The sequence below is a fragment of the Pseudomonas sp. GD03875 genome (assembly GCF_029840585.1).
Classification (GTDB): Bacteria; Pseudomonadota; Gammaproteobacteria; order Pseudomonadales; family Pseudomonadaceae; genus Aquipseudomonas; species Aquipseudomonas paralcaligenes.
Map to the genome: position 1 here is coordinate 1 of NZ_JAOCCV010000006.1, position 56,236 is coordinate 56,236.

At 66.9% G+C, this 56,236-nt stretch carries 52 protein-coding genes; 36 read left to right on the forward strand and 16 right to left on the reverse strand.

What is annotated here, in order from left to right; translation table 11 throughout:
• The first annotated feature begins 34 nt into the window (after window positions 1–34).
• Genes N5D30_RS06675 through N5D30_RS06685 form a run of 3 tightly spaced genes read left to right on the forward strand, consistent with a single transcriptional unit; the run spans window position 35 to window position 2,389 of the window.
• Window positions 35–685, forward strand: a complete 651-nt coding sequence (locus N5D30_RS06675; protein ID WP_220813148.1) for a DUF502 domain-containing protein — start codon at window positions 35–37, stop codon at window positions 683–685.
• Between the two features lie 16 nt (window positions 686–701).
• Window positions 702–1,568: a serine hydrolase gene (locus N5D30_RS06680; protein WP_279908274.1), complete on the forward strand. Its 867-nt coding sequence runs from the start codon at window positions 702–704 to the stop codon at window positions 1,566–1,568.
• Between the two features lie 38 nt (window positions 1,569–1,606).
• On the forward strand, window positions 1,607–2,389 hold the full coding sequence (locus tag N5D30_RS06685) for a dienelactone hydrolase family protein (RefSeq protein WP_279908275.1): 783 nt from the start codon (window positions 1,607–1,609) through the stop codon (window positions 2,387–2,389).
• Window positions 2,390–2,449: 60 nt separating this feature from the next.
• Here the strand turns inward: N5D30_RS06685 and N5D30_RS06690 are convergent, their stop codons facing one another.
• The 4 genes from N5D30_RS06690 to N5D30_RS06705 form a co-directional block, all read right to left on the reverse strand.
• On the reverse strand, window positions 2,450–4,105 hold the full coding sequence (locus N5D30_RS06690; protein WP_279908276.1) for an AMP-binding protein: 1,656 nt from the start codon (window positions 4,103–4,105) through the stop codon (window positions 2,450–2,452).
• Between the two features lie 152 nt (window positions 4,106–4,257).
• A complete protein-coding gene (sixA, locus tag N5D30_RS06695; protein ID WP_279908278.1) occupies window positions 4,258–4,707 on the reverse strand; it encodes a phosphohistidine phosphatase SixA in 450 nt (149 codons plus the stop codon).
• Window positions 4,704–5,051: a DUF4389 domain-containing protein gene (locus tag N5D30_RS06700; RefSeq protein WP_220813153.1), complete on the reverse strand. Its 348-nt coding sequence runs from the start codon at window positions 5,049–5,051 to the stop codon at window positions 4,704–4,706. Before N5D30_RS06700 ends, sixA begins: the two co-directional genes overlap by 4 nt.
• Before the next feature lie 30 nt (window positions 5,052–5,081).
• Complete coding sequence (locus N5D30_RS06705) at window positions 5,082–6,104, reverse strand: NAD(P)H-dependent glycerol-3-phosphate dehydrogenase (RefSeq protein WP_279908280.1); 1,023 nt, start codon at window positions 6,102–6,104, stop codon at window positions 5,082–5,084.
• Between the two features lie 243 nt (window positions 6,105–6,347).
• Between N5D30_RS06705 and N5D30_RS06710 the strand changes: the two genes are divergently transcribed.
• The 3 genes from N5D30_RS06710 (at window position 6,348) to fabB (ending at window position 10,133) form a co-directional block, all read left to right on the forward strand.
• Window positions 6,348–8,219, forward strand: a complete 1,872-nt coding sequence (locus tag N5D30_RS06710) for an ATP-binding protein (protein WP_279908281.1) — start codon at window positions 6,348–6,350, stop codon at window positions 8,217–8,219.
• A 170-nt stretch (window positions 8,220–8,389) separates the two neighbouring features.
• Window positions 8,390–8,905 carry a 3-hydroxyacyl-[acyl-carrier-protein] dehydratase FabA gene (gene fabA / locus N5D30_RS06715; RefSeq protein WP_220813156.1) on the forward strand — a complete coding sequence of 172 codons (516 nt, stop codon included), beginning with the start codon at window positions 8,390–8,392 and terminating at the stop codon, window positions 8,903–8,905.
• A 13-nt stretch (window positions 8,906–8,918) separates the two neighbouring features.
• A complete protein-coding gene (gene fabB, locus N5D30_RS06720; protein ID WP_279908282.1) occupies window positions 8,919–10,133 on the forward strand; it encodes a beta-ketoacyl-ACP synthase I in 1,215 nt (404 codons plus the stop codon).
• A gap of 298 nt (window positions 10,134–10,431) precedes the next feature.
• Here the strand turns inward: fabB and icd are convergent, their stop codons facing one another.
• Window positions 10,432–11,688 carry an NADP-dependent isocitrate dehydrogenase gene (gene icd / locus N5D30_RS06725; protein ID WP_220813158.1) on the reverse strand — a complete coding sequence of 419 codons (1,257 nt, stop codon included), beginning with the start codon at window positions 11,686–11,688 and terminating at the stop codon, window positions 10,432–10,434.
• 317 nt (window positions 11,689–12,005) lie between these two features.
• Here icd and N5D30_RS06730 point away from each other — a divergent pair, with 317 nt between their 5' ends.
• The 24 genes from N5D30_RS06730 (at window position 12,006) to nuoN (ending at window position 37,715) form a co-directional block, all read left to right on the forward strand.
• Window positions 12,006–12,491: an NUDIX hydrolase gene (locus N5D30_RS06730; protein WP_220813159.1), complete on the forward strand. Its 486-nt coding sequence runs from the start codon at window positions 12,006–12,008 to the stop codon at window positions 12,489–12,491.
• Between the two features lie 41 nt (window positions 12,492–12,532).
• Window positions 12,533–13,651 (forward strand): tRNA 2-thiouridine(34) synthase MnmA, encoded by a 1,119-nt coding sequence (gene mnmA / locus N5D30_RS06735; RefSeq protein WP_279908283.1) that lies wholly within the window; start codon window positions 12,533–12,535, stop codon window positions 13,649–13,651.
• Window positions 13,648–14,268 carry a high frequency lysogenization protein HflD gene (gene hflD, locus N5D30_RS06740; protein ID WP_279908284.1) on the forward strand — a complete coding sequence of 207 codons (621 nt, stop codon included), beginning with the start codon at window positions 13,648–13,650 and terminating at the stop codon, window positions 14,266–14,268. The genes mnmA and hflD overlap by 4 nt, the downstream gene beginning before the upstream one ends.
• A 1-nt stretch (window position 14,269) precedes the next feature.
• On the forward strand, window positions 14,270–15,139 hold the full coding sequence (locus N5D30_RS06745; protein WP_279908285.1) for a DMT family transporter: 870 nt from the start codon (window positions 14,270–14,272) through the stop codon (window positions 15,137–15,139).
• 74 nt (window positions 15,140–15,213) lie between these two features.
• Window positions 15,214–16,584 (forward strand): adenylosuccinate lyase, encoded by a 1,371-nt coding sequence (gene purB, locus N5D30_RS06750; RefSeq protein WP_279908467.1) that lies wholly within the window; start codon window positions 15,214–15,216, stop codon window positions 16,582–16,584.
• Window positions 16,585–16,662: 78 nt separating this feature from the next.
• Complete coding sequence (locus tag N5D30_RS06755; protein ID WP_279908286.1) at window positions 16,663–17,829, forward strand: cupin domain-containing protein; 1,167 nt, start codon at window positions 16,663–16,665, stop codon at window positions 17,827–17,829.
• Complete coding sequence (locus N5D30_RS06760; RefSeq protein ID WP_220813165.1) at window positions 17,822–18,247, forward strand: GNAT family N-acetyltransferase; 426 nt, start codon at window positions 17,822–17,824, stop codon at window positions 18,245–18,247. The genes N5D30_RS06755 and N5D30_RS06760 overlap by 8 nt, the downstream gene beginning before the upstream one ends.
• A 9-nt stretch (window positions 18,248–18,256) precedes the next feature.
• Window positions 18,257–18,889 carry a histone acetyltransferase HPA2 gene (locus tag N5D30_RS06765; protein ID WP_220813166.1) on the forward strand — a complete coding sequence of 211 codons (633 nt, stop codon included), beginning with the start codon at window positions 18,257–18,259 and terminating at the stop codon, window positions 18,887–18,889.
• Window positions 18,886–19,695, forward strand: coding sequence for a secretin N-terminal domain-containing protein (locus N5D30_RS06770; protein ID WP_279908287.1), 810 nt, complete (start codon window positions 18,886–18,888; stop codon window positions 19,693–19,695). The genes N5D30_RS06765 and N5D30_RS06770 overlap by 4 nt, the downstream gene beginning before the upstream one ends.
• A gap of 479 nt (window positions 19,696–20,174) precedes the next feature.
• Window positions 20,175–21,770 carry an isocitrate lyase gene (locus N5D30_RS06775; protein WP_220813168.1) on the forward strand — a complete coding sequence of 532 codons (1,596 nt, stop codon included), beginning with the start codon at window positions 20,175–20,177 and terminating at the stop codon, window positions 21,768–21,770.
• Between the two features lie 138 nt (window positions 21,771–21,908).
• Complete coding sequence (locus N5D30_RS06780) at window positions 21,909–22,520, forward strand: murein L,D-transpeptidase catalytic domain-containing protein (protein ID WP_279908288.1); 612 nt, start codon at window positions 21,909–21,911, stop codon at window positions 22,518–22,520.
• A 339-nt stretch (window positions 22,521–22,859) separates the two neighbouring features.
• Complete coding sequence (locus tag N5D30_RS06785; protein ID WP_021700254.1) at window positions 22,860–23,273, forward strand: NADH-quinone oxidoreductase subunit A; 414 nt, start codon at window positions 22,860–22,862, stop codon at window positions 23,271–23,273.
• Window positions 23,274–23,283: 10 nt separating this feature from the next.
• A complete protein-coding gene (locus tag N5D30_RS06790) occupies window positions 23,284–23,961 on the forward strand; it encodes an NADH-quinone oxidoreductase subunit B (RefSeq protein WP_220813170.1) in 678 nt (225 codons plus the stop codon).
• Between the two features lie 55 nt (window positions 23,962–24,016).
• The gene (nuoC, locus tag N5D30_RS06795) at window positions 24,017–25,798 is read left to right on the forward strand and encodes an NADH-quinone oxidoreductase subunit C/D (RefSeq protein WP_220813171.1); all 1,782 of its coding nucleotides are present in this window, start codon (window positions 24,017–24,019) and stop codon (window positions 25,796–25,798) included.
• Window positions 25,799–25,800: 2 nt separating this feature from the next.
• Window positions 25,801–26,313 (forward strand): NADH-quinone oxidoreductase subunit NuoE, encoded by a 513-nt coding sequence (nuoE, locus tag N5D30_RS06800; protein WP_279902045.1) that lies wholly within the window; start codon window positions 25,801–25,803, stop codon window positions 26,311–26,313.
• Window positions 26,310–27,665: an NADH-quinone oxidoreductase subunit NuoF gene (gene nuoF / locus N5D30_RS06805; protein ID WP_279908289.1), complete on the forward strand. Its 1,356-nt coding sequence runs from the start codon at window positions 26,310–26,312 to the stop codon at window positions 27,663–27,665. The genes nuoE and nuoF overlap by 4 nt, the downstream gene beginning before the upstream one ends.
• Window positions 27,666–27,750: 85 nt before the next feature.
• On the forward strand, window positions 27,751–30,459 hold the full coding sequence (nuoG, locus tag N5D30_RS06810; RefSeq protein ID WP_279908291.1) for an NADH-quinone oxidoreductase subunit NuoG: 2,709 nt from the start codon (window positions 27,751–27,753) through the stop codon (window positions 30,457–30,459).
• Window positions 30,456–31,448 (forward strand): NADH-quinone oxidoreductase subunit NuoH, encoded by a 993-nt coding sequence (nuoH, locus tag N5D30_RS06815; protein WP_279908292.1) that lies wholly within the window; start codon window positions 30,456–30,458, stop codon window positions 31,446–31,448. The genes nuoG and nuoH overlap by 4 nt, the downstream gene beginning before the upstream one ends.
• Before the next feature lie 13 nt (window positions 31,449–31,461).
• Window positions 31,462–32,010, forward strand: coding sequence for an NADH-quinone oxidoreductase subunit NuoI (gene nuoI / locus N5D30_RS06820; RefSeq protein ID WP_279908293.1), 549 nt, complete (start codon window positions 31,462–31,464; stop codon window positions 32,008–32,010).
• A 10-nt stretch (window positions 32,011–32,020) separates the two neighbouring features.
• Window positions 32,021–32,530: an NADH-quinone oxidoreductase subunit J gene (nuoJ, locus tag N5D30_RS06825; protein WP_279908294.1), complete on the forward strand. Its 510-nt coding sequence runs from the start codon at window positions 32,021–32,023 to the stop codon at window positions 32,528–32,530.
• Entirely contained in the window at window positions 32,527–32,835 is a 309-nt protein-coding gene (gene nuoK, locus N5D30_RS06830; protein ID WP_076429156.1) for an NADH-quinone oxidoreductase subunit NuoK, read from the forward strand. Before nuoJ ends, nuoK begins: the two co-directional genes overlap by 4 nt.
• Window positions 32,832–34,682, forward strand: coding sequence for an NADH-quinone oxidoreductase subunit L (gene nuoL / locus N5D30_RS06835; RefSeq protein WP_279908295.1), 1,851 nt, complete (start codon window positions 32,832–32,834; stop codon window positions 34,680–34,682). Before nuoK ends, nuoL begins: the two co-directional genes overlap by 4 nt.
• A gap of 15 nt (window positions 34,683–34,697) precedes the next feature.
• A complete protein-coding gene (gene nuoM, locus N5D30_RS06840) occupies window positions 34,698–36,227 on the forward strand; it encodes an NADH-quinone oxidoreductase subunit M (protein WP_220813179.1) in 1,530 nt (509 codons plus the stop codon).
• A gap of 9 nt (window positions 36,228–36,236) precedes the next feature.
• The gene (nuoN, locus tag N5D30_RS06845; protein ID WP_279908296.1) at window positions 36,237–37,715 is read left to right on the forward strand and encodes an NADH-quinone oxidoreductase subunit NuoN; all 1,479 of its coding nucleotides are present in this window, start codon (window positions 36,237–36,239) and stop codon (window positions 37,713–37,715) included.
• Between the two features lie 372 nt (window positions 37,716–38,087).
• Here nuoN and N5D30_RS06850 read toward each other — a convergent pair whose 3' ends face one another.
• The 3 genes from N5D30_RS06850 to N5D30_RS06860 all read right to left on the reverse strand — a co-directional run bounded on the left by N5D30_RS06850 (window position 38,088) and on the right by N5D30_RS06860 (window position 42,476).
• The gene (locus tag N5D30_RS06850; protein WP_279908297.1) at window positions 38,088–39,149 is read right to left on the reverse strand and encodes an AI-2E family transporter; all 1,062 of its coding nucleotides are present in this window, start codon (window positions 39,147–39,149) and stop codon (window positions 38,088–38,090) included.
• 241 nt (window positions 39,150–39,390) lie between these two features.
• Window positions 39,391–41,073 (reverse strand): methyl-accepting chemotaxis protein, encoded by a 1,683-nt coding sequence (locus N5D30_RS06855; RefSeq protein WP_279908298.1) that lies wholly within the window; start codon window positions 41,071–41,073, stop codon window positions 39,391–39,393.
• A gap of 83 nt (window positions 41,074–41,156) precedes the next feature.
• The gene (locus N5D30_RS06860) at window positions 41,157–42,476 is read right to left on the reverse strand and encodes a Na+/H+ antiporter family protein (protein ID WP_279908299.1); all 1,320 of its coding nucleotides are present in this window, start codon (window positions 42,474–42,476) and stop codon (window positions 41,157–41,159) included.
• Between the two features lie 241 nt (window positions 42,477–42,717).
• Here N5D30_RS06860 and N5D30_RS06865 point away from each other — a divergent pair, with 241 nt between their 5' ends.
• On the forward strand, window positions 42,718–44,859 hold the full coding sequence (locus N5D30_RS06865) for a methyl-accepting chemotaxis protein (RefSeq protein WP_279908300.1): 2,142 nt from the start codon (window positions 42,718–42,720) through the stop codon (window positions 44,857–44,859).
• 123 nt (window positions 44,860–44,982) lie between these two features.
• Window positions 44,983–45,579 (forward strand): NAD(P)H-dependent oxidoreductase, encoded by a 597-nt coding sequence (locus tag N5D30_RS06870; RefSeq protein ID WP_279908302.1) that lies wholly within the window; start codon window positions 44,983–44,985, stop codon window positions 45,577–45,579.
• Between the two features lie 64 nt (window positions 45,580–45,643).
• Here the strand turns inward: N5D30_RS06870 and N5D30_RS06875 are convergent, their stop codons facing one another.
• From N5D30_RS06875 to N5D30_RS06890, 4 genes are read right to left on the reverse strand one after another with little or no spacing between them, the layout of a single operon-like run.
• The gene (locus N5D30_RS06875; protein ID WP_279908303.1) at window positions 45,644–46,978 is read right to left on the reverse strand and encodes a sensor histidine kinase; all 1,335 of its coding nucleotides are present in this window, start codon (window positions 46,976–46,978) and stop codon (window positions 45,644–45,646) included.
• Complete coding sequence (locus N5D30_RS06880; RefSeq protein WP_220813187.1) at window positions 46,975–47,643, reverse strand: response regulator transcription factor; 669 nt, start codon at window positions 47,641–47,643, stop codon at window positions 46,975–46,977. Before N5D30_RS06880 ends, N5D30_RS06875 begins: the two co-directional genes overlap by 4 nt.
• Entirely contained in the window at window positions 47,643–47,957 is a 315-nt protein-coding gene (locus N5D30_RS06885) for a PepSY domain-containing protein (RefSeq protein WP_220813188.1), read from the reverse strand. The genes N5D30_RS06880 and N5D30_RS06885 overlap by 1 nt, the downstream gene beginning before the upstream one ends.
• Complete coding sequence (locus N5D30_RS06890; protein ID WP_279908304.1) at window positions 47,957–48,265, reverse strand: PepSY domain-containing protein; 309 nt, start codon at window positions 48,263–48,265, stop codon at window positions 47,957–47,959. The genes N5D30_RS06885 and N5D30_RS06890 overlap by 1 nt, the downstream gene beginning before the upstream one ends.
• 182 nt (window positions 48,266–48,447) lie before the next feature.
• Between N5D30_RS06890 and N5D30_RS06895 the strand changes: the two genes are divergently transcribed.
• Window positions 48,448–49,527 (forward strand): patatin-like phospholipase family protein, encoded by a 1,080-nt coding sequence (locus N5D30_RS06895; RefSeq protein ID WP_279908305.1) that lies wholly within the window; start codon window positions 48,448–48,450, stop codon window positions 49,525–49,527.
• 254 nt (window positions 49,528–49,781) lie between these two features.
• Window positions 49,782–50,138, forward strand: coding sequence for a 6-carboxytetrahydropterin synthase QueD (gene queD / locus N5D30_RS06900; RefSeq protein WP_279908306.1), 357 nt, complete (start codon window positions 49,782–49,784; stop codon window positions 50,136–50,138).
• A 6-nt stretch (window positions 50,139–50,144) separates the two neighbouring features.
• Here the strand turns inward: queD and queF are convergent, their stop codons facing one another.
• The 4 genes from queF to N5D30_RS06920 all read right to left on the reverse strand — a co-directional run bounded on the left by queF (window position 50,145) and on the right by N5D30_RS06920 (window position 53,961).
• Window positions 50,145–50,975, reverse strand: coding sequence for an NADPH-dependent 7-cyano-7-deazaguanine reductase QueF (gene queF, locus N5D30_RS06905; protein ID WP_279908307.1), 831 nt, complete (start codon window positions 50,973–50,975; stop codon window positions 50,145–50,147).
• A gap of 106 nt (window positions 50,976–51,081) precedes the next feature.
• Window positions 51,082–51,786 carry a copper resistance protein B gene (locus N5D30_RS06910; RefSeq protein WP_279908308.1) on the reverse strand — a complete coding sequence of 235 codons (705 nt, stop codon included), beginning with the start codon at window positions 51,784–51,786 and terminating at the stop codon, window positions 51,082–51,084.
• Window positions 51,773–53,440: a copper resistance system multicopper oxidase gene (locus N5D30_RS06915; RefSeq protein ID WP_279908309.1), complete on the reverse strand. Its 1,668-nt coding sequence runs from the start codon at window positions 53,438–53,440 to the stop codon at window positions 51,773–51,775. Before N5D30_RS06915 ends, N5D30_RS06910 begins: the two co-directional genes overlap by 14 nt.
• Complete coding sequence (locus N5D30_RS06920; protein ID WP_279908310.1) at window positions 53,437–53,961, reverse strand: plastocyanin/azurin family copper-binding protein; 525 nt, start codon at window positions 53,959–53,961, stop codon at window positions 53,437–53,439. Before N5D30_RS06920 ends, N5D30_RS06915 begins: the two co-directional genes overlap by 4 nt.
• A 148-nt stretch (window positions 53,962–54,109) precedes the next feature.
• On the opposite strand from N5D30_RS06920, the gene N5D30_RS06925 reads away from it, so the two are divergent.
• The gene (locus tag N5D30_RS06925) at window positions 54,110–54,787 is read left to right on the forward strand and encodes a heavy metal response regulator transcription factor (RefSeq protein ID WP_279908311.1); all 678 of its coding nucleotides are present in this window, start codon (window positions 54,110–54,112) and stop codon (window positions 54,785–54,787) included.
• A complete protein-coding gene (locus tag N5D30_RS06930; RefSeq protein WP_279908312.1) occupies window positions 54,787–56,112 on the forward strand; it encodes a heavy metal sensor histidine kinase in 1,326 nt (441 codons plus the stop codon). The genes N5D30_RS06925 and N5D30_RS06930 overlap by 1 nt, the downstream gene beginning before the upstream one ends.
• Window positions 56,113–56,236 lie beyond the last annotated feature (124 nt).

The following is a 56,236-nucleotide window of genomic DNA, read 5'->3' on the forward strand; positions in this document are numbered from 1 at the left end:
TAGCCTTGGGGCGCCCTCGCCACGGACCCACGCCATGTTCAAACGCAGCTTCCACTCCCTCTTCGCCACCTGGCTGGCCGGCCTTCTCGCCCTGCTGCCGCTGGCCCTCTCGCTGGCCCTGCTGGGCTGGGTGGTGAGCCTGCTCAACCGCCTGATCGGCCCCTCCAGCACCGTCGGCAAGCTGTTCGCCGGGCTCGGCCAGCCCTTCGTCAGCAGCCAGGAACTGGCCTGGCTGCTCGGCACCGTCGCGCTGGTGGTGGCGCTCTACCCGCTCGGCCTGGCCGTCCAGCTCGGCCTGAAGGGCCCGCTGCAGCGCCTGTTCGATCGCACCCTGCGGCGCATCCCTTTACTCGGCAACCTGTACGGCCTGGCCGACCGCTTCGTCGGCCTGCTCGACCAGCAGGAAAACGCCGACGTGGGGGCGATGAGCCCGGTCTGGTGCTTCTTCGGCGGCGACGGCACCGCAGTGCTGGCGCTACTGCCCAACCCCCAACCGGTCGAGATCGACGGCCGCGCCTACTTCGCCATCCTGGTGCCCACCGCACCGGTGCCGGTGGGCGGCGGCCTGCTCTACGTGCCCGTGGAATGGGTCAAGCCGGCGGACATGGGCATGGATCGGTTCACCAGCATCTACGTCTCGATGGGCATCACCCCGCCGGGCCCGAACAAACCACCGGCACCTTGAGGCTCGGGGTCGAACGATGCGTTTCTGCCTGGTTCGCAACGGCTCCCTGCTAACACCCGCCCCGTCCGACGAGCTTCTGCCCTGGTGGAGCTTCGGCAAGACGGTGCTCTCGGCCGCCGCCCTGTCGCTGGTGCGGGACGGCCTGGTCGCGCTGGACGACCAGGTGGCCGAAGGCCCCTTCACCCTGCGCCAGTTGCTGCGCCACGAGGCGGGCCTGGCGGACTACGGGGAGCTTGCCGACTACCATGCCGCCGTCGCCCGTCAGGAAACACCCTGGCCGGCCGAAGAGATGCTTCAACGCCTGGACGCCACTCGGCTGCGCTACACGCCGGGAGCCGGATGGCGCTACTCGAATGTCGGCTATCTGTATGTCGCCCGGCTGATAGAACGGCTGACGGATCTCCCGCTGGACGAAGCGCTGAGCCGGCGCGTGCTGGCGCCGCTGGACGTGTCTCGTGCGCGCCTGGCACGCACACGGGCTGACTGGGGCGCGGGAGCGCCCGCCGGCTACGACCCGGCCTGGGTCTACCATGGCCTGCTGGTCGGCCCACTGGACCAGGCAGCCCTGCTGCTGGACTGCCTGCTGGGTGGCGACTATCTCCCGCCCCGTCTGCTCGACGAGATGAAGACACCGCACCTGCTTGGCGGACCTCTGCCGGGCCGCCCCTGGGCCGCGCCCGGCTACGGCCTGGGCCTGATGCAGGGGCCGACGACGTGTGGGCTGTACACGCACGGGCACACCGGCGGCGGGCCGGGCAGCGTGATCGCGGTATACCGCAGCGCCACGGCAAGCTGCGCGGCCTTCGTGGAAGGCGATGATCAGGGGCACGTGGAAACGGAAGCGGTAAACCAGTTGCGGGCCATTTCGGACGCGGGCCGCTAAGCTGCCTCGACCCGCCATCACCCGCCAGGAGATTTGTCATGCGTCATCTACTGCTTGCCCTGCTGCTGTGCAGCCCCCTCGCCCTCGCCGAGGTGCAGGTCCGCGAGATGCCCTACACCACCGCCGACGGTACCCGGCTGATCGGCTACCACGCCTGGGACGACGCCATCGAAGGCCCGCGCCCCGGGGTCATCGTGGTGCATGAATGGTGGGGTCTGAACGACTACGCCAAGCGCCGCGCCCGCGACCTCGCCGCACTCGGCTACAGCGCCCTGGCCGTCGACATGTACGGCGAAGGCAAGAACACCCAGCACCCGGGGGATGCCGGTGCCTTCATGAAGGCGGTCATGGCCGACCCGCAGACGCCGAGGGCGCGTTTCCAGGCCGGCCTCGAACTGCTCAAGGCCCAGCCGCAGACCGACGCGCAACGCCTGGCCGCGATCGGCTACTGCTTCGGCGGCCGGATCGTGCTGGACATGGCCCGCCAGGGCATGCCGCTGGCAGCGGTGGTGAGCTTCCACGGCGCGCTGGTCACCGATACCCCGGCCACGCCGGGCAGCGTCAAGGCCAGGGTGCTGGTGGAGCATGGCGCCGCCGACAGCTTCATCACGCCGCAGCAGGTCGCCGATTTCAAGGCCGAGATGGATAAGGCCGGCGCCGACTACCGCTTCGTCGAGCTGCCCGGCGCCAAGCACGGCTTCAGCAACCCGGACGCCGACGCGCACAAGGGCCATGGCCTCGACCTCGGCTACCAGAAGGGGGCCGACGAGCGCTCCTGGGCCGACATGCGGCAACTGCTCGACGAGGTGTTCCGCCCGTAACGCAACGGGAGCCCCTAGGGGCTCCCGTTCGTGCAGCTGGTTCGGTGAAACCCCGGCCGGCTAGCGATGCCAGACCACTTCGCCGCGGCCCTGGCCCCAGGTGTCGAAGTGCGCGCCATAGGCGTTTTCCACCGACGCCCGCTTGATCTTCAGGGTCGGGGTCAGGAAGCCGTTGTCCACCGCCCAGACCTCCGGCACCAGCACCAGCCCGTTGAGCTGCTCGTGCTTGTCCAGCACCTGGTTGGTTTCCGCCAGCAGGCGCCGCAGGCTGCTCTCCAGCTGCTCGCGCGACTCCCGCCGCGCCACCTCGGACAGCACGCACAACGCCAGCGGCTGCGGCAGGCCGTCGCCCACCACGCAGACCTGCTCGATGTGGGTGTGCACGGCCAGGCGGTTCTCGATCGGCGCCGGCGCCACGTACTTGCCCTTGCTGGTCTTGAAGATTTCCTTGATCCGCCCGGTCAGGCGTAGGTTGCCCTCGGCGTCCTGCTCGCCCTTGTCGCCGGTGCGCAGGAAGCCATCCTCGGTCATCGCCTCGGCGGTCTTGCCCGGTTCCTTGTAGTAGCCCTGCATGGTCGAGCCGCTGCGCACCAGCACCTCGCCCTCCTCGCTGATGCGAACCTCGACACCGGGGTTGTTCTGGCCGATCCAGCCCTTCTTGAAGCGGCCGGGGCGGCACACGTGGGAGTAGCCGCAGTTTTCCGTCATGCCGTAGACCTCCTGCAGCTCCAGCCCCAGGCGGCGGTACCAGGCCAGCAGCGCATCCGGCACCGGCGCGGCACCGGACAGCGCGTAGCGCACGGCGTCCAGTCCCAGACCACGGAGCACCTTGCGCCCGACCAGGCGGCCGAGCAGCGGGATGGACAGGAGGAAGTCCAGCTTCTTCGCCGGCATCTGCGCGTACACGCCCATCTGGAACTTGGTCCAGATCCGCGGCACGCCGAAGAACACCGTGGGCCGGGCGCGGCGCAGGTCCTCGACGAAGGTGTCCAGGCTCTCGGCGAAGAACACGGTCATGCCGCTGTACAGGGAGTTGAGCTCGACGAACATGCGCTCGGCCACGTGGCACAGCGGCAGGTAGGACAAGGCGCGGTCGCTCTCGTTGACACCGAACAGCTCCGTGGCGTGGCCGGCGGTGAAGCCGAAATTGCCGAAGTTGTGCATCACACCCTTGGGCATGCCGGTGGTGCCGGAGGTATAGATGATGGTGGCGAGGTGATCGGGATGGTTGCGTGGCGTGTCCTGGATCGGCAAGCAGGACTGCAGGTCGCTCCACAGCCGGTCGAAGCTGCCGTCGGCGTGCAGCGGCAGCGCTACGGTGGTCACGCTCTCCGGCACGCCGGGCGCCATGGCCGGCCAGTCGTCCAGCTTGCCGATGAAGGCGACCCGGGCCTCGGCGTGCTCCAGCACCTGGCGCACCGACTCGGCGGTGAGGTTGGGATAGAGCGGCACCGAGACGTGCCCCGCCATCCAGATGGCCAGGTCGGTGACGATCCAGTGGGCGCAGTTCTTCGAGATGATCGCGATCCTGCTGCCCGGCTCCAGCTCCAGGCTGCGCAGCCAGCTGGCGGTGCGCCGCGCCTGCTCGCCGACCTCGGCCCAGGTGAGCTGCTCCACCTGCCCGCCGCCCAGCGGCTGGATCAGGTAGGTCTTGTTCGGGTGACGCGACTCACGCTCGAAAAACACCTCGAGCGGCAAACGGACGGCACTGGCCACGGGGCCTCCTTGTTTTTTGTTTTTGTCACAGGGAGCAACCAAGCACTTGCTTGGTTGAATATTCCACGCGTCAGGAGGCGTCGCAAGTGAAGAAATGTTACAGGAGCGCAAGACTGCCCCAGGGACCGGGGGCAGACTCAACGCAAAACCCTCTAGGGGTGATGAAGGGCGGAAAGCTGCATCAGGCCTGGAATCACGTCACCCTCAAGCACCACCAGGCTGGCGGTGTGAAGGCCCAGGGGTTGCTGCAGATGGCCATGGATCAGCAGGCCGGAGAGACTGCCGAGCAGCGGGTTGTGGCTGACTAGCAGGCATTCGCCGGGATAGTCGTCCAGATGGCTGGCGGCCGCGCGCGGCGGATCGTCGGGCGTGGCCCAGTCCACCGTGGTCAGCGGCAGCGCCAGGCCAAGGGTCTCGCGCACGAGCTCGGCGGTCTGCCGGGCACGCAGATAGGGGCTGACCAGGATGTGCCGCAGAGGCCGCCCCCGCAGATGCTCGGCGCTTCTGCGCACTTCCTTGCGGCCGCGCTCGGTGAGGGCGCGCTCCGCGTCGCTGCGCGCACGCGGTTCGGCCTCACCGTGGCGCAGCAGCCAGAGGGTCACAGCTTGGGTTCTTCGTCGCGTACCGGGTGCGGTGCCGGCGGGATGGAGTGCGGCTCGTTGTCCTCCGGCGCGCGCGGGGTCGGCCAGTCGGCGAAGGGCCAGGGCTTCTCCTCGGTGTTGAAGGTGCCGAAGCGGCCGATCTGCTGCAGGTACTGGCTCAGGCTGTCGCCGAACGACTGCAGCCCGCTGTTGGGCGCGCCGTAGAACAGGCGGTAGCCCAGCTGCAGCAGGACCACGCCGCCGAGCACGATCTCGGCCAGTTGCCAGACGATGGTGAAGATCACCATCCACAGAATCCGCAGGGCGATGGATTCGCGCTCAAGTTCCTTGCTCGGTTCGCTCATGGTGCTCTCCTTTCTCAGAATCCGTTTGGATCAGAAACCGCTGGGTGAAATGAAGTCCACATCCGTCTTGGGCTCGCCGCGCATCAGCCCCTGGATCACCTGCTCCAAGGTGCGCCCCTCGAACAGGATGGCATGCAGACCGGCGACCAACGGCATGTAGACCTGCAACTCCTCTGCCTTGTTCTTCAAGACTTTGAGGGTATTGACGCCCTCGGCCACCTCGCCCAGGCGCGCCACCGCGTCCTCCAGCGACAGGCCCTCGCCCAGGGCATGCCCCACCTGGTAGTTGCGGCTCTTGGGCGAGGAACAAGTGACGATCAGGTCGCCGACCCCGGCCAGGCCGAGGAAGGTCATGGGGTTGGCGCCGAGGGTGACGGCGAAGCGGGTCATCTCCGCCAGCGCGCGGGTGATCAGCATGCTCTTGGTGTTCTCGCCCATGCCCAGGGCGGCGGCCATGCCGGCGATGATGGCATAGACGTTCTTCAGGGCGCCGCCCAGCTCCACGCCGAAGCTGTCGCGGCTGGCGTAGACGCGGAAGGTGCGGCCATGCAGCGCGTCCTGCACGCGCTGGCAGAGCTCTTCATCCTCGCTGGCGATCACCGTGGCGGTCAGCGCGTGCTCGGCGATCTCGCGCGCCAGGTTCGGCCCGGACAGCACGCCGATGCGCGCCTGGGGCGCCACCTCGGCGAGAATCTGGCTCATCAGCTTGAAGCCGTCGGCCTCGATGCCCTTGGTGGTGCTCACCAGCAGCTTGCCGGCCAGGGCGCCGGCTACCGGCTGCAGCACGTTGCGCAGGGCCGACGAGGGAATCGCGACGAACACCAGCTCGCAGGCGGCCAGGGTGGTCGGCAGGTCGGTCACCGGCTCGACACCGGGCAGCAGCTTGATGCCCTTTAGGTAGCGCGGGTTCTCGCGCCGGGTGCGCATGGCCTCGGCCTGTTCGGGGTCGCGCATCCACTGCAGGACGCGCTGGCCGTTGGCGGCCAGGAGGTTGGCAATGGCGGTGCCGAAGCTGCCGCCACCCAGTACTGCAACGGGTTGTTGCTCGGTCATAGGAATTCCACAGCGGGCCATCTGTCGACGGCGGATGCCTCATTATCATGGAGCCTCGGCCGACCGGCCAGTCCCACGCCACAGCAAGCGCTGGCAAAGCCTGGCTTCTCGGTTAACATGCGGCTGTCCTGCCAGAGAACAAGGCCGTTCCGTGCACACCGTTCCGTTCTGCCATCCGCAACTCCCGCAATGCCTGGCCGCGCGCTCCCCGCTGTTCCGCCGGCCAGAGAGCGAAACCCGCTGATGTTCGGCTGGAACTGGGACATCCACACCCGTACCCAGCTGATCAGCGTAGGCCCGGCGCTGCTGCTCACTCTGTTGCTGACCGGCTTCTTCACCTATTCGCGCCTGGAAGACCTGCGCCAGGAGATCAACCAGTCCGGCCAGCTGATGGCCAACCAGCTGGCGCCGGCGGTGGTGCACGGTGTCGCCGCCGGCGACACTCAGGCCCTGGAAAGCCTGCTGCGCGCCACCCTGCAGACGCCCAGCGTCCGCTTCCTGGAAGTGCGCGACAAGGCCGAGACCATTCTGGTCTACGTCGAGCAGCACAAGGACCCAGCGGCCTCGCAGGTGGACATCTTCCATGCCTCCGTGCGCCGGGAAAAAGCCTCGGGCGCCGACGAATACCTGGGCCGGGTGGTGGTCGGCATGTCCGACGAGACCTTCACCAGCCGCCAGCAGGCGATCCTGCTCAAGGCCACGATACTGGCGCTGTTCGCGCTGCTGCTGACCTTCTTCCTCGCCCGCCAGTTGGCCCGGCGCCTGTCCCAGCCGATCAGCGAGATGGGCAAGGCGGTGGAGGCGATCAAGGCCGGCGACTACCGGACCACGCTACCGGAGACCGACACCAGCGAACTGGGCGGCCTCGCCCGGCATATCAACAACCTCGCCGAGGAACTGGAAAGCGCCAGCCGCGAGCAGCGCGAGGCCATGCAGCAGTTGATCCAGGCACGCGAGGAAGCCGAGCAGGCCAACCGCGCCAAGTCGGACTTCCTGGCGATGATGAGTCACGAGCTGCGCACGCCGATGAACGGCGTGCTGGGCATGCTGCAGTTGCTGGAAACCACCGAGATGAACCACGAGCAGGCGGAATACGCGGCGCTGGCCATCGAATCCACCGAGCACCTGCTCAAGGTCATCAACGACATCCTCGATTTCTCCCGGATCGAGCGCGGTGCCCTCGAACTGGAGCGCATCCCCTTCAACCTCAAGGAGCTGCTGCAGGACTCGATCCAGGTCTTCCAGCACAGCGCCCAGCAGCGCGGCCTCTACCTGCGCCTGGAGAAGCCGCCGGGCCTAGAGGCATTCGAGGTCCAGGGCGACCCCACCCGTATCCGCCAGATACTGGTCAATCTGCTCGGCAATGCGCTGAAATTCACCGAGGAAGGTGGCATCCGCATCGAGACCCACTGGCAGCCGCTGGACAACGACATCCTCTGGTTCACCTGCGCGGTGCGCGACAGCGGTATCGGCATCGCCCCGCAGCGTCTGGAGCACATGTTCGATGCCTTCCAGCAGGCCGACAGCTCGATTTCCCGCCGCTATGGTGGAACCGGCTTGGGCCTGTCCATCGCCCGCACCCTGGCCGAGCGCATGGGCGGCACCCTCCATGCCAGCAGCGAGGAAGGCATCGGTTCGGTGTTCACCCTCGAGATTCCCCTGCCCTTCAACATGCGCAGCACCCTCGAAACGCCACGGATACAGAGCGACGACAACTCCGGCGAAGGTCTGGAGGTGCTGCTGGTGGAAGACAACCCGGTCAACCAGACCGTGATCGAGGCCATGCTGCGCAGCCTGGGCTACCGGGTCGAACTGGTCGGCGATGGCGCCCAGGCAGTGCAGCGCTTCGACCCCCAGCGTTTCGTCGCGGTGCTGATGGATTGCCGCCTGCCGATCATGGACGGCTACGAGGCGACCCGGCAGATCCGCCGCCAGTCGCCGCACTGCAACACACCGATCATCGCCCTCACCGCCAACGCGCTGCAGGGCGACCGCGAAGCCTGCCTCCAGGCGGGCATGAACGACTACCTGGCCAAGCCCTTCAAACGCGCCGATCTGGAGCGCGCCCTGACGCGCTGGCTGATCCGGCGCAACCAGCCGCATCAGGAGGACTAGACTTTTTGCACCCACGGTCATGATCTGTGACAAGTTATGCCGGTATACAGGTGTACACACTGGGCTGTGACTTTCACCATGACGCAACAGTCTATGACTAGTCTGCCGCTACACAAGAACAGAAGCGGCACAGCTTTAAGCCCCGTCCGGGGGACCATTGAGGAGTTCGCATGACCAAGCAAAACGCCTATTCCCGGGAAGAATTGCTCGCCTGCAGCCGCGGCGAGCTGTTTGGCCCGGGCAATGCGCAGTTGCCCGCCCCCAACATGCTGATGATCGATCGCATCGCTCATATCAGCGACACCGGCGGCAAGTACGGCAAGGGCGAGATCGTCGCCGAACTCGATATCAACCCGGATCTCTGGTTCTTTGCCTGCCACTTCGAGGGCGACCCGGTCATGCCGGGCTGCCTGGGCCTCGACGCCATGTGGCAGCTGGTCGGCTTCTACCTCGGCTGGCAGGGCAACCCCGGCCGCGGCCGCGCCCTGGGCTCGGGCGAAGTGAAGTTCTTCGGTCAGGTACTGCCCACCGCGAAGAAACTCACCTACACCATCCATATCAAACGAACCATCAGCCGCTCGCTGATCCTCGGCATCGCCGACGGCAGCGTCAGCGTCGATGGTCGCGAAATCTACAGCGCCGAAGGCCTCCGCGTCGGCCTGTTCACCTCTACCGACAGCTTCTGAAGGACATTTCCGCATGCGTCGCGTCGTGATCACCGGCCTGGGCATCGTTTCCTGCCTGGGCAATGACAAGGACACCGTTTCCGCCAGCCTGCGCGCCGGCAAGGCGGGCATCCGCTTCAACCCGGAATACGCCGAAATGGGCCTGCGCAGCCAGGTGTCCGGCTCCGTCGACCTCGATCTGGAAGCGCTGATCGACCGCAAGGTGCTACGCTTCATGGGCAACGCCGCCGCCTACGCCTACCTGTCAATGGAAGCTGCGATCAAGGATGCTGGCCTCACCCCGGAAGCAATCTCCAACCCCCGCGTGGGCCTGATCGCCGGCTCCGGTGGTGCTTCCACCCTGAACCAGATGGAGGCCATCGACATCCTTCGCGAGAAGGGCGTCAAGCGCATCGGCCCGTACCGCGTACCGCGCACCATGGGCAGCACCGTCTCGGCCTGCCTGGCGACGCCGTTCCAGATCAAGGGCGTGAACTACTCCATCTCCTCCGCCTGCGCCACCAGCGCCCACTGCATCGGCCACGCGATGGAGCAGATCCAGATGGGCAAGCAGGACCTGGTATTCGCCGGTGGCGGCGAGGAAGAGCACTGGAGCCAGAGCTGCCTGTTCGACGCCATGGGCGCCCTCTCCACCCAGTACAACGAGACCCCGGAAAAGGCCTCCCGCGCCTACGACGCCAAGCGTGACGGCTTCGTCATCGCCGGTGGCGGCGGCATGGTGGTGGTCGAGGAGCTGGAGCACGCGCTCAAGCGCGGCGCCACCATCTATGCCGAGATCGTCGGCTACGGTGCCACCAGCGACGGCTACGACATGGTCGCGCCGAGCGGCGAAGGCGCCGTGCGCTGCATGCAGCAGGCCCTCGCCACCGTCGACGCACCGATCGACTATCTCAACACCCATGGCACCTCCACCCCGGTCGGCGATACCGCCGAGGCCCGCGCGGTGCGCGAAGTGTTCGGCGACAAGGCGCCGGCCATCAGCTCCACCAAGAGCCTGTCCGGCCACTCACTGGGCGCCGCCGGCGTGCACGAGGCGATCTACTGTCTGCTGATGATGCAGGGCGGCTTCATCGCCGGCTCCGCCAACATCGAGGAGCTCGATCCGGACGTGGCCGACCTGCCGATCCAGCGCGAGACCCGTGACGTGCAGCTGAACACCGTGATGAGCAACAGCTTCGGCTTCGGCGGCACCAACGCCACCCTGGTGCTGCAGCGCTACAAGGGCTGATCCTCGCGGCTGAATGAAAACGGCGCCCCAGGGCGCCGTTTTCATTGGCTATGTCCCCGTTACGTGTTGCTGTACCGATCCCTCTTTTGTGGGAGCGGCCTTGGCCGCGAAATTCGCGGATAAATCCGCTCCCACAAGGTGCGCAACAACTAACGGGCACATAGCCTTTTCATTGGGCATTCAGCACCATCCCGGATTCCGTCGGGCATAAAAAAATCCGATGCCGGCAACCGGCATCGGACTCTTCGGGAAGGACCGGCGGCAGTCCGAGGACCACCGCCGCTCTTTCCGCCCGCCCTTACATGTGGGCGATGATGGCGTCGCCGAACTGCGAGCAGGACAGCAGCTTGGCACCGTCCATCAGACGCTCGAAGTCGTAGGTCACGGTCTTCGCGGCGATGGCGCCGTTGGTGCCCTTGATGATCAGGTCGGCAGCTTCCAGCCAGCCCATGTGGCGCAGCATCATCTCGGCGGAGAGGATGACCGAGCCCGGGTTGACCTTGTCCAGGCCGGCATACTTCGGCGCGGTACCGTGGGTGGCTTCGAACATCGCCACGGTGTCGGACAGGTTGGCACCCGGCGCGATGCCGATACCACCCACCTCGGCCGCCAGGGCGTCGGACAGGTAGTCACCGTTCAGGTTCAGGGTGGCGATCACGTCGTACTCGGCCGGACGCAGCAGGATCTGCTGCAGCATGGCGTCGGCGATGGCGTCCTTGACCACGATGTTCTTGCCGGTGTTCGGGTTCTTGAACTGCATCCACGGGCCGCCGTCCAGCAGCTCGGCGCCGAACTCGTCACGCGCCACTTCGTAGCCCCACTCCTTGAAGGCACCTTCGGTGAACTTCATGATGTTGCCCTTGTGGACGATGGTCACGGAGCTGCGATCGTTGTCCACGGCGTACTGCAGTGCCTTGCGCACCAGACGCTTGGTACCCTCCAGGGAAACCGGCTTGATGCCGATGCCGCAGTTCTCGGTGAAGCGGATCTTCTTGACGCCCATTTCCTCGGTGAGGAACTTGATGACCTTGATCGCTTCCGGCGAACCGGCTTTCCACTCGACGCCAGCGTAGATGTCTTCCGAGTTCTCACGGAAGATGCACATGTCCACGTCACCCGGCTTCTTCACCGGGCTCGGCACGCCTTCGAACCAGCGCACCGGGCGCTGGCAGACATACAGGTCCAGCTCCTGGCGCAGGGCCACGTTCAGCGAGCGGATGCCGCCACCGACCGGAGTGGTCAGCGGGCCCTTGATGGAGACGACGTAGTCGCGGACGGCGTCCAGGGTTTCCTTCGGCAGCCAGGTGTCCTGGTCGTAGACCTGGGTGGCTTTCTCGCCGGCGTAGACCTCCATCCAGGCAATCTTGCGCTGGCCGGCATAGGCCTTCTCGACGGCGGCGTCGACGACCTTGATCATTACCGGGCTGATATCGACGCCGATGCCGTCACCCTCGATGAACGGGATGATCGGGTTGTTCGGCACACTCAGGGACATGTCGGCGTTGACGGTGATCTTCTCGCCGTTCGCAGGCACCTGGATCTTCTGGTATCCCATGCTGGACTCCGTTTGTTTTCGTGGTCTGACAATCCGCCACACGGGTAATGCGACGGACGATACTTCTGGGTCTCGGAAAGGTGCCGCATTCTTGTAGTTTTTCTACAGAAAGTCACGCACTTTTCGCCATTTACTGACAGCCCGGCGACAGCCTAGACTGCTTGAATCCTGGTTAGGCGCCATTCTTGTAGTCAAACTACAGAGACGCTACAAAAATGCCCTCCAAGGGCGCTTTCAATCCTAGCAGCTCGGCCCGAGATTGCTTCGACCCGGGTCGTAGCAGACTGTTACCCGCCGAATCGTAGAGGTTCCCTGCAATGCGTTTCACTCCCCATGTCACAGTCGCCACCGTCGTCGAGGATCGGGGGCGCTTCCTGCTCGTCGAGGAACTGGCCGACGGCCAGGCGGTATTTAACCAGCCTGCCGGCCATCTGGAAGCCGACGAAAGTCTGATCGAGGCCGCCTTGCGCGAAACACTGGAAGAAACCGGCTGGCAGGTGGAGCTGACCGCCGTCACCGGCATCTACCTCTATACCGCGCCGAGCAACGGCGTCACCTACCAGCGCGTATGCTTCGCCGCCAGGCCATTGCGCCACCTGCCGGACTCGCCGCTGGACGACGGCATCATCGGCCCGCGCTGGCTGACCCGCGAGGAACTGGCCGCCCAGCCCGAACGCTGGCGCAGCGAGCTGGTGCTGCGCTGCATCGACGACTACCTGGCCGGCGCACGCCACGACCTGAGCCTGATCCGCGATCCGGCCGATCGCGGCCCGGCCTATTCGCCCCACGCCGCCCGCTCCTGATAGAATCGCCCACTTTCCGCCGTCAGCCTCTCCAAGTCCCCATGCGCGAACCAGCCAATACCCGAGTGATCGTCGGCATGTCCGGCGGTGTCGACTCTTCCGTTTCCGCCCTCCTGCTGCTCGAGCAGGGCTATCAGGTGGAAGGCCTGTTCATGAAGAACTGGGAAGAGGACGACGGCACCGAATACTGCACCGCCATGGCCGACCTGGCCGACGCCCAGGCCGTGTGCGATCGAATCGGTATCCAGCTGCACACCGCCAATTTCGCCGCCGAATACTGGGACAACGTGTTCGAGCACTTCCTCGCCGAGTACAAGGCCGGGCGCACGCCGAACCCGGACATCCTGTGCAACCGCGAGATCAAGTTCAAAGCCTTCCTCGACTACGCCCTGTCGCTCGGCGCCGACCTGATCGCCACCGGTCACTACGTGCGCCGCCGCGACGTGGACGGCCGCAGTGAACTGCTCAAGGGGCTCGATCCGAACAAGGACCAGAGCTACTTCCTCCACGCCGTCGGCGGCGAGCAGATCGGCCGCACCCTGTTCCCGGTCGGCGAACTGGAGAAGCCGCAGGTCCGCGCCATCGCCGAGAAGTACGAACTGGCGACCGCCAAGAAGAAGGACTCGACCGGCATCTGCTTCATCGGTGAGCGCCGCTTCAGCGACTTCCTAAAGCAGTACCTGCCGGCCCAGCCGGGCGACATCGAGACCACCGAGGGCGAGGTGATCGGCCGACATGTCGGCCTGATGTACCACACCATCGGCCAGCGCCAGGGCCTGGGTATCGGCGGCCTGAAGAACGCCGGCGACGAACCCTGGTACGTGCTGCACAAGGACCTGGCGCGCAACGTGCTGATCGTCGGCCAGGGCAACGACCACCCCTGGCTGTTTTCCCGCTCCCTGCTCGCCTCGGATATCTACTGGGTCAACCCCGTCGACCTCTCCAGCCCGCGCCGCCTCACCGCCAAGGTGCGTTACCGCCAGGCCGACCAGGCCTGCACCCTGGAGAAGACCGAGCACGGCTACCAGGCGGTGTTCGACGAGCCGCAGCGCGCCGTCACCCCGGGCCAGTCCGTGGTGTTCTACGACGGCGAGGTCTGCCTGGGCGGCGGCGTGATCGAGGTCGCCGAGCCCTGTGCCGAAGGAGCCCCGCGCGCATGAGCCCCGTTCAGGAACAACTGATCGCCCTCTCCGCCGTGTTCCAGGCTGCCAGCCTGGTGGACAAGCTGGCCCGCACCGGCCAGGTCAGCGACGCGCAGCTCGGCTGCCTGCTCGGCAGCCTGCTGGTGCGCGACCCGAAGAACACCCTGGAGGTCTACGGCGGCGACGACCTCAACCTGCGCGAGGGCTACAAGGCGCTGGTCAGCACCCTGGAGCGCAACCCAGCCAGCCTGCAACGCGAGCCGCTACGCTACGCCCTGGCTCTGCTCGGCCTGGAGCGCCAGCTGGCCAAGCGCGAGGACCTGCTGCAAGTGGTCGGCAGCCGCCTGGACCAGATCCAGAACCAGGTCGAGCACTTCGGCCTGACCCACGACAACGTGGTGGCCGCCTGCGGCGCGCTCTACCAGGACACCATCAGCACCTTCCGCCAGCGCATCCAGGTGCACGGCGACATGCGCTTCCTGCAACAACCGGCCGTGGCCGCCAAGGTGCGCGCCCTGCTGCTCACCGGCATCCGTTCGGCGCGTCTGTGGCGCCAGCTCGGCGGCCATCGCTGGCAACTGGTACTCGGCCGCGGCAAGCTGCTCAAGGAACTCTACCCGCTGCTGCGGAGCTGACGTGAGCCTGCCCAGCCGCAGCTCCAGACCCGTCCAGGGCGCCCTGCTCCTGGCGCTCTCCGCCCTGCTGTTCTCGTTGATGGGCGTAGGCATCCGCGAGGTGTCCAGCGGCGTCAACAACGAGTCGGTGGTGTTCTTCCGCAATCTGGTAGGCGTGCTGTTCTTCCTGCCGCTGGTGTTGTTGAAAGGCACCGGCCCGCTGAAGACGGGGCGTCTCAAGTCGCACATGTGGCGCACCACTTACGGCCTGGCGGCGATGTACTGCTTCTTCTACGCCATCGCCCACCTGCCGCTGGCCGACGCCATGCTGTTCACCTACGCGGCGCCGGTGTTCACCCCGCTGCTGGCCTGGTGGCTGCTCAAGGAGCCGCTGACCCGGCGCATGCTGGTCACCACCGCCATCGGCCTGGTCGGCGTGCTGCTGGTGGCCAAGCCCAGCGAGGCGCTGCTCGACAGCCAGGCCCTGATCGGCCTGGCGGCCAGCATCCTGGCTGCCTTCGCCTTCGTCTCCATCCGCGAGATGAGCGACACCGAGCCGGCCTTCCGCATCGTCTTCTATTTCTCTCTGTTCAGCGCCCTGATCTCCGCCGTGCCGCTGACCTGGGCCTGGCAGCCGCTGAGCCAGCACCAGCTCGGCCTACTGCTGGTGATCGGCCTGCTCGCCACGGTGAGCCAGATCGTCATGTCCAAGGCCTACAGCCTGGCCCCGCCCGGCCTGATCGGCCCCTTCGCCTACCTGGCCATCGTCTTCGCCGGCATCGTCGCCTGGCTACGCTGGGGCGAGATGCCGGATGCCGCCTCCCTGGTCGGCGCCGCGCTGATCTTCGCCTCCAGCCTCCTTTCGATCGCCCGCCGACCGGCCGCTCGCTAGCCGGCGGCCGAGCCGGGCGATTTCATGTATAATGTGCGCCCTTTTCGTTGACCGACCTGTCCGAGAACGCCTCCATGCAGCTCTCCTCGCTCACCGCGGTTTCCCCCGTCGATGGCCGCTACGCCGGCAAAACCAGCGCCCTGCGCCCGATCTTCAGCGAATACGGCCTGATCCGTTTCCGCGTGATGGTCGAGGTTCGCTGGCTGCAGCGCCTGGCCGCCCATGAAGGCGTCGCCGAAGTCTCCCCCTTCTCCGCCGAAGCCAATGCGCTGCTGAACGAACTGGCCGAGAACTTCGCCGTCGAGCACGCCGAGCGCGTGAAAGAGATCGAGCGCACCACCAACCACGACGTGAAAGCCGTGGAGTACCTGCTCAAGGAGCAGGCCGCCAAGCTGCCGGAGCTGGCCGCCGTGAGCGAATTCATCCACTTCGCCTGCACCAGCGAGGACATCAACAACCTGTCCCACGCCCTGATGCTGCGCGAAGGCCGCGATACCGTCCTGCTGCCGCTGATGAAGCAGATCGCCGGCGCCATCCGCGACCTGGCGGTGAAGTTCGCCGACGTGCCGATGCTGTCGCGCACCCACGGTCAGCCGGCTTCGCCGACCACCCTCGGCAAGGAACTGGCCAACGTCGTCTACCGTCTGGAGCGGCAGATCGCCCAGGTGGCCGGCGTGCCGCTGCTGGGCAAGATCAACGGCGCCGTGGGCAACTACAACGCCCACCTGTCCGCCTACCCGCAGATCGACTGGGAGGCCAACGCCAAGCAGTTCATCGAAGGCGACCTGGGCCTGCAGTGGAATCCCTACACCACGCAGATCGAGCCGCACGACTACATCGCCGAGCTGTTCGACGCCATCGCCCGCTTCAACACCATCCTCATCGACTTCGACCGCGACGTCTGGGGCTACATCTCTCTCGGCTACTTCAAGCAGAAGACCGTGGCCGGCGAGATCGGCTCCTCGACCATGCCGCACAAGGTCAACCCGATCGACTTCGAGAACTCCGAAGGCAACCTGGGCATCGCCAACGCGATCTTCCAGCACCTGGCCAGCAAGCTGCCGATCTCCCGCTGGCAGCGCGACCTGACCGACTCCACCGTGCTGCGCAACCTCGGTGTCGGCTTCGCCCACAGCGTCATCGCCTACGAAGCCAGCCTCAAGGGCATCGGCAAGCTGGAGCTGAACGAAGCGCGCATCGCCGCCGACCTGGACGCCTGCTGGGAAGTCCTGGCCGAGCCGATCCAGACCGTGATGCGCCGCTACGCCATCGAGAACCCCTACGAGAAGCTCAAGGAGCTGACCCGTGGCAAGGGCATCAGCCCGGAGGCGCTGCTCACCTTCATCGATGGCCTGGACATGCCGGCCGCCGCCAAGGAGGAGCTCAAGCAACTCACCCCGGCGAGCTACATCGGCAACGCCGTCGCGCAGGCCAAGCGCATCTGAACGACACCAGCCTTACCAACGCCCGGCTGAGCCGGGCGTTTTTATTTCAGCCATTTCATCTCTTTCAAGGGCTTAGCCATGAATCCTGATACTCCCCTGCAGCTGCTGGGCGGCCTCACACCCCGCGAGTTCCTGCGCGACTACTGGCAACAGAAGCCCTTGCTGGTCCGTCAGGCCATTCCCGGCTTCGAGAGCCCGATCAGCGCCGACGAACTGGCCGGCCTGGCGCTGGAGGAAGAAGTCGAATCGCGCCTGGTGCTGGAGCACGGCGAGCATCCCTGGGAACTGCGCCGCGGCCCGTTCGCCGAGGATGCCTTCTCCAAGCTGCCGGAGCGCGACTGGACCCTGCTGGTACAGGCCGTCGACCAGTTCGTCCCGGAAGTGGCCGAGGTGCTCAAGGACTTCGGCTTCCTCCCCAGCTGGCGCATCGACGACCTGATGATCAGCTTCGCCGCGCCCGGCGGCAGCGTCGGCCCGCACTTCGATAACTACGACGTGTTCCTGCTCCAGGCCGAAGGCGAGCGCCGCTGGAAGATCGGCCAGATGTGCGACGCCGACAGCAAGCTGCTGCAGCACGCCGATCTGCGCATCCTGGCCGACTTCGAGCAGACCGACGAATGGGTGCTGGAGCCCGGCGACATGCTCTACCTGCCGCCGCGCCTGGCCCACTACGGCATCGCCGAGAACGACTGCATGACCTACTCGGTGGGCTTCCGCGCGCCGAGCGCCGCCGAGGTGCTGACCCACTTCACCGACTTCCTCGCCCAGTTCCTGCCGGACGAGGAACGCTACAGCGACGCCGGCATGGCACCGGCCAGCGATCCGCACCAGATCCAGCAGGACGCCCTCGACCGTCTCAAGGCCCTGCTGACCGAGCACATGGGCGACCAGCGCCTGCTGCTGACCTGGTTCGGCCAGTTCATGACCGAGCCGCGCTACCCCGAACTGGTGAGCGGCGCGGAGATCGGCGAGGAAGAATTCCTGGCCATCCTGCAGGACGGCGCCGTGCTGGTGCGCAACCCCAGCGCGCGCCTGGCCTGGAGCGAAGTGGATGTCGGCCTGGTGCTGTTCGCCAGCGGCCAGAGCCGCCTGCTGCCGCCCCACCTGAGGGAACTGCTGCGCCTGGTCTGCGCCGCCGACGCGCTGCACGGCGAGAACCTGGCGCCTTGGTTGGCCGACGAAGACGGGCGTACACTGGTGCGCGAACTGGTCCAGCAAGGCAGTCTGGAGTTTGCCGATGAGTGAGATCCACGTCCGCCTCGCCCACTGGCAGAAGGACAATGCCGACCTGCGGCGCATCCGTGAGGCGGTATTCATTGCGGAACAGGCGGTGCCCGCCGAACTCGAATGGGATGACGAGGACATCGAGGCCGTGCATTTCCTCGCCTGCGAGGGCGACTACCCGATCGGCACCGCACGCCTGCTGGCGGACGGCCAGATCGGCCGAGTCTCGGTGCTCAAGGACTGGCGCGGCCTGAAGGTCGGCGAAGCGCTGATGCGCGCCGCCATCGAGGCCGCTGAACAGCGTGGCCAGCGCGAGCAGAAGCTCAGCGCCCAGGTGCATGCCGCCGCGTTCTACGAGCGCCTGGGCTTCTGCATCGAGGGCGACGAGTACCTCGAGGCGGGCATTCCCCACGTACTGATGGTGCGCCATAGCGACTAGGACGACGGCATGAGCGAAGAAAACGCCCCGAATGACCAGAACGAGCCCGAACTGCCGGCCATCGATTTCCAGTCGCCGGGGCGTTTTTCCGTGCACAACCCGGACACCTTTCCAGCGCTGACCACGGAGACGCGCGAACCGGCGCCCTTTCAGCTGGGCCAGCATCCCGATCTCGAACGTTTCAGCCGCCCGGAGCAGGCCCAGGCCCATGCGCTGGCCCTGCTGCAACAGGCGCGCCTCAGCCTAAGCCTCTACAGCCCGGATCTGGAATCCTGGCTGTACAGCCACAGCAGCGTGCAAGAGGCCTGCACCCGCTTCCTGCTGGCCAGCCCGAAGAATCGCCTGCGCATCCTGGTGCGTGACGTCGGCAAGCCGGTCAGGCAGGGCCACCGCCTGCTCAACCTGGCGCGGCGCATCACCAGCAACCTGCATATCCGCAGGATCAATCCGGATCACCCCAGCGACGAAAGCGCCTTCCTGCTCGCCGACAGCTATGGCCTGCTGCTGCGCGAGACGCCCGAGCAATATGCCGGCTACGCCCTCTACAACGACCCCGGCCGCGTGCGCCAGCGCCAGGCGCAGTTCGACCAAGCCTGGGACATCAGCGTTCTCGACCCCGACCTGCGGAGCTTCCTGCTATGACCCTGCGCGCCTGCCTGCTCGCCCTGTCGCTTGGCCTCAGCCTGCCGCTGCAGGCCGCCACCGAGCTGATCCAGCTCAACTACCGCACCGCCGAGGACGTGCTGCCGGTGGTGCAGTCAACACTGGACGGCCAGGGCAAGGTCAGCCCCTACGGCAACCAGTTGGTGATCAACGCCTCGCCGGAGAAGATCCGGGAAGTACGCGATCTGCTGCAGCAGCTGGACACCGCGCCGCGGCGCCTGCTGATCAGCGTCGACACCAGCGAGAGCAGCTTCCAGGACCGCGACGGCTACCGCGTGGACGGCAGCGCCAGCGCGGGCGATGTCGAGGTGATCGCCGGGCGCGGCGAAGTGCGCGGCCGCGACCAGGTGCGCATCATCCGCCGCTCCACCGACAGCCGCAGCGGCGGCACCCAGCAGGTGCAGGCCACCGAGGGCTACCCCGCACTGATCCAGGTCGGCCAGAGCGTGCCGCTGACCACCACCAGCGTCGGCCCCTACGGCCAGGTCTACCAGAACACCCAGTACCGCAACGTCAACCAGGGCTTCTACGTCACCGCCAGCATCACCGGCGACATGGTCCACGTCAGCATCAGCAGCAACAACGACCGGGTGAACCAGTACCGGCAGGGCGTGATCGACACCCAGAGCACCGATACCCGGGTCAGCGGCCGGCTGGGCGAGTGGATTCCCCTGGGCGGCGTCAGCGGCGAGAGCCGCGGCGAGGACTCGGCCTTCCTGCGCCAGCAGTCCACCCGCGGCGCCAACGACATGAGCATGCGCATCCGCGTGGAAGCCCTCGACTGAGGTCCGCCGCGCGACCATGTAGTCGCACGAAGAAAGCACTACAAAATCGTTGACTAATCTCCGCCCAAAGGCGCATCATGGCGCCGCTCCCGCTAGCCAGGGGCTCTGTTGCAGAGCCTCCAGACCGATCCCGTAACACCATTCGGGGCGGTCCGTGTTCTAACAGCCCACAAGGCGTTTCGACGAGGTTGCGACTGGAACGAAAGTTGTCCTGAGGGACGGGGAAGCCTAAGCGTTATCAGCCAGACCGCCTGACCAGAACCTGCATCGCCCAACGGTATCCACGAGCCGGCAAGCCGCAAACCCTGTTCTTTCGGACTGTCTTGTTTCGTCCTCTCCTCCCCCTCCGCTGCGCTCTCGTCCCCGTCAATATCTCGAAGTCCGCCAGGTGTCGCCCGCAACACTGCAAGCTTTGTTTGCACGTTGGTTTTGGGTGGGAAGTCGGTGCTCAACCAAACTCATACTTTGAAGGATTGACCATGTCAGCTTATCAAAACGACATCAAAGCCGTTGCCGCTCTGAAAGAAGCCGCAGGCAGCAGCTGGAGCGCGATCAACCCTGAGTCCGTCGCTCGCATGCGCGCTCAGAACCGCTTCAAGACCGGTCTGGAAATCGCCCAGTACACCGCTGACATCATGCGCAAAGACATGGCCGAGTACGACGCCGACTCGTCCAAGTACACTCAGTCCCTGGGCTGCTGGCACGGCTTCATCGGTCAGCAGAAGCTGATCGCCATCAAGAAGCACCTGAAGACCACCGACAAGCGCTACCTCTACCTGTCCGGCTGGATGGTCGCTGCCCTGCGCTCCGACTTCGGCCCGCTGCCGGACCAGTCGATGCACGAGAAGACCGCCGTCTCCGACCTGATCGAAGAGCTGTACACCTTCCTGCGCCAGGCCGACTCCCGCGAGCTGGATCTGCTGTTCACCGCCCTGGACGCCGCTCGCGAAGCTGGCGACAACGCCAAGGCCGCTGAAATCCAGTCGCAGATCGATAACTTCGAAACCCACATCGTCCCGATCATCGCCGACATCGATGCCGGTTTCGGCAACCCGGAAGCCACCTACCTGCTGGCCAAGCGCATGATCGAAGCAGGCGCCTGCTGCATCCAGATCGAGAACCAGGTTTCCGACGAGAAGCAGTGCGGCCACCAGGACGGTAAAGTGACCGTTCCCCACGCCGACTTCCTGGCCAAGATCGCCGCTGTTCGCTACGCCTTCCTGGAACTGGGCATCGACAACGGCGTGATCGTCGCTCGTACCGACTCCCTGGGCGCCGGCCTGACCAAGCAGATCGCCGTGACCAAAGAGCCGGGCGACCTGGGCGACCAGTACAACGCCTTCCTGGATTGCGAAGAAGTTTCCGCTGCCGACCTGGGCAACGGCGACGTCGTGATCAACCGTGGCGGCAAGCTGCTGCGTCCGAAGCGTCTGCCGTCCAACCTGTTCCAGTTCCGCGCCGGCACCGGCGAAGCTCGCTGCGTCCTGGACTGCATCACCTCGCTGCAGAACGGCGCCGACCTGCTGTGGATCGAGACCGAGAAGCCGCACGTTGGCCAGATCAAAGGCATGGTTGACGAGATCCGCAAAGTGATCCCGAACGCCAAGCTGGTCTACAACAACAGCCCGTCCTTCAACTGGACCCTGAACTTCCGTCAGCAAGTGTTCGACGCTTTCGCTGCCGAAGGCAAAGACGTCTCCGCCTACGACCGCGCCAAGCTGATGAGCGTCGACTACGACGAGACCGAACTGGCCCAGGTTGCCGACGAGAAGATCCGCACCTTCCAGCGCGACGGTTCGGCCCACGCCGGCATCTTCCACCACCTGATCACCCTGCCGACCTACCACACCGCCGCTCTGTCGACCGACAACCTGGCCAAAGGCTACTTCGCCGACCAGGGCATGCTGGCCTACGTGAAAGGCGTTCAGCGTCAGGAACTGCGTCAGGGCATCGCCTGCGTCAAGCACCAGAACATGGCTGGTTCCGACATCGGCGACAACCACAAAGAGTACTTCGCTGGCGAAGCTGCTCTGAAAGCCAGCGGTAAAGACAACACCATGAACCAGTTCCACTAATAGGAACCGGCTCTGCGGCCTGGCCGCAGGTGTTATCAGGGGAAGCCCCGGCAGCGATGCCGGGGCTTCTTCGTTTCCGCCTCTTGCAAGATCGAGCTGCGCTGGCGTAACAAGAGCGCTTCCCGCCCGGAAGCGATCATGCGCAACTTCCTGCTCACCTGCCTGCTCTGCCTCGCCTGCCACGGCGCCGTCGCCAGCGACCTGCGGCAGCTGCTGCCCGGTGCGGCGGATCACATCCTCGATCAACTGCGCGGCGAGCGCCACCGGCACTTTGCCGTGGTGGATTACGCCCGGCACTCCAGCCAGCCCCGATTCCTGCTGTTCGAGCGCAGCACCCTGCGCCTGCTGGACAGCTATCGCGTGTCCCACGGCAGCGGCTCCGACCCCGACCACGATGGCTTCGCCGACACCTTCTCCGATATCGAGGGCAGCCACGCCAGTTCGCTCGGCGTGTTCCGTACTGGCTCCGTCTATGTCAGCGACGAACCCGGCCACGGACTGTCCATGCGTCTGCAGGGCCTGAGCGAAAGCAATGCCAATGCCGAACGACGGGCCATCGTCGTGCATGCCCGCGACTACATGGAGGAAGACTTCGTCCGCCAGCATGGCGTGGCGGGACGCAGCCACGGCTGCTTGGTCCTGGCGAACGCTGACCGCGACGAGGCCATCGCCGCGCTGAGTGGCGGCGCCCTGATATTCGCCATCGACAGCCGAGCCGGTTTGCCCGGCCATATCGGCCAGCGCAAATAGAAAACCGACTTTCAATCAATGCGCTCCATCATCTTTCATGGCGGATAAATGCGACTCACTGTAAACAATTACCGACAAACTCTTTCACAAAGGCGTCATTCACGGATGAAAAGAACCATAAGACCAAAGGAGTAAACTCCCGCGTAGCGCCCGCAGTACGCGGCGCAGAAGGATTTTCGGAGAAAATGGCGGCGTCTCGCCGTTCATTTTTTTATTCGGAAAAATTTACTTACCACGTCAGGCACGCATAAAATTGCCGCCACCAAATTGCAGGGCAGCCCTACCAGGTTGCTCTACCATTACTAGAAAAGCCGCCCCTTTACCCAAGGAGCACCGGCAATGCCTGATGCGGTAACGACCATGTCCCATAACTGGGCCTTCGCTGTATTCCTGCTCGGGGTCTTCGGACTCATCGCCTTCATGCTCGGTCTATCCAGCCTGCTCGGCAGCAAGGCCTGGGGACGCAGCAAGAACGATCCCTTCGAGTCGGGCATGCTGCCGGTCGGCAGTGCACGCCTTCGCCTTTCGGCAAAGTTCTATCTGGTCGCGATGCTCTTCGTGATCTTCGACGTTGAAGCCCTCTTTCTCTTCGCTTGGGCAGTCTCGGTACGCGAAAGCGGCTGGGCCGGTCTGATCGAAGCTACAGTTTTCATAGCAATTCTGTTGGCTGGTCTTGTCTATCTTTGGCGTATCGGCGCGCTCGACTGGGCACCCGAAGGCCGTCGCAATCGGCAGGCGAAGCTAAAACAATGAGGCTTTGGCGATGCAATACAAACTTACTCGGATCGATCCGGATGCTCCGAACGAGCAATATCCGATCGGCGAGCGGGAGACCGTAGCCGATCCACTTCTGGAAGATCAGGTCCACAAGAACATCTTCATGGGCAAGCTCGAAGATGTTCTCAGCGGTGCGGTGAACTGGGGTCGCAAGAACTCCCTGTGGCCGTACAACTTCGGCCTGTCCTGCTGCTACGTGGAAATGACCACGGCCTTCACCGCCCCGCACGACATCGCCCGCTTCGGTGCCGAAGTCATCCGTGCGTCACCGCGCCAGGCCGACTTCATGGTCATCGCCGGCACCTGCTTCATCAAGATGGCGCCCGTCATCCAGCGCCTCTACGAGCAGATGCTGGAGCCCAAGTGGGTGATCTCCATGGGTTCGTGCGCGAATTCCGGCGGCATGTACGACATCTACTCGGTGGTCCAGGGGGTCGACAAGTTCCTCCCCGTGGACGTCTACATCCCCGGCTGCCCGCCCCGCCCCGAGGCATTCCTGCAAGGCCTGATGCTGCTGCAGGAATCCATCGGCCAGGAGCGCCGTCCGCTTTCCTGGGTCGTCGGCGACCAAGGCATCTACCGTGCCGAAATGCCGTCGCAGAAGGAACAGCGCCGCGAGCAGCGTATCGCTGTGACCAACCTGCGCAGCCCAGACGAAGTGTGAGCCGGCCCTTGCGCCCGCTCACTGACGCCGCACACCGCCGATAGCGACCGAGACCATGACTGCAGACAGCATTCTGTCCGTTCCACCCTACAAGGCCGACGACCAGGACGTGGTGGTCGAACTGAACTCCCGTTTCGGTGCCGAGACCTTTACCGTCCAGAGCACCCGCACCGGCATGCCGGTGCTGTGGGTCGCCCGCGATCAGCTGATCAACGTGCTGACTTTCCTGCGCAACCTGCCGCGCCCCTACGTCATGCTGTACGACCTGCATGGCGTCGACGAGCGCCTGCGCACCCAGCGCCGCGGCCTGCCGGGCGCCGACTTCACCGTGTTCTACCACCTGCTGTCGGTCGAGCGTAACAGCGACATCATGATCAAGGTCGCGCTCAAGGAAGGCGATCTCAACGTCCCTACCGTCACCGGCATCTGGCCCAACGCCAACTGGTATGAGCGTGAGGTCTGGGACCTGTACGGCATCACTTTCCAGGGTCACCCGCACCTGACCCGCATCATGATGCCGCCGACCTGGGAAGGTCACCCGCTGCGCAAGGACTACCCGGCGCGCGCCACCGAATTCGATCCGTTCAGCCTGACCCTGGCCAAACAGCAGCTGGAAGAAGAAGCCGCGCGCTTCAGGCCGGAAGACTGGGGCATGAAGCGCCAGGGCGAGCACGAGGACTACATGTTCCTCAACCTCGGCCCGAACCACCCGTCCGCCCACGGTGCGTTCCGCATCATCCTGCAGCTGGACGGCGAAGAGATCATCGACTGCGTCCCGGACATCGGCTACCACCACCGTGGCGCCGAGAAGATGGCCGAGCGCCAGTCCTGGCACAGCTTCATCCCCTACACCGACCGTATCGACTACCTCGGTGGGGTGATGAACAACCTGCCCTACGTGCTCTCGGTCGAGAAGCTGGCCGGGATCAAGGTGCCGGATCGCGTCGACTTCATCCGCGTGATGCTGGCCGAGTTCTTCCGCATCACCAGCCACCTGCTGTTCCTGGGTACCTATATCCAGGACGTCGGCGCCATGACCCCGGTGTTCTTCACCTTCACCGACCGCCAGCGCGCCTACAAGGTGATCGAGGCCATCACCGGCTTCCGCCTGCACCCGGCCTGGTACCGCATCGGCGGCGTCGCCCACGACCTGCCGCGTGGCTGGGACAAGCTGGTCAAGGAATTCGTCGACTGGCTGCCCAAGCGCCTCGACGAGTACACCAAGGCCGCCCTGCAGAACAGCATCCTCAAGGGCCGCACCATCGGCGTCGCCCAGTACAACACCAAGGAAGCGCTGGAATGGGGTGTCACCGGCGCCGGCCTGCGCTCCACCGGCCTGGACTTCGACCTGCGCAAGGCACGCCCGTACTCCGGCTACCAGCACTTCGACTTCGAAGTGCCGCTGGCCCACAACGGCGATGCCTATGACCGCTGCATGGTCCGTGTCGAGGAGATGCGCCAGAGCATCCGCATCATCGACCAGTGCCTGCGCAACATGCCGGAAGGCCCGTACAAGGCGGACCACCCGCTGACCACACCGCCGCCGAAGGAACGCACCCTGCAGCACATCGAGACCCTGATCACCCACTTCCTGCAAGTCTCCTGGGGCCCGGTGATGCCGGCCAACGAGAGCTTCCAGATGATCGAGGCGACCAAGGGCATCAACAGCTACTACCTGACCAGCGACGGCAGCACCATGAGCTACCGCACGCGCATCCGGACGCCCAGCTTCCCGCACCTGCAGCAGATCCCCTCGGTGATCCGCGGCAGCATGATCGCGGACCTGATCGCCTACCTGGGCAGCATCGATTTCGTTATGGCCGACGTGGACCGCTAACCATGAGCCAAGCAGCAGACTCTCAGAACATGATCCAGACCGACCGCTTCGAGCTCAGCCAGGCCGAGCACGACGCCATCGAGCATGAGATGCACCACTACGAGGACCCGCGCGCGGCGTCCATCGAGGCGCTGAAGATCGTGCAGAAGCAGCGTGGCTGGGTGCCGGACGGCGCCATCTATGCCATCGCCGACATCCTCGGCATCCCCGCCAGCGACGTCGAGGGCGTGGCCACCTTCTATAGTCAGATCTTCCGCGTGCCGGTGGGCCGCCACATCATCCGCGTGTGCGACAGCATGACCTGCTTCGTCGGTGGCCACGAGAATGTGCTGGGCAGCATCAAGGACCAGCTCGGCATCGTCCCCGGCCAGACCACCGCCGACGGCCGTTTCACCCTGCTGCCGGTGTGCTGCCTGGGCAACTGCGACAAGGCCCCGGCCGTGATGATCGACGACGACACCTTCGGCGGCGTCAGCGCCGACAACGTCGCCAAGCTGCTGGAGCCCTACGCATGAACGCCAAGACGCTGACTTCCATCGGCCCGGCCAACCGCATCGCCCGCAGCGAAGAGACCCATCCGCTGACCTGGCGCCTGCGTGACGACGCCCAGCCGGTATGGCTCGAGGAATACCAGGCGAAGAACGGCTACGCCGCCGCGCGCAAGGCCCTGGCCGAAATGGCCCAGGCCGACATCGTGCAGACGGTCAAGGACTCCGGCCTCAAGGGCCGCGGCGGTGCGGGCTTCCCCACCGGCGTGAAGTGGGGCCTGATGCCAGCCGACGAATCCATGAACATCCGTTACCTGCTGTGTAACGCGGACGAAATGGAGCCGAACACCTGGAAGGACCGCATGCTCATGGAGCAGCTGCCGCACCTGCTGGTGGAAGGCATGCTGATCTCCGCGCGCGCGCTCAAGGCCTACCGCGGCTACATCTTCCTGCGCGGCGAATACGTCGACGCGGCCGCCAACCTCAATCGCGCCATCGCCGAGGCCAAGGCCGCCGGCCTGCTGGGCAAGAACATCCTCGGCAGCGGCTTCGACTTCGAGCTGTTCGTCCACACCGGCGCCGGTCGCTATATCTGCGGCGAAGAAACCGCGCTGATCAACTCGCTGGAAGGTCGCCGCGCCAACCCGCGCTCCAAGCCGCCCTTCCCCGCCGCCGTCGGCGTATGGGGCAAGCCGACCTGCGTGAACAACGTCGAGACCCTGTGCAACGTGCCGGCGATCGTCGCCAACGGCGTGGACTGGTACAAGACCCTGGCCCGCCCGGGCAGCGAAGACATGGGCACCAAGCTGATGGGCTTCTCCGGCAAGGTGAAGAACCCCGGCCTGTGGGAACTGCCTTTCGGCCTCCCGGCCCGCGAGCTGTTCGAGGACTACGCCGGTGGCATGCGCGACGGCTACACGCTGAAATGCTGGCAGCCCGGCGGCGCCGGTACCGGCTTCCTGCTGCCCGAGCACCTGGACGCGGCGATGTTCGCCGGCGGCATCGCCAAGGTCGGCACCCGCATGGGCACCGGCCTGGCCCTGGCCGTGGACGACTCGATCAACATGGTCTCGCTGCTGCGCAACATGGAAGAGTTCTTCGCCCGCGAGTCGTGCGGCTGGTGCACGCCCTGCCGTGACGGCCTGCCGTGGAGCGTGAAGATCCTCCGCGCCCTGGAACGCAAGCAAGGTACCCGGCAGGACATCGACACCCTGCTCGGCCTGGTCAATTTCCTCGGTCCCGGCAAGACCTTCTGCGCCCATGCACCGGGCGCCGTCGAGCCACTGGGCAGCGCGATCAAGTATTTCCGTCCGGAGTTCGAGGCTGGCGTGGCCAGCACGGCCGCTCCGGCACCGTCGGCGCAGTTTGTGCCGGCCTGACGCATTGGCGTCGTGGCCGCGGCCGCGATGCAACCGTGATTCCATTAGCCAAGCCCGCTTCGGCGGGTAAGAAGAAACCTGAACCATGGCCACTATCCACGTAGACGGCAAAGATTTCGAAGTCGACGGAGCGGACAACCTGCTGCAGGCCTGTCTGTCCCTCGGGCTCGACATCCCCTACTTCTGCTGGCACCCGGCGCTGGGCAGCGTCGGCGCCTGCCGCCAGTGCGCGGTGAAGCAGTACACCGACGAGAACGACACGCGCGGCCGCATCGTCATGTCCTGCATGACACCGGCCACCGACAACACCTGGATCAGCATCGACGACGAAGAATCCAAGGCCTTCCGCGCCAGCGTCGTCGAGTGGCTGATGACCAACCACCCGCACGACTGCCCGGTGTGCGAGGAAGGCGGTCACTGCCACCTGCAGGACATGACGGTGATGACTGGCCACAACCAGCGCCGGTACCGCTTCACCAAGCGCACCCACCAGAACCAGCAGCTCGGCCCGTTCATCTCCCACGAAATGAACCGCTGCATCGCCTGCTACCGCTGCGTGCGCTACTACAAGGACTATGCCGGCGGCACCGACCTTGGCGTCTACGGCGCGCACGACAACGTGTACTTCGGCCGGGTCGAGGACGGCGTGCTGGAGAGCGAGTTCTCCGGCAACCTCACCGAGGTCTGCCCGACCGGCGTGTTCACCGACAAGACCCACTCCGAGCGCTACAACCGCAAGTGGGACATGCAGTTCGCCCCGAGCATCTGCCACGGCTGCTCCAGCGGCTGCAACATCAGCCCCGGCGAGCGCTACGGCGAGATCCGCCGCATCGAGAACCGCTTCAACGGCTCGGTCAACCACTACTTCCTGTGCGACCGTGGCCGTTTCGGCTACGGCTACACCAACCGCGCAGACCGCCCGCGCCAGCCGCTGCTGGGTAGCCAGAAGCTGGGCATCGACGCTGCGCTGGACAAGGCCGCCGAGCTGCTGCAGGGCAAGCGCGTGATCGGCATCGGCTCGCCGCGCGCCAGCCTGGAGGGCAACTACGCCCTGCGCGAACTGGTCGGCGAGGCCAACTTCTACAGCGGCATCGGCGCCCGCGAGCTGGACAATATCCGCCTGATCCGCGACGTGCTGCAGAACGGCCCGCTGCCGGTGCCGTCAATCCGCGAGATCGAGGACCACGACGCCGTGTTCGTCCTCGGCGAAGACCTGACCCAGACCGCCGCGCGCGTCGCCCTGGCCCTGCGCCAGTCGGTCAAGGGCAAGGCCACCGAGATCGCCGCCTCGATGAAAATCCAGGACTGGCACATGGCCGCCGTGCAGAACGTGGCCCAGGACGCGCTGAACCCGCTGTTCATCGCCAGCGTCGACGCCACCCGCCTGGACGACATCGCCGAGGCCTGCGTGCACGCAGCTCCCGCCGACCTGGCCCGTATCGGCTTCGCCGTGGCCCACGCCATCGATCCGAGCGCCCCGGCCGTGAGCGGCCTGGACGACGAGGCCACCGAACTGGTGCAGCTGATCGCCGACGCCCTGCTGGCCGGCAAGCGCCCGCTGATCGTGGCCGGCGCATCCCTCGGCGAGAAGAGCATCATCGAGGCCGCGGCGAACATCGCCCAGGCCCTGAAGAACCGCGAGAAGAACGCCTCCATCAGCCTGGTGGTACCGGAAGCCAACAGCATGGGCCTCGCCCTGTTCGGCGGTGAATCCGTCGACGCCGCCCTGGAAGCCCTGACGTCCGGCCAGGCCGACGCCGTGGTGGTGCTGGAGAACGACCTGTACCGCCGCGCCGACGCCGCCAGGGTCGATGCCGCCCTGGCTGTCGCCAAGGCGGTGATCGTCGCCGACCACCAGCAGACCGCCACCACCGCCAAGGCCCATCTGGTGCTCTCCGCCGCCAGCTTCGCCGAGGGCGATGGCACCCTGGTCAGCCAGGAAGGCCGCGCCCAGCGCTTCTTCCAGGTGTTCGAGCCGAGCTACTACGACAGCACCATCCTCGTGCGCGAGGGCTGGCGCTGGCTGCACGCGCTGCACAGCACCCTGCTGGGCAAGGCCGTGGACTGGACCCAACTGGACCAGGTCACCGACGCCTGCGCCGCCAGCAGCAGCCTGCTGGCCGGCATCAGGGACGCCGCGCCGAGCGCCTCGTTCCGTATCAAGGGCCTCAAGCTGGCGCGCGAACCGCACCGCTACAGCGGCCGTACCGCCATGCGCGCCAATATCAGCGTGCACGAACCGCGCCAGCCGCAGGACCAGGACACCGCCTTCGCCTTCTCCATGGAAGGCTACGCCGGCAGCAAGGAAGACCGTCAGCAGATTCCGTTCGCCTGGTCGCCGGGCTGGAACTCGCCGCAGGCCTGGAACAAGTTCCAGGACGAGGTCGGCGGTCATCTGCGTGCCGGTGACCCGGGCGTGCGCCTGATCGAGTCCCAGGGCAAGACCCTGGCCTGGTTCGCCGTGCCGGGCGCCTTCGCCCCGGCCCAGGGTACCTGGCAGGTCGTTCCGCTGTACCACCTGTTCGGCAGCGAGGAGAACTCCTCCCGCGCCGCACCGGTACAGGAGCGCATCCAGCCCGCCTACGTCGCCCTGGCCAAGGCCGAGGCCGACCGCCTGGGCGTCAACGACGGCGCGCTGATCAGCCTGACCGTCGCCGGCCAGGCCCTGCGCCTGCCGGTGAAGGTCAGCGAAGACCTGGCCCTGGGCCTGGTCGGCCTGCCGGCCGGCTTCGCCGGCATTCCGGCGGCCATCGCAGGTACCACTGCCACCGGGCTGCAGGAGGCCGCGCAATGAGCTGGCTGACTCCTGATCTGATCGACGTGATCGTCGCCGTCCTCAAGGCCATCGTCATCCTGCTGGTGGTGGTGATCTGCGGCGCGCTGCTGAGCTTCGTCGAGCGCCGTCTGCTGGGCTGGTGGCAGGACCGCTACGGTCCGAACCGCGTGGGCCCGTTCGGCATGTTCCAGATCGCCGCGGACATGCTGAAGATGTTCTTCAAGGAGGACTGGACGCCACCGTTCGCCGACAAGTTCATCTTCATGCTGGCGCCGATGATCGCCTTCGCCGCCATGCTGATGGCCTTCGCCATCATCCCGGTCACTCCGGAGTGGGGCGTCGCGGACCTGAACATCGGCATCCTGTTCTTCTTCGCCATGGCCGGTCTGTCGGTATACGCCGTGCTGTTCGCCGGCTGGGCGAGCAACAACAAGTTCGCCCTGCTCGGCGCCCTGCGCGCTTCGGCCCAGACCGTCTCCTACGAGGTGTTCCTGGCCCTGGCGCTGATGGGCATCGTGGCTCAGGTCGGCTCGTTCAACATGCGTGACATCGTCGACTACCAGGCCGAGAACCTGTGGTTCATCATTCCGCAGTTCTTCGGCTTCTGTACCTTCTTCATCGCCGGCGTCGCCGTGACCCACCGTCACCCGTTCGACCAGCCGGAAGCGGAGCAGGAGCTGGCCGACGGTTACCACATCGAATATGCCGGCATGAAATGGGGCATGTTCTTCGTCGGCGAGTACATCGGCATCGTGACCATCTCGGCGCTGCTGGTGACCCTGTTCTTCGGCGGCTGGCACGGCCCGTTCGGCCTCCTGCCGCAGATCCCGTTCATCTGGTTCGCGGCCAAGACCTGCTTCTTCATCATGATCTTCATCCTGCTGCGCGCATCGATCCCGCGCCCTCGGTATGACCAGGTCATGGCGTTCAGCTGGAAGTTCTGCCTGCCGCTGACTCTGATCAACCTGCTGGTGACCGGCGCGCTCGTGCTGGCCTCGGCCCAGTAAGGAGAAACACGCAATGCTCAAGTACATATGGGACGTGGTGGTTGGCACCGGTACCCAACTGCGCAGCTTGGTCATGGTCTTCAGCCATGGCTTCCGCAAGCGCGACACCCTGCAGTACCCGGAAGAGCCGGTGTACCTGCCGCCGCGTTACCGCGGCCGCATCGTCCTGACCCGCGACCCCGACGGCGAGGAACGCTGCGTGGCATGCAACCTGTGCGCCGTGGCCTGCCCGGTCGGCTGCATCTCGTTGCAGAAGGCCGAGACCGAGGACGGTCGCTGGTACCCGGACTTCTTCCGCATCAACTTCTCGCGCTGCATCTTCTGCGGCCTGTGCGAGGAAGCCTGCCCGACCACCGCGATCCAGCTGACCCCGGACTTCGAGATGGGCGAGTACAAGCGCCAGGACCTGGTCTACGAGAAGGAAGACCTGCTGATCAGCGGCCCGGGCAAGAACCCGGACTACAACTTCTACCGCGTCGCCGGCATGGCCATCGCCGGCAAGCCGAAAGGCGCCGCGCAGAACGAGGCCGAACCGATCAACGTCAAAGGCCTGCTGCCCTAAGGAGCTTCGAGTGGAATTCGCCTTCTACCTCGCCGCGGGCGTCGCCGTGGCATCCACCGTGCGGGTCATCACCGGGAGCAACCCGGTGCACGCCCTGCTCTACCTGATCGTCTCGCTGCTGGCCGTAGCCATGACCTTATTCGCCCTCGGCGCGCCATTCGCCGGCGCCCTGGAGATCATCGTCTACGCCGGCGCCATCATGGTCCTGTTCGTCTTCGTGGTGATGATGCTCAACCTCGGCCCGGCCGCCGCCGAGCAGGAGAAGAAGTGGCTGACGCCCGGCATCTGGACCGGTCCGGCCATCCTCTCCGCCCTGCTCCTGGCGCAGTTGCTGTACGCCCTGTTCGCCAGCCCGAGCGGTGCCGCCATCGGCCTCGAAACCGTGGACGCCAAGGCCGTCGGCGTCAGCCTGTTCGGCCCGTACCTGCTGGTGGTCGAACTGGCCTCCATGCTGCTGCTCGCCGCCCTGGTCGCCGCGTACCACCTGGGTCGCCACGAAGCCAAGGAGCCGACCGCATGAATGCCATTCCCCTGGAACACGGCCTGGCCCTCGCCGCCGTGCTGTTCAGCCTGGGCCTGATCGGCCTGATGGTGCGCCGCAACATCCTCTTCGTGCTGATGAGCCTGGAAGTGATGATGAACGCCACCGCCCTCGCCTTCGTCGTCGCCGGCAGCCGCTGGGTGCAGCCCGACGGCCAGGTGATGTTCATTCTGGTGATCACCCTGGCAGCCGCCGAGGCCAGCATCGGCCTGGCGATCCTGCTGCAGCTGTATCGCCGCTTCAACACCCTCGATGTCGACGCTGCCAGCGAGATGCGCGGATGAACCTTCTATTCCTCACCCTCCTCTTCCCGCTGGCCGGCTGGTTCCTGCTGGCCTTCTCCCGCGGACGTATCTCGGAAAACACCGCTGCCGTGATCGGCGTCGGCTCGGTCGGCCTGGCCGCGCTGAGCGCCGCCTGGGCGATCTTCCAGTTCCTCGGCCATCCGCCGGCGGGTGGCGTGTACACCCAGGAGCTGTGGCAGTGGATGAATGTGGCCGGCCTGGCGCCGAGCTTCACCCTGCATCTGGACGGCCTGTCCGCCACCATGCTCGGCGTGGTCACCGGCGTCGGCTTCCTGATCCACCTGTTCGCCAGCTGGTACATGCGCGGCGAAGAGGGCTACTCGCGCTTCTTCGCCTACACCAACCTGTTCATCTTCAGCATGTTGCTGCTGGTGCTCGGCGACAACCTGCTGGTGCTGTTCTTCGGCTGGGAAGGCGTGGGCCTGTGCTCCTACCTGCTGATCGGCTTCTACTACAAGCACGTGCCCAACGGTAACGCGGCGCTGAAGGCCTTCATCGTCACCCGCATCGGCGACGTGTTCCTGATGATCGGCCTGTTCATCCTGTTCCTCAACCTCGGCACCCTGAACATCCAGGAGCTGATGGTACTGGCGCCGCAGAAGTACGCCGCCGGTGACAACTGGCTGTGGATCGCCACCCTGATGCTGCTCGGCGGCGCGGTCGGCAAGTCCGCCCAGCTGCCGCTGCAGACTTGGCTGGCCGACGCGATGGCCGGCCCGACCCCGGTGTCCGCGCTGATCCACGCCGCCACCATGGTGACCGCGGGCGTATACCTAATCGCTCGCACCAACGGCCTGTTCCTGCTGACCCCGGAGATTCTCGAGCTGGTCGGCATCGTCGGCGCCGTGACCCTGGTGCTGGCGGGCTTCGCCGCCCTGGTGCAGACCGACATCAAGCGCATCCTCGCCTACTCGACCATGAGCCAGATCGGCTACATGTTCCTCGCCCTCGGCGTGCAGGCCTGGGACACGGCGATCTTCCACCTGATGACCCACGCCTTCTTCAAGGCCCTGCTGTTCCTCGCCTCCGGTGCGGTGATCCACGCCTGCCACCACGAGCAGAACATCTTCAGGATGGGCGGCCTGTGGAAGAAGCTTCCGCTGGCCTACGCCAGCTTCATCGTCGGCGGCGCCGCGCTGGCCGCGCTGCCGCTGGTCACCGCCGGCTTCTACTCCAAGGACGAGATCCTCTGGGAAGCCTTCGCCAGCGGCCACAGCGGGCTGCTGTACGCGGGCCTGGCCGGTGCCTTCCTGACCTCGATCTACACCTTCCGCCTGATCTTCATCGCCTTCCACGGCGAGCAGAAGACCGAGGCCCATGCCGGCCACGGCCTGGCCCACAACCTGCCGCTGGCCACGCTGATCGTGCTGTCGACCTTCATCGGCGCGCTGATCACCCCGCCGCTGGCCGGCGTGCTGCCGCAGAGCATCGGCCACGCCGGTGGCGAGGCCAAGCACAGCCTGGAGATCGCCTCGGGCGCCATCGCCCTGGCCGGCATCCTCCTGGCCGCCCTGCTGTTCCTCGGCAAGCGCCGCTTCGTCGGCAGCGTGGCCGCCAGCGCGCCGGGCCGCTTCCTGTCGGCCTGGTGGTTCGCCGCCTGGGGCTTTGACTGGCTCTACGACAAGCTGTTCGTGCAGCCCTACCTGCTGATCTGCCGCCTGCTCGGTCGTGACCCGATCGACCAGGGCATCGGCCTGGTGCCGCGCCTGGTGCGTGGCGGCAACGGCCTGCTGGCCCGCGCCCAGACCGGCCAGGTGCGCTGGTACGCCACCTCCATCGCCGGGGGCGCGGTGCTCGTGCTCGCCGCCCTCCTGTTTCTGAATTAAGGAAAATAGCCCGTCATGATCCTGCCCTGGCTAATCCTGATCCCCTTCATCGGCGGCCTGCTGTGCTGGCAGTGCGAGCGCTTCGGCAACACCCTGCCGCGCTGGATCGCCCTGCTGACCATGGGCCTGCTGTTCGGCCTCGGCCTGTGGCTGTGGGCCAGCGCCGACTTCAGCCTGGCCCCGGCGCCCGGCGCCGATCCGGTCTGGGCCGCCGAGTTCAAGGTCCAGTGGATCGAGCGTCTCGGCATCAGCATCCACCTCGGCCTCGACGGCCTGTCGGTGCTGATGATCTGCCTCACCGGCCTGCTCGGCGTGCTGTCCGTGCTGTGCTCGTGGAACGAGATCCAGAACCGCGTCGGCTTCTTCCACCTCAACCTGATGTGGATTCTCGGCGGCGTGGTCGGCGTGTTCCTCGCCATCGACCTGTTCCTGTTCTTCTTCTTCTGGGAAATGATGCTGGTGCCGATGTACTTCCTCATCGCGCTCTGGGGTCATAGCGGCAGCAAGGGTCACTCGCGTATCAACGCGGCCACCAAGTTCTTCATCTTCACCCAGGCCAGCGGCCTGATCATGCTGGTGGCGATCCTCGCCCTGGTGCTGGTCAACTACAGCGCCACCGGCGTGCTGACCTTCAACTACGCGGACCTGCTGAAGACCGACCTGCCGGCTGGTACCGAGTACCTGCTGATGCTCGGCTTCTTCGCCGCCTTCGCGGTGAAGTTCCCGGTGGTGCCGGTGCACTCCTGGCTGCCGGACGCCCACGCCCAGGCGCCGACCGCCGGCTCCGTGGACCTCGCCGGCATCCTGCTGAAGACCGCCGCCTACGGCCTGATGCGCTTCGCCCTGCCGCTGTTCCCCAACGCCTCGGCCGAGTTCGCGCCGATCGCCATGTGGCTCGGCGTGTTCGCCATCGCCTACGGCGCCTTCCTGTCGTTCGCTCAGACCGACATCAAGCGCCTGGTGGCCTACTCCAGCGTCTCGCACATGGGCTTCGTGCTGATCGCCATTTACTCCGGCAGCCACATCGCCCTGCAGGGCGCGGTGGTGCAGATGATGGCTCACGGCCTGTCGGCCGCCGCCCTGTTCATCCTCTGCGGCCAGCTCTACGAGCGCCTGCACACCCGCGACATGCGCGAGATGGGCGGCATCTGGGCGCGCCTGCCGTGGCTGCCGGCGGTGAGCCTGTTCTTCGCCGCCGCCGCCCTGGGCCTGCCGGGCACCGGCAACTTCGTCGGCGAATTCCTGATCCTGATCGGCAGCTTCCCGGCCGCCCCGTGGGTCGTGGTCCTGGCCGCCTGCGGCCTGGTGCTGGGCTCGGTCTACTCGCTGGCGATGATCCACCGCGCCTACTTCGGCCCCGCCAAGTCCGATGCGCCGCTGGAAGCGCTCAAGTCCCGCGAGCTGTACATGGTGCTGGGCCTGGCCGCGCTGCTGATCCTGCTCGGCGTCTATCCGCAACCGGTGCTCGACACCTCCGCCGCCAGCATGCACGGCGTGCAGCAGTGGTTCAGCGGCGCCCTCACTCAACTCGCCTCGGCCCGGTAATCAAGCGCTATGGAACTGACGACTCAACACTTCATCGCGCTGCTGCCGCTGCTGGTCACCTGCACCACCATCGTCGTGGTGATGCTGGCCATCGCCTGGAAGCGCAACCATGCCATGGCCTTCATCCTCTCGGTGGTGGGCCTCAACCTCGCCCTGCTGTCCATCATCCCGGCACTCGGCGTGACGCCCATCGAGGTCACCCCGCTGATGCGGGTGGACAAGTTCGCCTGCTACTACATGGCGCTGGTGCTGGCCGCGACGCTGGCCTGCACCACCCTGACCCACGCCTACCTGGGCGGCGAATCGGGCAAGCAGGGCTATCCGGGCAACCGTGAAGAGCTGTACCTGCTGATGCTGCTGTCCGCCGCCGGCGGCCTGGTGCTGGTCAGCGCGCAGCACCTGGCCGGCCTGTTCATCGGCCTGGAACTGCTGTCGGTGCCGACCTACGGCATGATCGCCTACGCCTTCTTCAACAAGCGTTCGCTGGAAGCCGGCATCAAGTACATGGTGCTGTCCGCCGCCGGCAGCGCCTTCCTGCTGTTCGGCATGGCCCTGCTCTACGCCGAGTCCGGCAGCCTGAGCTTCGCCGGCATCGGCACCCAGCTGGCGGCCAACGGCCTGCCCAGTCTGATCGCCCAGATCGGCATCGGCATGATGCTGATCGGCCTGGCCTTCAAACTGTCCCTGGTGCCCTTCCACCTGTGGACCCCGGACGTCTACGAAGGCGCGCCGGCGCCGGTCGCCGCCTTCCTGGCCACCGCCAGCAAGGTCGCGGTGTTCGCCGTGCTGCTGCGCCTGTACCAGATATCCCCGGTCACCAGCGGCGGCTGGCTGAACGACCTGCTGAGCGTACTGGCCATCGCCTCGATCCTGTTCGGCAACCTGCTGGCGCTGCTGCAGAGCAACCTCAAGCGCCTGCTCGGCTACTCGTCCATCGCCCACTTCGGCTACCTGCTGATCGCCCTGATCGCCAGCAAGGGCCTGGCAGTGGAAGCCATCGGCGTGTACCTGGCCACCTACCTGCTGACCAGCCTGGGCGCGTTCGGCGTGATCACCCTGATGTCCACGCCCTACAGCGGCCGCGACGCCGACGCCCTGTACGAATACCGCGGCCTGTTCTGGCGCCGTCCGTACCTGACCGCCGTGCTCACCGTGATGATGCTGTCGCTGGCCGGCATCCCGCTGACCGCCGGCTTCATCGGCAAGTTCTACGTGGTCGCCGCCGGTGTCGAGTCGCAGCAGTGGCTGCTGCTGGGCAGCTTGATCCTGGGCAGCGCCATCGGCGTGTTCTACTACCTGCGGGTCATGGTTACCCTGTTCCTGGCCGAGCCCAACCTCAAGCGTCACGACGCGCCGTTCAACTGGGGCCAGCGCACCGGCGGCGTCATGCTGCTGTTCGTCGCGCTGCTGGTGTTCGTCCTCGGCGTCTACCCGCAGCCGCTGCTGGAGCTGGTGCAGCACGCCGGCCTGGTGGCCGTGGTGCCCTGAGCCAGCGCCCATGAAAGACCCGGCCACGGCCGTCATGCCGTTCACATGAAGACGCTCACTCCCCTCTCCCCTCAGGGGAGAGCGTCAGGCAGAGGAGAAACCGGCAGTTTCGCGGGGTTTTCGGCCTTCTCCCCAGCCCCTGAGGAGCGAGCCCGGCAAGCACGCACGGCCTCCAGTGAAAGCCATGTCTGAGCCGGCGGTTGTTGGCGGGCACAAACCCTGTGGGAGCGGACTTGTCCGCGAACAGGGCCGACACCGAAGCTTCGCGGCCAAGGCCGCTCCCACGGAAGCACGCGGCACTCACCTCGGGACATGGCTGGAACAGCATCACGGCCGCGGTCGGCTTTTCCAGCTCCGCCGCGCCAACAGTCCCTAGGGCAACCGGGGCGCCTCGCTACCGTTGCGGTGCAGGTCCCAGCTGGCAACGAACAGCGCGGCGATCAGCGGGCCGATGACGAAGCCGTTGAGGCCGAACAGGGTCAGCCCGCCCAGGGTGGAGATCAGTACCAGATAGTCCGGCATGCGCGTGTCCTTGCCGACCAGTATCGGTCGCAGCACGTTGTCCACCAGGCCGATCACCAGCACACCGAAGGCGATCAGCACGATGCCCTGCCACACCGCCCCGGTGGCGATCAGGTACAGCGCCACCGGCCCCCATACCAGCCCGCAGCCCACCGCCGGCAGCAGCGACAGGAAAGCCATCAGCACGCCCCACAGCAGCGGGCTGGAGATGCCCAATACCCAGAAGATCAGCCCGCCCAGCGCGCCCTGCACCGCCGCGACCACCAGGTTGCCCTTCACCGTGGCCCGTACCACCCGGGTGAACTTGATCTGCAGCCGGCGCTTGAGCGACTCCTCCAGCGGCACCGCCGTGCGCACGGTGCGCACCAGTTCCGGCCCGTCGCGCAGGAAGAAGTACAGCAGGTAGAGCATGACGAAGAAGCCGACCAGGAACTGGAAGGTGTTCTGGCCGATGTCGAAGGCCTTGGTCGCCAGGAACTCGCTGCCCTGCATGGCGCCCTTGGCGACGCGGTCGCGCAGCGCGTCGAAGTCGCCCAGGCCGAAGCGGTCCAGCTGGTTCTGCAGCACGCCGGGCAACAGGTTCTTGAAGCGCTCCACGTAGGCACCGATGTCCAGGTCGCCCTTCTCGATGCGCTGGTAGATGGCGCTGCCCTCGTTGACCAGGGCCAGGCTGATCAGGGTCATCGGCAGGATCGCCACCAGCAGGCAGACCGCCAGCGTCACCATCGCCGACAGGTTGCCGCGCCCGCCGAAGCGCAGCGCCAGGCGCCGCTGCAGCGGCGCGAACAGCACCGCCAGGACCACCGCCCAGAACAGCGCGCCCCAGAACGGCAGCAGTATCCAGCCGAAGGCGATGGTCACCACGATCAGCAGGGCGACGAAGGACTTCTGTTCGATGAGCGGTGTTTGCATGGACGGGAACCGGTGGCGGTAGGGATGCTGTTTAGTCCCTCCGCCGTCCCGTTAAGTGCGAGCTTTTCTGATGGCTATGTCCCGTTAGTTGTTGCACGCCTGTGGGAGCGGATTTATCCGCGAATTTCGCGGCCAATCGGAATGCCGCCCAACCACTCCCACAAGAGCAGGATTGCGTCACCAACACATAACGGGGACATAGCCTTTCTGATGGCCAGGGGCGCCATGGCGGCGCCCGGCGTCAGATGCGGAACTGGCGCACCAGCCCGCCCAGGCGCTCGCCCAGGTCGGACAGGCTGCGCGCGGTGGCCGCGCCATGGCGGGTCTCGTCGGCCACGCTGTCCACCGCCACGGCGATCTGGTGCACGCTGCGGTTGATCTCCTCGGCTACCGCGGTCTGCTCCTCCGCGGCGCTGGCGATCTGCGCGTTCATCGCGTTGATGGTGCCGATCAGCCCGGCGATGGCGTCGAGCGAGGCGCCGGCCTGGTTGGCCTGGGTGCTGGTGTCCTCGCCGGCGTCGCTGGAGCGGCGCATGGCGGTGACCGACGCCTGGGTGCCCTGCTGCAGGCGGTCGATCATGCCCTGGATTTCCTGGGTACTCTGCTGGGTGCGGCTGGCCAGCGCGCGCACCTCGTCGGCCACCACGGCGAAGCCGCGCCCGGCCTCGCCAGCGCGGGCCGCCTCGATGGCCGCGTTGAGCGCCAGCAGGTTGGTCTGCTCGGCGATGGAGCGGATCACGTCGAGCACGCTGACAATGGACTGCACGTCCTGCTGCAGGCTGTCCAGCGACTGGCCGCTGTCACGGATGTCGCCGACCAGGGCATGGATGCGGCTGATGCTGCCGTCCACCACCTGCTTGGCGGCCTGGCCCTCGCGGTCGGTCTGCTGGGCGGCTTCGGCAGCGCCCTGGGCGCTCTTGGCCACCTCGTGGGCGGCGGCGGACATCTCGTTGATCGCCGTAGCCACCTGGTCGGTCTCGTGGCGCTGGCGCTCCATGGCCTGCTCGGAGCGCTGGGCCTGGGCGGCCACCTCGCCCACCAGGCCGGTGAGCTGGGTGGTCATGTCCGCGATCTGGCGCACCAGGCCGTGAATCTTCTCGACGAAACGGTTGAACGAGCCGGCCAGCTGGCCCAGTTCGTCGTCGCAGGCCACCGGCAGGCGGCGGGTCAGGTCGCCCTCGCCGGCCGCGATGTCGTCCAGATTGGCCTTGATCTGCTGCAGCGGGCGCACGAAGGCGTTGCTCAGGGCCAGGCCGCTGATGCCGAGCACCAGCAGCATCAGCGCGGCGATCACCAGGATGCTGGTGATGATGGTGCCGACGCGCTCCTCGACCGCCTCGCGGACCTCGGCCACCTGGGCCTCGACACCATCGAGATTGACCGCGGTGCCCAGCGCCAGGTCCCACTTGGGCAGGTAGTAGCTGTAGGCCAGCTTGGGCACCAGCACGCTCTCGTTGGTGGGCAGCGGCGAGCTGTACTGCACGTAGTGGGAAGCGTCCTTGGCGACGCGCACCAGCTCGTCGTTGACGGCCACGCCGTTGGGGTCCTTGCGGCCGGTGAAGCTCTTGCCCACGTCCGCTGGGTTGTCGCCGCGGAACAGGCGCACCACCTGCGAATCGTAGCCGAAGAAGTAGCCGTCCTTGCCGTACTTGATCTTGGAGAGGATGGCGATGGCCTGCTCGCGGCTGGCCGTATCGCCCTGGCTGGCGCCGTCGTACAGGGTCTGTACCGAGCCGAGGGCGATCTGCATGTAGTGCTGCAGCTCCTGGCGGCTCTCCTCGATCAGGCGCGTGCGGGTCTCCGCCACCTCGTCGGCCGCCAGGTCGGCCAGGACCTTCGCCACGGTGCCGCTCAGCACCAGGGCGAAGAGGATCACCGGCAGCAGGGCCAGCAGCAGCACTTTGGTTTTCAGGGTCAGACGCATGGTCCCATTCCTTCTGGTTATCCGCCTGAGTCGGAGCGGTGTTGTTGGTGTATCGGCATCCCGGCGCGGAGCTGAAGCGCCGGCTACAGGAGCAGCGCCGCGGCCCAGCCGAACGCCAGCAGCGGCAGGTTGTAATGCAGGAAGGTCGGCACCACGGTGTCCCAGATGTGGTCGTGCTGGCCGTCGGCGTTGAGGCCGGCGGTCGGCCCCAGGGTCGAGTCGGACACCGGCGAGCCGGCGTCGCCCAGGGCGCCGGCGGTACCGACGATGCAGACGATGGCCAGCGGGCTGAAGCCGAGCTGCAGGCACAGCGGCACGAAGATCGCCGCGACGATGGGCACGCTGGAGAAGGACGAACCGATGCCGGTGGTCACCAGCAGACCGATCAGCAGCATCATCAGCGCGCCAAGAGCCTGGCTGTGGCCGATCCAGCCGGCGGCGGAGCCGACCAGGCTGTCGATCTCGCCGGTGGCGCGCATCACCTCGGCGAAGCCGTCGGCGGCGATCATGATGAAGCCCATCATCGCCATCATCTTCATGCCCTCGGTGAACAGGTCGTCCGCCTCGCGCCAGCGCACCACGCCGGACAGGGAGAAGATCACGAAGCCGACCAGCGCGCCGACGATCATCGAATCCAGCCACAGCTGCACGGCGAACGCGGCCGCCACCGCCACGCCAGCCACCAGCAGGCTGTAGGGGTTGTACTGCACGGCGACGTTCTCCACCTGCTCGATGCGGGCGAGGTCGTAGTCGCGCTTGCCCCGGTAGCTGAGGAACACCGCCACCAGCAGCCCGCAGAGCATGCCCAGGGCCGGCAGCAGCATGGCCAGGGTGACGCTGACGCCGGTGGTGTCCACCCCGCCCTTGCGCACGCTGGCGAGCAGGATCTCGTTCAGGTAGATGTTGCCGAAGCCCACCGGCAGGAAGATGTAGGGGGTGATCAGGCCGAAGGTGATCACGCAGGCCACCAGGCGGCGGTCCATGCGCAGGCGCGCCATCACGTACAGCAGCGGCGGCACCAGCAGCGGAATGAAGGCGATGTGGATCGGCAGGATGTTCTGCGACGACACCGACACCGCCAGCAGCAGGCCTATCAGCAGCCAGCCCACCAGGTCGCCGCCGCGTGCCTGCTGGCGGCCGACCAGGGCCAGGGCCTTGTCCGCCAGGGCGTGAGCCAGGCCGGACCTGGAAATGGCCACGGCGAAGGCGCCGAGCAGCGCATAGGACAGCGCCACGTTGGCGCCGCCGCCCAGCCCCTTGTTGAAGGCCGCGAGGCTGGCCTGCAGGTCGAGCCCGCCGATCATGCCGCCGGCCAGGGCACCGGCGATCAGCGCGATCACCACGTGCACCCGGCACAGACTGAGGGCCAGCATGATGCCGACGGCGGCCACCACTGCGTTCATAGACAGACTCCGAAACCGCGGACAAGGCAGACCGTCCGCAAAAAAGCGCAGAACTCTGCCCGAACGATCAGGTTCTGTCAAAACGCGATGCGTGCAATATCCTGATCAGTGCGTGCATAATTCCGCCTCGCCTTTCCCCGTGATCCAGGATCAAGCGGCTCCGGGTCGGCAGCGGACGCTCAAGACCGCGGCTCCGCTACCGATAACCCGAACAGCCGTCCGCACACTCAATGACCTGCTCATGCTGTCGCGCCTGTCCATCCAGTTGAAAATCACTCTGCTCTCGGGCCTCTCCCTGCTCGCCATCGTGACCCTGCTGGTGGGCGCTTCGCTCTTCCAGTCCACTCGCAGCGCCACCCTGGTCAGGGACTCCAGCTCCGAGATGCTCGAAGAAGCCGCCCGCCTGCGCATGGCCTCGCGCGGCGAACTCCAGGGCCTGCGCATCCAGCGCTACTTTATGGATGCCTACCAGTACGGCAAGGGCTTCTCGCGCCAGGTGCTGTTCCTCAAGGACCAGGCCGAGAAACGCTTCCTCGACGCCTTCGACCTGCGCGAGGACCTGGTCCGCCAGGTGCGCTCCGCGCTGGAGGCCAACCCCGGCCTGCTCGGCCTCTACGTGGTGTTCGAGGCCAACGCGCTGGACGGCAAGGACGAGCTGTTCGCCGGCCAGGGCGAGCTGGGCAGCAACGACAAGGGGCGCTTCTCCCTGTACTGGGCGCAGACCGTGCCCGGCACCCTGGAAGCCGAGGCGATGGACGAGACGCAGCTCGAAGACACCAGCACCGGCCCCAGCGGCGCGCCCTACAACGCCTGGTACACCTGCCCCCGCGACACCCGCCGCACCTGCGTGCTCGACCCCTACTTCGACGACGTCAACGGCAAGCAGATCCTGATGACCAGCATCGCCTTCCCCCTGGAGCAGGACGGCAAGGTGATCGGCGTGATGGGCGTCGACATCAGCCTGGAGAGCCTGCAGCAGATCAGCCTGAAGGCCAGCGGCGAACTGTACGACGGCCAGGCCCACGTCAGCATCATCAGCCCCGCCGGCCTGCTGGCCGGCCACAGCCGCGACCCCGCCCAGCTCGGCAAGCCGCTGACCAGCGCCTTCCCCAGGCAAGGCGCGCAGATCAGCCAGCTGCTCGCCGGCGGGCAGTCCCAATTCCTCGAGCTGGATGACAAGCTGCGGGTGATCGAGCCGCTGCTGCCGATCCCCGAGGCCAAGTCCTGGGGCGTGCTGCTGGAAGTGCCGAAAGCCGTCCTGCTGGGCCCGGCCCTGGCGCTGGAGCAGCAACTGGACGAGAGCCGCACCCGCGACACCACCTTCACGGTGATCCTGGCCCTGGTCGCCATCCTCCTCGGCATCGCCCTGATGTGGCTGACCGCCCGTGGCGTGACCCGCCCGATCCTCGACGTGGCGAGCATGCTCAAGAACATCGCCAGCGGCGAAGGCGACCTGACCCGTCGCCTGGAATACGCGCGGCGGGACGAACTGGGCGAGCTGGCCGGCTGGTTCAACCGCTTCCTCGACAAGCTGCAGCCGATCATCGCCGACGTGAAACGCTCGGTGCAGGACGCCCGCAGCACCGCCGACCAATCCGCCGCCATCGCCAGCCAGACCAGCGCCGGCATGCAGCAGCAGTTCCGCGAAATCGACCAGGTGGCCACCGCCTCCCAGGAAATGAGCGCCACCGCCCACGACGTGGCCAACAACGCCGCCCAGGCCGCCGAGGCCGCGCGCGGCGCGGACGCGGCCACCCGCGAGGGGCTGGCGGTGATCGACCGCACCACCCTTTCCATCGAGCAACTGGCCGGCGAACTCAACTCGGCCATGGCGGAGGTCGAATCCCTGGCCAGCAGCAGCGAGCAGATCGGCTCGGTGCTGGAGGTGATCCGCGCCATCGCCGAGCAGACCAACCTACTGGCCCTCAACGCGGCCATCGAGGCGGCCCGTGCCGGCGAGGCCGGGCGCGGCTTCGCCGTGGTAGCCGACGAGGTGCGCAACCTGGCCAAGCGCACCCAGGACTCGGTGGAGGAAATCCGCCAGGTGATCGAGAACCTGCAGAGTGGCACCCGCGACGTGGTCGGCTCCATGCACAGCAGCCACAAGCAGGCCCAGGGCAGCGTCGAGCAGGTCGAGCAGGCGGTCGCCGCGTTGCGCCGGATCGGCGAGTCGGTCGGCGTGATCAACGACATGAACCTGCAGATCGCCAGCGCCGCCGAAGAACAGAGCGCGGTGGCCGAGGAGGTCAACCGCAACGTGGCGAACATCCGCGACGTCACCGAGACGCTCTCCGACCAGGCCGACGAATCGGCCCGGGTCAGCCAGTCGCTCAACAGCCTGGCCAACCACCAGCAGGGGCTGATGGACCAGTTCCGCGTCTGAGCCCTGGCGCCGCGCCCGCACGGGCGCTGGCGCCATCGGTCCACTGCCCTGTCGCTTCACCCCCTTGCCCCACCGCAGAGCGGCCGCTAGCCTGCGCGCAGTCATTCGCAGGAGAACCCCAAGATGCTCGATATCGCCCTGATCGCCGGCTCCAGCCGCACCGGTAGCCAATCCGCCAAGGTCGCCCGCTATCTGCGCCAGCGCCTGATCGACCTGGGCCTGACCAGCCCCGAACGGAGCGGCCTGATCGACTTGGGCGAGCGCTCTCTGCCGCTGTGGCCGGCGGACGACAAGGGTCCCTGGGCCGACTACCAGCAGCAGTTGGCCGCCGCCGACGCACTGGTGGTGATCGCCCCGGAATGGAACGGTATGGCCTGCCCGGCGGTGAAGAACTTCTTCCTCTATACGAGCAAGGCCGAACTGGCGCACAAGCCGGCGCTGCTGGTCGGCGTGTCCTCCGGCGTCGGCGGTGCCTACCCGATCAGCGAGCTGCGCGCCTCCGGCTACAAGAACTGCCGCATCGCCTACCTGCCGGAACACCTGATCGTGCGCCATGTGGAAGCGGTGCTGAACGAGGGCGAGGCCGCCAGCGAGGGCGACCTGCGCATCCGCCGCCGCGCCGACTATGCCCTGGACATCCTCGGCAAGTACGCCGCGGCGCTGAAGCCGGTGCGCGCGGCCATCGACCTGACCGACCCGGCCTTCACCAACGGCATGTAAGCGCCGCGCTCCCCGGCGCACCTGGGACGTAGGGTGCGCCGCGCGCACCTGACACGCCTTCGGATTACCTTGCCTTGGCCCGAGGCTTGTTCCCGGGCAGCCGCACCTCCACCCGCAGCCCGCCCAGCGGGCTGTCGTCCAGGCGCAGGCTGCCGCCCCAGGCATCGACGATGTCACGCACGATGCCGAGCCCCAGGCCGTGGCCGGCCACCTGTTCGTCCAGGCGGCTGCCACGCCCCACGACCTCTTCGCGCCGCTCGGGCGCGATGCCTGGGCCGTCGTCGTCCACCCACAGCCGATAGCCCTCGGCGTCCTTCGCCAGAGTCAGGCGCACTTCCGCGTCCGCCCATTTGCAGGCGTTGTCCAGCAGGTTGCCGAGCAGTTCCAGCAGGTCCTCACGGTCCCAGGGCAGGCACAGGCCGGGCTCGGCCTGCCAATCCAGCTTGAGGCCATGGCTATGGATCATGCCCAGGGTGGAAAACAGCCCCGGCAGCTCCGCCGCGCAGTCGAAATGGGCGCCGGGCAGGGCCTCGCCGGCCAGCCGCGCACGCCCCAACTCGCGCTCCAGGCGCTGCTGGATCTGCGCCAGCTGCTCGCGCAGGGTGGCCTGCAGTTCCGGCTGGTCGCGCAGGTCGTCGCGCTCGCTGAGGCTGACCAGCACCGCCAGCGGCGTCTTCAGGGCGTGGCCCAGGTTGCCCAGCGCGTTGCGCGAGCGCTTGAGAGTGTCTTCGGTATGGTTGAGCAGGTGGTTGATCTGCCCTACCAGCGGCTCCAACTCCTGGGGCACCTGGGCATCCAGTTCGCTGCGCCGGCCCTGCTGCAGCTGGGCGATCTGACCGCGGACCCGCTCCAGCGGCCGCAACGCCGCGCGCACCGTGTAGCGCTGGGCCAGCAGGATCAGCAACAGCGCCGCGCCGCCCAGCCCCAGGCCCAGCCACTGCAGGCGGCGGAAGCTCTCCAGGATCGGCGTATAGTCCTGCGCCACGCTGATGCTGAATGCCTGGCCGAAGCGCTGGTAGTCGGCGCGGTACACCAGCAGGCGCTGGCCGCGCGGGCCATCGCCCAGCCCCTCCTGCAACCCCGGCGCCGGCGGGTGCTGCAGGTCGCGGTCCCACAGGGAGCGGGAGCGCCAGGTCTGGTCGGCGAAATCGATGCGGAAGTAATGGCCCGAGAAAGGCCGCTGGAAGGTCGGGTCCAGGCGCCGCTCATCCAGCTGGATGCCGTTCTGGCCGCGGACCAGGGCGATCAGCAGGGTCTGAGTCTCGTCCTTCAGGTCGCCCTGCAGGTAGCGGCGCAGGCTGTGGTCGAACAGCCACAGGCTGCTCTGCGCCAGCACCAGGCCCACCACCACCAGCACACCGGCCAGCCCCAGGCTGAGGCGGCGCTGGATCGACCTCACCCGCCGACCCCGGCATAGCGGTAGCCCTGGCCGCGCCGGGTCTCGATCACCTCGCGGCCGAGCTTGCCGCGCAACCGGTTGACGTGCACCTCGAGCACGTTGGAATCGCGCTCGCTCTCGCCATCGTAGAGGTGTTCCGCCAGGTGGCTCTTCGACAGGATCTGGCCGGGGTGGAGCATGAAATAGCGCAGCAGGCGGAATTCCGCGGCGGTCAGCTCGACGGTCTCGCCGTCCCGGGTCGCGCACTGGCGGCTCTCGTCCAGCTGCAGGCCGGCCGCCTCCAGCTGCGGCTGGTTGGCCAGGCCGTGGGCGCGACGCAACAGAGCCTGGATGCGCAGGGCCAGCTCCTCGGGATGGAAGGGTTTGGTCAGGTAGTCGTCGGCCCCCGCCTTGAGGCCGTCGATGCGCTCGGCCCAGGAACCACGTGCGGTGAGAATCAGCACAGGCGTGGCCAGCCCGCCCGCGCGCCACTCGCGCAGCACCTCCAGCCCCGGCTTGCCGGGCAGGCCGAGGTCGAGCACGATCAGGTCGTAGGGTTCGCTGGCGCCCTGGTAGACCGCGTCCCGGCCGTCGGCCAGCCAGTCCACCGCGTAGCCCTGGCGGCCCAGGCCGGCGATCAGTTCGTCGGCCAGGGGCACATGGTCTTCAACCAGCAGCAGGCGCATCAGTCCTCCAGTTCGTCCTTGAGGATGCGACCGTCGCGGGCATCCAGTTCCAGTTCGCGCACCGTACCATCGACGGTGAGCAGTTCGACCTCGTAGACCAGCACATCGTCATCGTCTTCCAGTTCCGCCTCAAGCAGAACGGCCCCGGGGTATCGCCCCAGGGCCTGTTCCATCAGCATTTCCAGCGGCTGGATGACGCCTTCGCGGCGCAGCTTGAGCGCCTCGTCCTGGTCCAGGTCGCGGGCCTGCGCATCGAGCGCGAGCACGGCCAGGACCAGGGCGACGATGCCGCTATAGCGTGCAACGAACTTCATCAGTCATCCCGGTGCTCTTTCAGGATCTGGCCGTTGCTGGCGTCCAGCTCCACGTCCCACTGCACGCCCTGGGCGTCGCGCACTTCGACTTGGTAGACGTAGCGGCCGTGCTCTTCTTCGAGTTCGGTGTCCTCGATCTTGCCGCCCGGATACTTGGCCAGCGCGGCCTCGTTGAGCTTCTCGAAGCTCTGGATGGTGCCGGCGTCACGCAGTTTCAGTGCCTCGTCCGGCCCCAGATCACGGGCTTGGGCGATACCGGCAGTGGTGGCCAGGGCGGTGATGGCGAAAAGGCTGGTCAGCTTGTTCATGGTGTTCTCCTCGGGGGTGTCTGTTGTCTACGGTGCCCACGATAGTGAAGCCGACTTAATTCAAGCTGAATTGTCGGAGGACCGCCCCGCGGCTCGCAACTGGCAAGGTATTCATTCCCTGAAGCCGCTTGGCCTGACGGACCGGGCCACTATAATCGCTGGCTTGCCACACGGAGCCGAGCATGACCGCCATCCACGTCAAAGCCCCCGCCCTCAGCCTGCGCGCCGGCAAGCGCGCCCTCGCCCGCATCCGCGAACGCGGCCTGCAGCCGGCCGACGTCGGTATTCTGCCTGGCGCCGCTGGCGGGCCCAAGGGGCTGGGCATCCAGGGCCTTGACCTGGCGCTGTTCGGCGACTGGCTGCCGCGGGCGCCACGCGAGCGGACGCTGATCGGCGCCTCCATCGGCTCCTGGCGCTTCGCCAGCGCCTGCCTGCCCGACGCCTGCGCGGGCATCCGCCGGCTGGGCGAGCTGTACACCAGCCAGCGCTTCGCCAAGGGCGTGAGCATGGCCGAGGTCTCGCGCAGCTGCGTGCGCCTGCTCGACGACCTGCTGGAAGGCCAGGACGCCGCCGTGCTGAACAATCCGCTGTACCGCCTGAACATCGTGGTGGTGCGCAGCCACGGGCTGCTCCAGCACGACCATCGCGGCAAGCTGGGCCTGGGGCTCTCCTCGGTGATCGGCAACAACCTGCTGGGGCGTAGTCGCCTGGGCCGCCATTTCGACCGGGTGATCCTGCACGACGCCCGCCTCGCACCGCCGCTCGCCGCGCTGAACGACTTCCGCTCGCACTTCCACACCCTGGCGGAGGGCAACCTGAGGCACGCCCTGCTCGCCTCCGGCTCAATCCCCATGGTGATGGAGGCGATCCGCGAGATTCCCGGCCTGGAGCCCGGCGCCTACCGCGACGGTGGCCTGCTCGACTACCACCTCGACCTGCCCTACCAGAGCGACGGCGTGGTGCTCTACCCGCACTTCACCGATAGGGTGGTGCCCGGCTGGTTCGACAAGAGCCTGCCCTGGCGCCGCGGCGACAGCGGGCGGCTGCAGGATGTCCTGCTGCTGGCCCCATCGAAGGCATACCTGGCCGCCCTGCCCCACAGCAAGCTGCCGGACCGTACCGACTTCAAGCGCTATCTGGGCGACGACGCCGGCCGCGAGCGTTACTGGCGCAAGGCGATGGCCGAGAGCCAGCGGCTCGGCGACGAGTTTCTCGAGCTGGTGGATGGCGGACGGCTGGGCGAGCGGCTGCAGCCACTCTGAGAGCCGCACCGCTCGCAGGCCCGACAATCGGTTGCCGGCTTTTCACATTCTCTTCACATCTTTTGCGCTTCACTGTCCCCGTGAACCCCATCACAGCGAACTGCCCGACTTCGGTCGGGCTTTTCGTTTCTGGCGTTTTTATCCAGAAGAAACCGCCCAGCCGCAGGTTAGAATGAGGCCCAGCCGGCCCGCCTGGAAACACATCGGGCACGCCCGTGCCGGCCTCTTCCCACTCTCAGCCTGCAGAAAAGCCCGTGGAACTGTTCAAAGAATTCACCTTCGAGTCCGCCCATCGCCTCCCCCATGTCCCGGCCGGTCACAAGTGCGGCCGCCTGCACGGCCACTCGTTCCGCGTGGCCGTCTATATAGAGGGCGAGGTCGATCCGCATACCGGATGGATTCGGGATTTCGGCGAGATCAAGGCGATCTTCGCACCGCTCTACGAGCGCCTCGATCACAACTACCTGAACGACATTCCCGGCCTGGAAAACCCCACAAGCGAGAACCTGGCGATCTGGATCTGGCGCGAACTCAAGCCGCTGCTGCCGGAGCTTTCGCGCATCCGTGTGCACGAGACCTGCACCAGCGGCTGCGAATACCGCGGTAGCTGACCGGCGCTACTGGCGGACCAGCCGGCGATTGTCCGGAACGATCGCCTCGGTGCTGCGGTAGGGGTTGATGTCCAGCCCGCCGCGGCGCACGTAGCGCGCATGGACCGTCAGCCGCTCAGGCCGCAGCAGGCGCTGCAGGTCGAGGAACACCCGCTCCACGCACTGTTCATGGAAATCCTGATGCTGGCGGAAGCTCACCACGTAAGCCAGCAGGCTGGCGGCGTCCAGGCGCGGGCCGCGATAGTCGACGACCAGGCTGCCCCAGTCCGGCTGGCCGGTGACCGGGCAGTTGGATTTCAGCAGGTGGCTGTAGAGCACCTCGTCCACCACTTCGTCGCCGGCCAGGCGCAGCAGCTCCGGGCGCGGGTGAGCATAGTCGCTGACCTCGATCTCCAGGTCGTCGATGCAGCGTCCCGGCAGCGCGGCCACGCCCTCGGCGGCCACCTCGTCCAGGCCACGCACCCGCACCGCCACCGGCGCACCGGCGCAGGCGGACAGGTCGCGTGCCAGCACCGCCTCAACCTCGGCCTGGCCGGCGTAGGCAGTCTGGTTCAGCGAGTTGAGATAGAGCTTGAAGGACTTGGACTCAATGATGTTCGGCGAATCGGCAGGAATCGCGAACTCGCCGATAGCCACCACCGGCTTGCCGGAGAGCGTCAGCCAGGACAGCTCGTAGCAGTTCCAGTAGTCCACGCCGCGATACGGCAGCCCGCCGGCCTCCAGCCCCAGCTCGGCCCACTTGGCGGCGCGGGGGATGGGGAACAGCAGTTCGGGACTGTAGGTGGAGACGTACTCGCTGGACTTGCCCAACGGCGAGTGTTCGGCGGGATGCTGCATGGCGACGGCCTGGGAAGCGGAAAAACGGCGGGCAGTATACCCCCATGCCGAATCTCCCCGTAGGGCGGGTGAAACTCGCGAATCCGCCACGCGGGTTTCACCCGCCCTACAGCCAGAAACGCAGGCCGACTACCCAGGCGCCCTCCTCGTCATGCTCGCCTTCCGCGCGCAGCCAGTCGCCGGAGCGGCCGTAGGTCTTTTCCCAGACATAGCCGACATAGGGCGAGAACTGCGGGCTGGCCCGGTAGTGCAGGCGCAGCCCGGCCTCCAGGGTGCTGCCGCCGGCGCCGATGCCCAGGTCGCGATCGTCATCCAGCGCCAGGTCGTACTCCAGCTTGGGCTCCAGGGCCCAATGCCGGGTCAGCAGCAGCTCGTACTCGGCCTCGATGCGCAGCGAGGCGTCGCCACGCTCGCTGAGGAACAGGTCGGCGTCCAGTTCGATCCACTGCGGCGCCAGGCCCTGGACGCCGAGCACCGCGTAGCTGCGCGTCGGCCCTGGCTGGTCGTCGTGGCGCAGGCCGGCCTGCCAGTCGAAGAATTCGGACGCCATGCGCCGGTACAGCAGCTGGGTCTCGCTGGAGTCGGTCGGCCCGCCGTCGACGCGCTCACCGCTGCTCTTCAGCACCGCCTTGTGCAGGTCGTTGCCGTAGGTCGCCTCCAGTTCCCAGGCCAGCGCCTGGTCGTCGCCGTCGAAGCGCCGCTCCAGATGGTCGACGGCCAGCTTGGCCACCGGCATGGCGTCCATGTGCTGCTCCATGGCCAGGGCCGGAGTGGCCAGCAACAGGCCGAGGACGAGATTAGTGGTGCGCATGTTCGCTCTCCTTGGCGGCTGGCTGCTCGTCGTAGAACGGCTGGGCGCTGCCGTCCGCCTGCTCCACCACGATCTTGCGGAACATGCCGCTGGCCATGTGGTAGATCAGGTGGCAGTGGAAGGCCCACTCGCCCATGGCGTCCACCGGCACGTCCACCTCCAGGCTCTGCCCGGGGGCGACGTTGACCACGTGCTTGAGTGGGTTGAAGCGGCCGTTGCCCTTGTCTAGCTGCATCCACATGCCGTGCAGGTGCATGGGATGGTTCATCATGGTCTGGTTGACGAAGCGGAAGCGCACCCGCTCGCCGTATTTCAGGCGGATCGGCTCGGCCTCGGAGTACTTCACCCCGTCGAACGACCAGAAGTAGCGCTCCATGTTGCCGGTCAGCTTCAGCTCGATGGTGCGGTCCGGCGCACGGTAGCCGGCGGCCGGGCGCATGGCCTTGAGGTCGCCGTAGACCAGCACGCGCCCGCCGTCGACCGGCTCGGGCGCGATGCCACTGCCCGGCGCGTAGTCCGGGTTGCCCTCTGCCGGCATGGCGTGGCCCATGGCGGCATGGTCCATGCCCGCCATCTGCGCATGCTCCATCGAGCCATGGTCCATGCCCGCCATGTCGTGGCCCGCGCCCATGTCGGCCATGCTCAGCAGGCGCGGTGCACGCAGCGGCGGCGCCTCGGCGCGCATGCCCTGGCGCGGCGCCAGGGTGGCCAGGGCCTGGCCGCGCCGGTCCATGGACTCCGCGACCAGGGCGTAGGCCTTGTCCTCGGTGGGCTGGACGATCACGTCGTAGGTCTCGGCCACCGCCAGGCGTAGCTGGTCGACCACCACCGGCTGCACGTCGTTGCCGTCGGCCTGCACCACGGTCAATGGCAGGCCGGGGATGCGCAGGTCGAAGTAGCTCATGCCCGAGCCGTTGATGATGCGCAGGCGCACCCGCTCGCCCGGCTCGAACAGCGCCGTCCAGTTCTGCTCGGCGTCACGGCCGTTGACCAGGAAGCGGAAGCCGCCAACGTCGGCGATATCGGTCCTGGCCATGCGCATGTTGCCCCAGTCCCAGCGGTCCTTGACCGTGGCTCCCAGGCCATCGCGAGCCACATCACGGAAGAAGTCGCCGAGGGTCTGCTGCTGGTCGTTGTAGTAGTCGGCCTGCTTCTTCAGGTTGGCCAGGGTGCGCTCGGGCTTCTCGTCCTGCCAGTCGAACAGCAGCACGGTGTACTCGCGGTCGTAGCGGTACGGCTCGCGTCCCTTCGGCTCAATGATCAGCGGGCCGTACAGGCCCTCCTGCTCCTGGAAGTCGGCGTGGGCGTGGTACCAGTAGGTGCCGGACTGATTGAGGGTGAAGCGGTAGGTGAAGGTCTCGCCGGGCGCGATGCCGGGGAAGCTGATGCCCGGTACGCCGTCCTGGGTGTAGGGCAGGATGATGCCGTGCCAGTGCAGCGCGGTCATGCGGTCGAGCCGATTGGTGACGGCGATTTCCACCGTCTCGCCTTCCCTGAAGCGCAGCGCCGGCGCAGGGCTCTGGCCATTGATGGTCAGCGCCGGGCGGCTGCCGTCGCTGAAGCGCACCTCGCCCTCGTCGATCACCAGTTCGTAGCGTCCGGCCTGAGCGCCCAGGCTCGCGCCCAGCAGCGCGCAGAGCAGCAGCCACCTCACGGCTGCACGTCCAGCTTGCCGAACATGCCGGCCTGGTAGTGGCCCGGCAGGTTGCAGGCGAACTCCAGGCCGGTGGCCTCGGCGAAGGTCCAGGTCAGCTCGGCGCTGCCGCCCGGCGGGACCAGCACGCTGTTGGGGTCGTCGTGGCTCATCTCGCCGTGGTCCATGCCGGCCATGTCGTGGCCCATCTTCGAGTGGTCCATGGGCTGGATGCCGTTCTCGCCGAGCATGCCCATCTGCTGCATCATCAGCATCTGCTCCTGGTGCCTGGCGTGCATGGCGGCGTCGCCCAGGCTGAACTCGTGGAGCAGACCACCCTCGTTCTTCAGCACGAAGCGCACCGTTTCGCCGGCCTTGACCTGCACGGCGGCCGGTTCGTAGTACATTTCGCCGAGGGTGATCTCCACCGTGCGCCCGGCGCTGGCCGGATCGGCCGGCTTGCCGAAGGCGAAGTGGCCGCCGTCGGCCAGCGCCGGCAAGCTGAAGGCGCAGAGCAGCGGCAGGAAGAAACGTGCGGACATGGCGGGGCTCCATCTGTAGGTCTGGCAGCCACTCTAGGCCGCCGCCGCTGGCGCCAGGCTGACGCGAAGATTACATCTCTGTCAGCTTCGCCCCGCGCGGGCCCCGGCTGGCGTATAAAGCCGACTGCGCAACCTCCGCGAGAGCACCATGAAACTGCTGATCGTCGAAGACGAACCCAAGACCGGCCAGTACCTGCGCCAGGGCCTGGCCGAGGCCGGCTTCGCCGTGGAGTTGGCCAGCGACGGCACCACCGGCGAGCACCTGGCGCTGACCGGCGAGTACGACCTGCTGATCCTCGATGTGATGCTGCCCGGCCGCGACGGCTGGCAGATTCTCGCCGCCGTGCGCGCCGCGGGCCTCGGCGTGCCGGTGCTGTTCCTCACCGCCCGGGACGCGGTGGAGGACCGGGTGCGCGGCCTGGAGGCCGGCGCCGACGACTACCTGGTCAAGCCCTTCGCCTTCACCGAACTGCTGGCGCGGGTGCGCAGCCTGCTGCGCCGCGGTACCGGCGCGCCGCAGGAGCACCAGTTGCAGCTCGCCGACCTGTCCCTCGACCTGCTGCGCCGGCGCGCCGAGCGCGGCGGCCGACGCATCGACCTGACCGCCAAGGAATTCGCCCTGCTGGAGCTGCTGCTGCGGCGCCAGGGCGAGGTGCTGCCCAAGTCGCTGATCGCCTCCCAGGTGTGGGACATGAATTTCGACAGCGACACCAACGTCATCGAGGTGGCCATCCGCCGCCTGCGCGCCAAGGTCGACGAAGGCTTCGCCGCGCCGCTGATCCACACGGTGCGCGGCATGGGCTACGTGCTGGAGGCCCGCGCCTGATGTCCCTCGCCAATCGCCTGGCCCTGCTGTTTGCCGCCTGCGCCGCCGCCGTGGCGCTGGTCGCCGGCGCCCTGTTCACCCGCGCCAGCGAGGCGCACTTCGTCGAGCTGGACCGCCAGCAGCTGGAAGGCAAGCTGGCGGTGTTCGCCGAGCTGCTGCGCGGCGTCGGCGACAGCGACGGCCTGGCCGCGCGCCTTCCGCAGCTGGAGCAGGAGCTGCAACGTCACCCGGAACTGGCCCTGCGCATCCAGGGCGCGGATGGTCGGATCTGGTTCACCAGCCAGCCGCAGCTGGCCCACCTGCCGGCAAGCGATGGGCAGCCGAGCCGCTGGAGCCACCACGGCGCCGACTTCCGGGTGGTGGAAACGCGCCTGGACGGCGGTCCGCGCCTCAGCCTGCTGCTGGACATCACCCACCACCAGCACTTCCTCGACCAGATGCAGCGGCTGATCTGGCTCTGCGTCGGCCTCTCGGCCCTGGCCACCGCCTTGCTCGGCGCCTGGGTGGCGCGCCGCGGTCTGCGCCCGCTGCGGCAGATGACCGGGGTGGCGCGGCAGGTATCGGCGCAGTCGCTCACCGCCCGTCTGCCGCTGGACGGCACCCCGACCGAGCTGCGCGAACTGGCCGAGGCGTTCAACGCCATGCTGGCGCGCCTGGAGGATGCCTTCGCACGGCTCTCGGCGTTCTCCGCCGACATCGCCCACGAGCTGCGCACGCCGCTGTCCAACCTGCTGACCCAGACCCAGGTGACCCTCGGCCAGCCCCGCGAACTGGCGGAATACCGCGAGGCGCTGCATTCCAATCTGGAGGAACTGCAGCACCTGGCGCAGATGGTCGGCGACATGCTCCTGCTGGCCAAGGCCGACAATGGCCTGCTGCAGACCCGCCGCGAGCCGCTGGCGCTGGAGGCCGAGCTGACGGTGCTGGCCGACTACTTCGCGCCGCTGGCCGAGGATGCCGGGGTGAGCATACGGATCGAGGCCGACGGCACGGTCAAGGCCGACCGTGCGCTGCTGCGCCGGGCTCTTTCCAACCTGATCGACAACGCCCTGCGCTTCACCCCGGCCGGCGGCGAGCTGCGCCTTCGCGCGACGGCCGCCAGGATCGAGGTCGCCAACCAGGGGCCGGAAATCCCCGCGGAACTGCGCGAGCGGCTGTTCGACCGCTTCTACCGCGCCGACCCGGCCCGCCGCGAGGGAGGCGCCGAACACGCCGGCCTGGGCCTGGCCATCGCCCGCTCCATCGTCCGGGCCCATGGCGGCACCATCCGCTGCGAGTCGGAGGGCGGCTGGACGCGCTTTATCCTGGAGCTGCCCGCGGGCTAGGGCGAGCCCCTACGCACATAGCTCCCCGTCGTCCCCGCGTGGGCGGGGACCCAGGACGCGCCGTCTTGCACAACTGGATTCCCGCCTACGCGGGAATGACGGGGTTTTCTGCCTGCCTCGTCCG

Bases quoted from the DNA above. Each gene is read 5' to 3' on its own strand.
- N5D30_RS06675 (WP_220813148.1), top strand. From the start codon at position 35: ATGTTCAAACGCAGCTTCCACTCCCTCTTCGCCACCTGGCTGGCCGGC.
- N5D30_RS06680 (WP_279908274.1), top strand. From the start codon at position 702: ATGCGTTTCTGCCTGGTTCGCAACGGCTCCCTGCTAACACCCGCCCCG.
- N5D30_RS06685 (WP_279908275.1), top strand. From the start codon at position 1,607: ATGCGTCATCTACTGCTTGCCCTGCTGCTGTGCAGCCCCCTCGCCCTC.
- N5D30_RS06700 (WP_220813153.1), bottom strand. From the start codon at position 5,051: ATGAGCGAACCGAGCAAGGAACTTGAGCGCGAATCCATCGCCCTGCGG.
- N5D30_RS06705 (WP_279908280.1), bottom strand. From the start codon at position 6,104: ATGACCGAGCAACAACCCGTTGCAGTACTGGGTGGCGGCAGCTTCGGC.
- N5D30_RS06710 (WP_279908281.1), top strand. From the start codon at position 6,348: ATGTTCGGCTGGAACTGGGACATCCACACCCGTACCCAGCTGATCAGC.
- fabA (WP_220813156.1), top strand. From the start codon at position 8,390: ATGACCAAGCAAAACGCCTATTCCCGGGAAGAATTGCTCGCCTGCAGC.
- fabB (WP_279908282.1), top strand. From the start codon at position 8,919: ATGCGTCGCGTCGTGATCACCGGCCTGGGCATCGTTTCCTGCCTGGGC.
- icd (WP_220813158.1), bottom strand. From the start codon at position 11,688: ATGGGATACCAGAAGATCCAGGTGCCTGCGAACGGCGAGAAGATCACC.
- N5D30_RS06730 (WP_220813159.1), top strand. From the start codon at position 12,006: ATGCGTTTCACTCCCCATGTCACAGTCGCCACCGTCGTCGAGGATCGG.
- mnmA (WP_279908283.1), top strand. From the start codon at position 12,533: ATGCGCGAACCAGCCAATACCCGAGTGATCGTCGGCATGTCCGGCGGT.
- hflD (WP_279908284.1), top strand. From the start codon at position 13,648: ATGAGCCCCGTTCAGGAACAACTGATCGCCCTCTCCGCCGTGTTCCAG.
- purB (WP_279908467.1), top strand. From the start codon at position 15,214: ATGCAGCTCTCCTCGCTCACCGCGGTTTCCCCCGTCGATGGCCGCTAC.
- N5D30_RS06755 (WP_279908286.1), top strand. From the start codon at position 16,663: ATGAATCCTGATACTCCCCTGCAGCTGCTGGGCGGCCTCACACCCCGC.
- N5D30_RS06760 (WP_220813165.1), top strand. From the start codon at position 17,822: ATGAGTGAGATCCACGTCCGCCTCGCCCACTGGCAGAAGGACAATGCC.
- N5D30_RS06765 (WP_220813166.1), top strand. From the start codon at position 18,257: ATGAGCGAAGAAAACGCCCCGAATGACCAGAACGAGCCCGAACTGCCG.
- N5D30_RS06770 (WP_279908287.1), top strand. From the start codon at position 18,886: ATGACCCTGCGCGCCTGCCTGCTCGCCCTGTCGCTTGGCCTCAGCCTG.
- N5D30_RS06775 (WP_220813168.1), top strand. From the start codon at position 20,175: ATGTCAGCTTATCAAAACGACATCAAAGCCGTTGCCGCTCTGAAAGAA.
- N5D30_RS06780 (WP_279908288.1), top strand. From the start codon at position 21,909: ATGCGCAACTTCCTGCTCACCTGCCTGCTCTGCCTCGCCTGCCACGGC.
- N5D30_RS06785 (WP_021700254.1), top strand. From the start codon at position 22,860: ATGCCTGATGCGGTAACGACCATGTCCCATAACTGGGCCTTCGCTGTA.
- N5D30_RS06790 (WP_220813170.1), top strand. From the start codon at position 23,284: ATGCAATACAAACTTACTCGGATCGATCCGGATGCTCCGAACGAGCAA.
- nuoC (WP_220813171.1), top strand. From the start codon at position 24,017: ATGACTGCAGACAGCATTCTGTCCGTTCCACCCTACAAGGCCGACGAC.
- nuoE (WP_279902045.1), top strand. From the start codon at position 25,801: ATGAGCCAAGCAGCAGACTCTCAGAACATGATCCAGACCGACCGCTTC.
- nuoF (WP_279908289.1), top strand. From the start codon at position 26,310: ATGAACGCCAAGACGCTGACTTCCATCGGCCCGGCCAACCGCATCGCC.
- nuoG (WP_279908291.1), top strand. From the start codon at position 27,751: ATGGCCACTATCCACGTAGACGGCAAAGATTTCGAAGTCGACGGAGCG.
- nuoH (WP_279908292.1), top strand. From the start codon at position 30,456: ATGAGCTGGCTGACTCCTGATCTGATCGACGTGATCGTCGCCGTCCTC.
- nuoI (WP_279908293.1), top strand. From the start codon at position 31,462: ATGCTCAAGTACATATGGGACGTGGTGGTTGGCACCGGTACCCAACTG.
- nuoK (WP_076429156.1), top strand. From the start codon at position 32,527: ATGAATGCCATTCCCCTGGAACACGGCCTGGCCCTCGCCGCCGTGCTG.
- nuoL (WP_279908295.1), top strand. From the start codon at position 32,832: ATGAACCTTCTATTCCTCACCCTCCTCTTCCCGCTGGCCGGCTGGTTC.
- nuoM (WP_220813179.1), top strand. From the start codon at position 34,698: ATGATCCTGCCCTGGCTAATCCTGATCCCCTTCATCGGCGGCCTGCTG.
- nuoN (WP_279908296.1), top strand. From the start codon at position 36,237: ATGGAACTGACGACTCAACACTTCATCGCGCTGCTGCCGCTGCTGGTC.
- N5D30_RS06850 (WP_279908297.1), bottom strand. From the start codon at position 39,149: ATGCAAACACCGCTCATCGAACAGAAGTCCTTCGTCGCCCTGCTGATC.
- N5D30_RS06855 (WP_279908298.1), bottom strand. From the start codon at position 41,073: ATGCGTCTGACCCTGAAAACCAAAGTGCTGCTGCTGGCCCTGCTGCCG.
- N5D30_RS06860 (WP_279908299.1), bottom strand. From the start codon at position 42,476: ATGAACGCAGTGGTGGCCGCCGTCGGCATCATGCTGGCCCTCAGTCTG.
- N5D30_RS06865 (WP_279908300.1), top strand. From the start codon at position 42,718: ATGCTGTCGCGCCTGTCCATCCAGTTGAAAATCACTCTGCTCTCGGGC.
- N5D30_RS06870 (WP_279908302.1), top strand. From the start codon at position 44,983: ATGCTCGATATCGCCCTGATCGCCGGCTCCAGCCGCACCGGTAGCCAA.
- N5D30_RS06880 (WP_220813187.1), bottom strand. From the start codon at position 47,643: ATGCGCCTGCTGCTGGTTGAAGACCATGTGCCCCTGGCCGACGAACTG.
- N5D30_RS06885 (WP_220813188.1), bottom strand. From the start codon at position 47,957: ATGAAGTTCGTTGCACGCTATAGCGGCATCGTCGCCCTGGTCCTGGCC.
- N5D30_RS06890 (WP_279908304.1), bottom strand. From the start codon at position 48,265: ATGAACAAGCTGACCAGCCTTTTCGCCATCACCGCCCTGGCCACCACT.
- N5D30_RS06895 (WP_279908305.1), top strand. From the start codon at position 48,448: ATGACCGCCATCCACGTCAAAGCCCCCGCCCTCAGCCTGCGCGCCGGC.
- queF (WP_279908307.1), bottom strand. From the start codon at position 50,975: ATGCAGCATCCCGCCGAACACTCGCCGTTGGGCAAGTCCAGCGAGTAC.
- N5D30_RS06910 (WP_279908308.1), bottom strand. From the start codon at position 51,786: ATGCGCACCACTAATCTCGTCCTCGGCCTGTTGCTGGCCACTCCGGCC.
- N5D30_RS06920 (WP_279908310.1), bottom strand. From the start codon at position 53,961: ATGTCCGCACGTTTCTTCCTGCCGCTGCTCTGCGCCTTCAGCTTGCCG.
- N5D30_RS06925 (WP_279908311.1), top strand. From the start codon at position 54,110: ATGAAACTGCTGATCGTCGAAGACGAACCCAAGACCGGCCAGTACCTG.
- N5D30_RS06930 (WP_279908312.1), top strand. From the start codon at position 54,787: ATGTCCCTCGCCAATCGCCTGGCCCTGCTGTTTGCCGCCTGCGCCGCC.